Source organism: Devosia beringensis (assembly GCF_014926585.1).
Classification (GTDB): domain Bacteria; phylum Pseudomonadota; class Alphaproteobacteria; order Rhizobiales; family Devosiaceae; genus Devosia; species Devosia beringensis.
Genome location: NZ_CP045422.1, coordinates 1,541,470 through 1,595,706 on the forward strand (window position 1 = coordinate 1,541,470; position 54,237 = coordinate 1,595,706).

The 54,237-nt window shown below is 63.3% G+C and carries 60 protein-coding genes, 1 tRNA gene and 1 pseudogene (2 of these 62 cut by a window edge); 34 read left to right on the forward strand and 28 right to left on the reverse strand.

Annotated elements, in window-relative coordinates; translation table 11 throughout:
* Positions 1 to 327, forward strand: partial view of an MmcQ/YjbR family DNA-binding protein gene (locus GDR53_RS07470; RefSeq protein WP_193337434.1) — the 3' portion only. It extends 72 nt beyond the left edge of the window; 327 of the gene's 399 nt are visible here — the last part of the coding sequence; its start codon lies beyond the left edge, outside the window; the stop codon is at positions 325 to 327.
* On the opposite strand, the gene GDR53_RS07475 is transcribed toward GDR53_RS07470, so the two are convergent.
* Complete coding sequence (locus GDR53_RS07475) at positions 299 to 2,083, reverse strand: hypothetical protein (protein ID WP_193337435.1); 1,785 nt, start codon at positions 2,081 to 2,083, stop codon at positions 299 to 301. The genes GDR53_RS07470 and GDR53_RS07475 overlap by 29 nt on opposite strands.
* Positions 2,084 to 2,236: 153 nt before the next feature.
* Between GDR53_RS07475 and GDR53_RS07480 the strand changes: the two genes are divergently transcribed.
* The 4 genes from GDR53_RS07480 to GDR53_RS07495 all read left to right on the forward strand — a co-directional run bounded on the left by GDR53_RS07480 (position 2,237) and on the right by GDR53_RS07495 (position 5,917).
* The gene (locus tag GDR53_RS07480; RefSeq protein WP_193337436.1) at positions 2,237 to 3,673 is read left to right on the forward strand and encodes an MFS transporter; all 1,437 of its coding nucleotides are present in this window, start codon (positions 2,237 to 2,239) and stop codon (positions 3,671 to 3,673) included.
* Between the two features lie 268 nt (positions 3,674 to 3,941).
* Positions 3,942 to 4,433, forward strand: a complete 492-nt coding sequence (locus GDR53_RS07485) for a chemotaxis protein CheW (protein ID WP_193337437.1) — start codon at positions 3,942 to 3,944, stop codon at positions 4,431 to 4,433.
* Between the two features lie 127 nt (positions 4,434 to 4,560).
* Positions 4,561 to 5,166 carry a molybdopterin-dependent oxidoreductase gene (locus GDR53_RS07490; protein ID WP_193337438.1) on the forward strand — a complete coding sequence of 202 codons (606 nt, stop codon included), beginning with the start codon at positions 4,561 to 4,563 and terminating at the stop codon, positions 5,164 to 5,166.
* Positions 5,159 to 5,917, forward strand: a complete 759-nt coding sequence (locus GDR53_RS07495) for an FAD-binding oxidoreductase (RefSeq protein WP_232846755.1) — start codon at positions 5,159 to 5,161, stop codon at positions 5,915 to 5,917. The genes GDR53_RS07490 and GDR53_RS07495 overlap by 8 nt, the downstream gene beginning before the upstream one ends.
* Before the next feature lie 65 nt (positions 5,918 to 5,982).
* On the opposite strand, the gene GDR53_RS07500 is transcribed toward GDR53_RS07495, so the two are convergent.
* The 11 genes and pseudogenes from GDR53_RS07500 to GDR53_RS07545 form a co-directional block, all read right to left on the reverse strand.
* A complete protein-coding gene (locus GDR53_RS07500; protein WP_193337440.1) occupies positions 5,983 to 6,618 on the reverse strand; it encodes a peroxiredoxin in 636 nt (211 codons plus the stop codon).
* A 167-nt stretch (positions 6,619 to 6,785) separates the two neighbouring features.
* On the reverse strand, positions 6,786 to 7,292 hold the full coding sequence (locus GDR53_RS07505; RefSeq protein ID WP_193337441.1) for a CreA family protein: 507 nt from the start codon (positions 7,290 to 7,292) through the stop codon (positions 6,786 to 6,788).
* A 58-nt stretch (positions 7,293 to 7,350) separates the two neighbouring features.
* Entirely contained in the window at positions 7,351 to 8,151 is an 801-nt protein-coding gene (locus GDR53_RS07510; protein WP_193337442.1) for an amino acid ABC transporter permease, read from the reverse strand.
* 64 nt (positions 8,152 to 8,215) lie between these two features.
* Positions 8,216 to 9,016 (reverse strand): substrate-binding periplasmic protein, encoded by an 801-nt coding sequence (locus GDR53_RS07515; RefSeq protein WP_193337443.1) that lies wholly within the window; start codon positions 9,014 to 9,016, stop codon positions 8,216 to 8,218.
* 64 nt (positions 9,017 to 9,080) lie between these two features.
* A complete protein-coding gene (locus GDR53_RS19740; RefSeq protein ID WP_232846798.1) occupies positions 9,081 to 9,281 on the reverse strand; it encodes a YegP family protein in 201 nt (66 codons plus the stop codon).
* 60 nt (positions 9,282 to 9,341) lie between these two features.
* Positions 9,342 to 9,449 (reverse strand): annotated as a pseudogene (locus GDR53_RS19920) (YegP family protein); the annotation flags it as partial.
* A gap of 53 nt (positions 9,450 to 9,502) precedes the next feature.
* Positions 9,503 to 9,823, reverse strand: a complete 321-nt coding sequence (locus GDR53_RS07525; RefSeq protein WP_193337445.1) for a SelT/SelW/SelH family protein — start codon at positions 9,821 to 9,823, stop codon at positions 9,503 to 9,505.
* A gap of 4 nt (positions 9,824 to 9,827) precedes the next feature.
* Positions 9,828 to 10,292 (reverse strand): glutathione peroxidase, encoded by a 465-nt coding sequence (locus GDR53_RS07530; RefSeq protein WP_193337446.1) that lies wholly within the window; start codon positions 10,290 to 10,292, stop codon positions 9,828 to 9,830.
* Positions 10,293 to 10,369: 77 nt separating this feature from the next.
* Entirely contained in the window at positions 10,370 to 10,579 is a 210-nt protein-coding gene (locus GDR53_RS07535; protein WP_193337447.1) for a hypothetical protein, read from the reverse strand.
* 65 nt (positions 10,580 to 10,644) lie between these two features.
* A complete protein-coding gene (locus GDR53_RS07540) occupies positions 10,645 to 10,854 on the reverse strand; it encodes a cold-shock protein (protein WP_193337448.1) in 210 nt (69 codons plus the stop codon).
* Between the two features lie 462 nt (positions 10,855 to 11,316).
* On the reverse strand, positions 11,317 to 11,958 hold the full coding sequence (locus tag GDR53_RS07545) for a hypothetical protein (RefSeq protein WP_193337449.1): 642 nt from the start codon (positions 11,956 to 11,958) through the stop codon (positions 11,317 to 11,319).
* Positions 11,959 to 12,083: 125 nt separating this feature from the next.
* Here GDR53_RS07545 and GDR53_RS07550 point away from each other — a divergent pair, with 125 nt between their 5' ends.
* Positions 12,084 to 12,548 carry an SIR2 family protein gene (locus GDR53_RS07550; protein WP_193337450.1) on the forward strand — a complete coding sequence of 155 codons (465 nt, stop codon included), beginning with the start codon at positions 12,084 to 12,086 and terminating at the stop codon, positions 12,546 to 12,548.
* 41 nt (positions 12,549 to 12,589) lie between these two features.
* The gene (locus tag GDR53_RS07555) at positions 12,590 to 13,594 is read left to right on the forward strand and encodes a hypothetical protein (protein ID WP_193337451.1); all 1,005 of its coding nucleotides are present in this window, start codon (positions 12,590 to 12,592) and stop codon (positions 13,592 to 13,594) included.
* Positions 13,595 to 13,794: 200 nt separating this feature from the next.
* Here GDR53_RS07555 and lepA read toward each other — a convergent pair whose 3' ends face one another.
* Entirely contained in the window at positions 13,795 to 15,600 is a 1,806-nt protein-coding gene (gene lepA / locus GDR53_RS07560) for a translation elongation factor 4 (RefSeq protein WP_193337452.1), read from the reverse strand.
* Positions 15,601 to 15,699: 99 nt separating this feature from the next.
* Between lepA and GDR53_RS07565 the strand changes: the two genes are divergently transcribed.
* Positions 15,700 to 16,704, forward strand: coding sequence for an extensin-like domain-containing protein (locus GDR53_RS07565; RefSeq protein ID WP_193337453.1), 1,005 nt, complete (start codon positions 15,700 to 15,702; stop codon positions 16,702 to 16,704).
* A 33-nt stretch (positions 16,705 to 16,737) separates the two neighbouring features.
* On the opposite strand, the gene GDR53_RS07570 is transcribed toward GDR53_RS07565, so the two are convergent.
* Complete coding sequence (locus tag GDR53_RS07570) at positions 16,738 to 17,250, reverse strand: hypothetical protein (RefSeq protein WP_193337454.1); 513 nt, start codon at positions 17,248 to 17,250, stop codon at positions 16,738 to 16,740.
* 53 nt (positions 17,251 to 17,303) lie between these two features.
* On the reverse strand, positions 17,304 to 17,450 hold the full coding sequence (locus tag GDR53_RS07575) for a hypothetical protein (protein WP_193337455.1): 147 nt from the start codon (positions 17,448 to 17,450) through the stop codon (positions 17,304 to 17,306).
* A gap of 104 nt (positions 17,451 to 17,554) precedes the next feature.
* On the opposite strand from GDR53_RS07575, the gene GDR53_RS07580 reads away from it, so the two are divergent.
* From GDR53_RS07580 to GDR53_RS07595, 4 genes are all read left to right on the forward strand, one after another.
* Positions 17,555 to 18,466 (forward strand): LysR substrate-binding domain-containing protein, encoded by a 912-nt coding sequence (locus GDR53_RS07580; protein ID WP_193337456.1) that lies wholly within the window; start codon positions 17,555 to 17,557, stop codon positions 18,464 to 18,466.
* A gap of 3 nt (positions 18,467 to 18,469) precedes the next feature.
* Positions 18,470 to 19,411 carry an HNH endonuclease gene (locus GDR53_RS07585; protein ID WP_193337457.1) on the forward strand — a complete coding sequence of 314 codons (942 nt, stop codon included), beginning with the start codon at positions 18,470 to 18,472 and terminating at the stop codon, positions 19,409 to 19,411.
* A 48-nt stretch (positions 19,412 to 19,459) separates the two neighbouring features.
* A complete protein-coding gene (locus GDR53_RS07590) occupies positions 19,460 to 19,750 on the forward strand; it encodes a hypothetical protein (RefSeq protein WP_193337458.1) in 291 nt (96 codons plus the stop codon).
* A gap of 270 nt (positions 19,751 to 20,020) precedes the next feature.
* Complete coding sequence (locus GDR53_RS07595) at positions 20,021 to 20,668, forward strand: hypothetical protein (protein WP_193337459.1); 648 nt, start codon at positions 20,021 to 20,023, stop codon at positions 20,666 to 20,668.
* 96 nt (positions 20,669 to 20,764) lie between these two features.
* On the opposite strand, the gene GDR53_RS07600 is transcribed toward GDR53_RS07595, so the two are convergent.
* Positions 20,765 to 21,954, reverse strand: a protein-coding gene (locus GDR53_RS07600; protein ID WP_193334513.1) for an IS3 family transposase whose coding sequence is annotated in 2 segments (ribosomal slippage) — positions 20,765 to 21,696 and positions 21,696 to 21,954 — 1,191 coding nt in all. Because the reading frame shifts where the segments join, the coding sequence is not laid out codon by codon here.
* A 254-nt stretch (positions 21,955 to 22,208) separates the two neighbouring features.
* Between GDR53_RS07600 and GDR53_RS07605 the strand changes: the two genes are divergently transcribed.
* Complete coding sequence (locus tag GDR53_RS07605) at positions 22,209 to 22,496, forward strand: hypothetical protein (protein ID WP_193337460.1); 288 nt, start codon at positions 22,209 to 22,211, stop codon at positions 22,494 to 22,496.
* A gap of 245 nt (positions 22,497 to 22,741) precedes the next feature.
* Here GDR53_RS07605 and GDR53_RS07610 read toward each other — a convergent pair whose 3' ends face one another.
* From GDR53_RS07610 to GDR53_RS07620, 3 genes are all read right to left on the reverse strand, one after another.
* Positions 22,742 to 23,782: a hypothetical protein gene (locus GDR53_RS07610; RefSeq protein ID WP_193337461.1), complete on the reverse strand. Its 1,041-nt coding sequence runs from the start codon at positions 23,780 to 23,782 to the stop codon at positions 22,742 to 22,744.
* 205 nt (positions 23,783 to 23,987) lie between these two features.
* Positions 23,988 to 24,869, reverse strand: coding sequence for an alpha/beta hydrolase family protein (locus GDR53_RS07615; protein WP_193337462.1), 882 nt, complete (start codon positions 24,867 to 24,869; stop codon positions 23,988 to 23,990).
* A gap of 2 nt (positions 24,870 to 24,871) precedes the next feature.
* Entirely contained in the window at positions 24,872 to 25,909 is a 1,038-nt protein-coding gene (locus GDR53_RS07620) for an aldo/keto reductase (protein ID WP_193337463.1), read from the reverse strand.
* Positions 25,910 to 26,031: 122 nt separating this feature from the next.
* Between GDR53_RS07620 and trhO the strand changes: the two genes are divergently transcribed.
* From trhO to GDR53_RS07645, 5 genes are all read left to right on the forward strand, one after another.
* Positions 26,032 to 27,054, forward strand: a complete 1,023-nt coding sequence (trhO, locus tag GDR53_RS07625; protein ID WP_193337464.1) for an oxygen-dependent tRNA uridine(34) hydroxylase TrhO — start codon at positions 26,032 to 26,034, stop codon at positions 27,052 to 27,054.
* Positions 27,051 to 27,665 (forward strand): tRNA (adenosine(37)-N6)-threonylcarbamoyltransferase complex dimerization subunit type 1 TsaB, encoded by a 615-nt coding sequence (gene tsaB / locus GDR53_RS07630; RefSeq protein ID WP_193337465.1) that lies wholly within the window; start codon positions 27,051 to 27,053, stop codon positions 27,663 to 27,665. The genes trhO and tsaB overlap by 4 nt, the downstream gene beginning before the upstream one ends.
* Positions 27,662 to 28,141: a ribosomal protein S18-alanine N-acetyltransferase gene (gene rimI, locus GDR53_RS07635; protein ID WP_193337466.1), complete on the forward strand. Its 480-nt coding sequence runs from the start codon at positions 27,662 to 27,664 to the stop codon at positions 28,139 to 28,141. Before tsaB ends, rimI begins: the two co-directional genes overlap by 4 nt.
* Positions 28,142 to 28,230: 89 nt before the next feature.
* Positions 28,231 to 28,620 (forward strand): Fur family transcriptional regulator, encoded by a 390-nt coding sequence (locus GDR53_RS07640; RefSeq protein WP_193338010.1) that lies wholly within the window; start codon positions 28,231 to 28,233, stop codon positions 28,618 to 28,620.
* Between the two features lie 141 nt (positions 28,621 to 28,761).
* A complete protein-coding gene (locus GDR53_RS07645) occupies positions 28,762 to 29,025 on the forward strand; it encodes a hypothetical protein (RefSeq protein WP_193337467.1) in 264 nt (87 codons plus the stop codon).
* A 29-nt stretch (positions 29,026 to 29,054) separates the two neighbouring features.
* Here the strand turns inward: GDR53_RS07645 and GDR53_RS07650 are convergent, their stop codons facing one another.
* The 7 genes from GDR53_RS07650 to GDR53_RS07680 form a co-directional block, all read right to left on the reverse strand.
* Positions 29,055 to 29,309, reverse strand: coding sequence for a hypothetical protein (locus GDR53_RS07650; protein ID WP_193337468.1), 255 nt, complete (start codon positions 29,307 to 29,309; stop codon positions 29,055 to 29,057).
* Between the two features lie 116 nt (positions 29,310 to 29,425).
* Positions 29,426 to 30,736: a nicotinate phosphoribosyltransferase gene (gene pncB / locus GDR53_RS07655; RefSeq protein ID WP_193337469.1), complete on the reverse strand. Its 1,311-nt coding sequence runs from the start codon at positions 30,734 to 30,736 to the stop codon at positions 29,426 to 29,428.
* A 139-nt stretch (positions 30,737 to 30,875) separates the two neighbouring features.
* Entirely contained in the window at positions 30,876 to 31,601 is a 726-nt protein-coding gene (locus GDR53_RS07660) for a hypothetical protein (RefSeq protein WP_193337470.1), read from the reverse strand.
* Complete coding sequence (locus GDR53_RS07665; protein WP_193337471.1) at positions 31,601 to 32,062, reverse strand: hypothetical protein; 462 nt, start codon at positions 32,060 to 32,062, stop codon at positions 31,601 to 31,603. Before GDR53_RS07665 ends, GDR53_RS07660 begins: the two co-directional genes overlap by 1 nt.
* Positions 32,063 to 32,269: 207 nt before the next feature.
* Entirely contained in the window at positions 32,270 to 33,424 is a 1,155-nt protein-coding gene (locus GDR53_RS07670; protein WP_193338011.1) for a winged helix-turn-helix domain-containing protein, read from the reverse strand.
* A gap of 96 nt (positions 33,425 to 33,520) precedes the next feature.
* Positions 33,521 to 33,596, reverse strand: a tRNA-Ala gene (locus GDR53_RS07675).
* A 141-nt stretch (positions 33,597 to 33,737) separates the two neighbouring features.
* Positions 33,738 to 34,151, reverse strand: a complete 414-nt coding sequence (locus GDR53_RS07680) for a TIGR02300 family protein (protein ID WP_193337472.1) — start codon at positions 34,149 to 34,151, stop codon at positions 33,738 to 33,740.
* A 166-nt stretch (positions 34,152 to 34,317) separates the two neighbouring features.
* On the opposite strand from GDR53_RS07680, the gene GDR53_RS07685 reads away from it, so the two are divergent.
* The 16 genes from GDR53_RS07685 (at position 34,318) to GDR53_RS07760 (ending at position 52,442) form a co-directional block, all read left to right on the forward strand.
* The gene (locus tag GDR53_RS07685) at positions 34,318 to 35,694 is read left to right on the forward strand and encodes a 3-phosphoshikimate 1-carboxyvinyltransferase (protein ID WP_193337473.1); all 1,377 of its coding nucleotides are present in this window, start codon (positions 34,318 to 34,320) and stop codon (positions 35,692 to 35,694) included.
* An 8-nt stretch (positions 35,695 to 35,702) separates the two neighbouring features.
* Positions 35,703 to 36,344, forward strand: coding sequence for a (d)CMP kinase (locus tag GDR53_RS07690; protein ID WP_193337474.1), 642 nt, complete (start codon positions 35,703 to 35,705; stop codon positions 36,342 to 36,344).
* Between the two features lie 228 nt (positions 36,345 to 36,572).
* Positions 36,573 to 38,240 carry a 30S ribosomal protein S1 gene (rpsA, locus tag GDR53_RS07695; protein ID WP_408639800.1) on the forward strand — a complete coding sequence of 556 codons (1,668 nt, stop codon included), beginning with the start codon at positions 36,573 to 36,575 and terminating at the stop codon, positions 38,238 to 38,240.
* An 83-nt stretch (positions 38,241 to 38,323) separates the two neighbouring features.
* A complete protein-coding gene (locus tag GDR53_RS07700) occupies positions 38,324 to 38,839 on the forward strand; it encodes a GNAT family N-acetyltransferase (RefSeq protein WP_193337476.1) in 516 nt (171 codons plus the stop codon).
* A 47-nt stretch (positions 38,840 to 38,886) separates the two neighbouring features.
* Positions 38,887 to 39,207: a BrnA antitoxin family protein gene (locus tag GDR53_RS07705; RefSeq protein ID WP_193337477.1), complete on the forward strand. Its 321-nt coding sequence runs from the start codon at positions 38,887 to 38,889 to the stop codon at positions 39,205 to 39,207.
* Between the two features lie 57 nt (positions 39,208 to 39,264).
* Entirely contained in the window at positions 39,265 to 40,209 is a 945-nt protein-coding gene (gene sppA / locus GDR53_RS07710; protein ID WP_193337478.1) for a signal peptide peptidase SppA, read from the forward strand.
* Between the two features lie 37 nt (positions 40,210 to 40,246).
* Complete coding sequence (locus GDR53_RS07715; protein WP_146291309.1) at positions 40,247 to 40,528, forward strand: integration host factor subunit beta; 282 nt, start codon at positions 40,247 to 40,249, stop codon at positions 40,526 to 40,528.
* A gap of 30 nt (positions 40,529 to 40,558) precedes the next feature.
* On the forward strand, positions 40,559 to 40,918 hold the full coding sequence (locus tag GDR53_RS07720; protein ID WP_193337479.1) for a lipopolysaccharide assembly protein LapA domain-containing protein: 360 nt from the start codon (positions 40,559 to 40,561) through the stop codon (positions 40,916 to 40,918).
* Between the two features lie 7 nt (positions 40,919 to 40,925).
* Entirely contained in the window at positions 40,926 to 41,573 is a 648-nt protein-coding gene (locus GDR53_RS07725) for a phosphoribosylanthranilate isomerase (protein ID WP_193337480.1), read from the forward strand.
* 186 nt (positions 41,574 to 41,759) lie between these two features.
* Complete coding sequence (gene trpB, locus GDR53_RS07730) at positions 41,760 to 42,917, forward strand: tryptophan synthase subunit beta (RefSeq protein WP_193338012.1); 1,158 nt, start codon at positions 41,760 to 41,762, stop codon at positions 42,915 to 42,917.
* A gap of 3 nt (positions 42,918 to 42,920) precedes the next feature.
* Complete coding sequence (trpA, locus tag GDR53_RS07735) at positions 42,921 to 43,745, forward strand: tryptophan synthase subunit alpha (protein ID WP_193337481.1); 825 nt, start codon at positions 42,921 to 42,923, stop codon at positions 43,743 to 43,745.
* A gap of 107 nt (positions 43,746 to 43,852) precedes the next feature.
* The gene (gene accD / locus GDR53_RS07740; RefSeq protein WP_193337482.1) at positions 43,853 to 44,833 is read left to right on the forward strand and encodes an acetyl-CoA carboxylase, carboxyltransferase subunit beta; all 981 of its coding nucleotides are present in this window, start codon (positions 43,853 to 43,855) and stop codon (positions 44,831 to 44,833) included.
* 123 nt (positions 44,834 to 44,956) lie between these two features.
* Entirely contained in the window at positions 44,957 to 47,464 is a 2,508-nt protein-coding gene (locus GDR53_RS19750) for a methyl-accepting chemotaxis protein (protein ID WP_232846756.1), read from the forward strand.
* A gap of 423 nt (positions 47,465 to 47,887) precedes the next feature.
* Entirely contained in the window at positions 47,888 to 48,508 is a 621-nt protein-coding gene (locus GDR53_RS07750) for a hypothetical protein (protein WP_193337483.1), read from the forward strand.
* A gap of 464 nt (positions 48,509 to 48,972) precedes the next feature.
* Positions 48,973 to 51,015: a methyl-accepting chemotaxis protein gene (locus GDR53_RS07755; protein ID WP_193337484.1), complete on the forward strand. Its 2,043-nt coding sequence runs from the start codon at positions 48,973 to 48,975 to the stop codon at positions 51,013 to 51,015.
* A 134-nt stretch (positions 51,016 to 51,149) separates the two neighbouring features.
* Complete coding sequence (locus tag GDR53_RS07760) at positions 51,150 to 52,442, forward strand: bifunctional folylpolyglutamate synthase/dihydrofolate synthase (RefSeq protein ID WP_193337485.1); 1,293 nt, start codon at positions 51,150 to 51,152, stop codon at positions 52,440 to 52,442.
* Positions 52,443 to 52,452: 10 nt separating this feature from the next.
* Here GDR53_RS07760 and GDR53_RS07765 read toward each other — a convergent pair whose 3' ends face one another.
* Together GDR53_RS07765 and trxA are read right to left on the reverse strand one after the other, a co-directional pair.
* Positions 52,453 to 54,123 carry a glycoside hydrolase family 3 protein gene (locus tag GDR53_RS07765; protein ID WP_193337486.1) on the reverse strand — a complete coding sequence of 557 codons (1,671 nt, stop codon included), beginning with the start codon at positions 54,121 to 54,123 and terminating at the stop codon, positions 52,453 to 52,455.
* 65 nt (positions 54,124 to 54,188) lie between these two features.
* On the reverse strand, positions 54,189 to 54,237 hold the 3' end of the coding sequence (gene trxA, locus GDR53_RS07770) for a thioredoxin (RefSeq protein ID WP_193337487.1). 275 nt of this gene lie beyond the right edge of the window; 49 of the gene's 324 nt are visible here — the last part of the coding sequence; the start codon falls outside the window, past its right edge — the gene reads right to left on this strand; the stop codon is at positions 54,189 to 54,191.

Consider the following 54,237-nt stretch of genomic DNA (forward strand, 5'->3'; position numbering starts at 1 on the left):
GTCGTGGTGCGGCAGTGGCGCGACGATTCTGTCGCCAAGGTGGGCGGCAAGATCTTTACGCTGCTCGATGCCGATCCCGGGGAAATCTGGCTTAAGGTGTCCGAGATGGCCTTCGAGCTGCTGACCGAGCTCGACGGTATCAGGCCGGCACCCTATTTTGCCCGGGCGGGGTGGGTGGCGATTGCGCCGGACAGCCCGCTGACGCCTGAGGAAATCGCGGCCTATATCGTTGAAGCCCATCGCCTGGTGGCCAGCAAGCTGAGCCGCAGGCTGCGGACCGAACTCGGGCTGGACGGGTCTATTGCGGCAGCACCGCATAGACCTTGAGCACATCATCGGGCCCGCTCACTTCCTCCAGCCAGGACGGCAGTTCACCCTTGGCATAGAGGCTGGCAAAGCTGTCGGGCGCCCGATCGGGCAGTCCCTGCAGTTCGGCCATAGCCGGGCACAGCACCACCAGATCAATGCCGCGCGCGACGAGCATGGGGCGGATGGCGGCCAGTGGATCGTTGAAGAAGCGAAAGGCGTCGCGCACCCCCTGCTGGTTGCGGTGATAGGGCGCGGCCACCACCGCATGGGGGGTGTAGAGCAGGATATGGGCGCCCAGATCGATGGGCGACATGACACGCGCGGTCGGCAGCGCTGCCAAAGCGGTGAAGGCCGTGGGCAGCAGGCAGGGTTGCTTGCCGGAGCGGGCCAAGGCCATTTCCTGGGCCCGTCCGGGCGCCAGATTGACCGCCAGGGTGACCAGCAGCGTGAGCATCACCCCGGCAAAGGCCAGCCAGCTGCCGAGCAGCGCCAGCATGCTGACGAGGCGCGGGTGCTCAACATAGCGATGGCGGGCTGAGAGGATCAGCCAGGCTGCCGCGGGCATGGCCGGCATGATGGCGAGGCGTGCGCCGCGCACCTGCAAGAGCATGATCAGGGCTGCCCCCAGCAGGAAGGCCAGCAGCACAGCCCACTGGGCACGATCCTGCGGCACGGTGGCCAGGCGATAAAGCATGACCAGGATGGCCAGCAGCACCGGCACGCCAACGGCAATGGCATAGGCCGGCAGCTCGAACAGGCTGGTGGCCCAGGGCTTGGCCTCGACGATATTGGCGATCCAGTTGGCCTGCAGCCAGGGATCGAGCTCGCCATAGGGACCGGCCAGACATTGCGGCCAGGCCACAGCGACGAGAACGAGACCGGCGCCGCCCAGGACCGCCAGCGTGGCCAGACGCTGCCAGGCCGCGCGGGCCGGCAGCAGGCTGGCGAGGGTGAAGGCAGCGGCAACCACAAGGGCGACAGCGACATAGACCGGCGAGAGCACGTCGCAGGCCGGTTCCAGCCAGCGGGTGGGGGGACGGAAGAGGGCCAGATGCCCCATGGCACCAATGGCGAAGGCCAGGCCGAAGTGGCGCATGGTGGCCGCCTGGCGGTTGTCGACGACGAAGAGCAGACCGAAGGCGGCAATGGCGGCGGCGATGGCGGGCAGCGATTCGGTGGCAATGGCCAAAGCGGTAGCCGCCAGCAGACCGCAGAGCCAGGCAAAGCGCGGGCGGCGCACCGCCTCGACGGCGCTCCATGCCATGGCCAAGGTGAGGATGATGATGACGCTGTGATGATCGACCCGGCCGGGGGTGAATTCGGCCGTGAGGGCGGGACTGAGCACCGGCAGGACTACAGCGGGCAGCACCCCGTCGGGACCAAGAAGGCGGTTGGCGAGCAGGGCGCTGAACCAGAGCACACAGGCCAGCAAGGCCATGGGCCAGAGATAGCCGGCCAGCATCGTGGCCGTGGCCTGACCAAACAACGGGGTCAGCACGATGACCAGCCCGGCCAGGGGCAGATCGACGAGGCGCGACCAGTGCAGCTCGGCGCCGAAGGGGGTGTTGAGGCGATGGGCGGTCAGGTCATACCAGTTCTGGCCCGCGATGTAGTCGATGACGCGAGCCATGCGCATGGCGTCATCGGTATCGGCGAAGAGCGGCGTCGTGCCGCGGCCGAACAATTCGCGGCCGACCAGAATGGCTGCCGCCACCGCAAAGACGAGCAGCACCAGGCGCCAATCTGTTCTGCGCTGGGGGATGGGACTGGTCACGGCTCGATCCTGGTTCGGGGCGGGCCGAGTTTGGACCGGCGCCCGTTAAGATGGCGTTGGCGACCTGATCCACCGCAAGCCATTTAAACAAGCGATTGCTTTTTTAATTGTCGGGATATAGCAGAGGGGACGTAGCCAGGGGAGGCCTGCCGCATGACCGATGATAGCGAGCGCGGCGGGCGCTGGGCCGAAGTGTTCGGGCCGCGCTACGCCGCGTCTATGGCCATCCTGGCGCTCGGCGTGGCGCTACTGGCTTTCAACTCGTTCCTCACCTCGACAGCCATGCCCACGGCGGTACAGGAACTGGGCGGGGTAGCGTTGATTGCCTGGACGCTGACGCTGTTCCTGGTGTTTGCCATCATGGGGGGCGCCGGCGCAGCTTTGTTCAAGCAGCTGGTAGGCGCGCGCATGGCGCTGCTGGTATCGGCGGCGGTTTTCCTCGTGGGGTCGCTGATTGCGGGCCTGGCCGGCAGCATGGAGGTGGTGCTGCTGGGGCGTGCGCTGCAGGGCCTGGGGGAGGGCCTGGTGGCGGCGATATGCTTTGCCCTGATCCCCGTACTGTTTCCGGCCCGGCTGGTGCCCAAGGTGTTCGGCATGCAGGCCATGGTCTGGGCCGTCGCCTCGTTCGGCGGCCCGCTGGTGGCGGGCCTGCTCACCGAATTCGTGTCCTGGCGGGCGTCGTTTCTAGTCAGCGTGCCCTTGGCCATGATCTTTGCCGGCATGGTGCTGGTGGTTGTCCCCGCCAGCGCGGATGCGGCACCGACACATGCCGATTTCCCCGGCCTGCGACTGCTGCTGGTGGGCGGGGCAATCATGCTGGTGGCACTGGCAAGCCTCACCGGCCCGCTGATGGCGGCGGGACTGCTGAGCGTTGCCGCGGCGATGCTGGTGGGCATGGTGATGCTGGACAAGAACAGCCGCACCAGGCTGATGCCGCCCGATGCCTTCCGGACCGGATCGGTCGTCGGCAACGGGCTCTGGGTGGTGCTGCTGATGCCGGTGGCGGGGGCGACGTCGGCGGTCTATCTGGTGCTGCTGCTGCAGCAGATGTGGGCCTATGGCCCGACCCTGGCTGGCGCTGTCGCGGCCGTGCTGGCCATGGCCTGGAGTGCTGCGGCCATCGCCGTGGCCAATGTGAGCGAGCAGGCGACGCGCATGCGGCTGATGAAGGTGGGACCCGCCCTGCTGGTGCTGGGCCTATTCGGCGTGGCCGGCGGGCTGCTGGGCGGGCAGATCGTCCTCGTGCTGCTGGCCCAGATCGCCATCGGGGCCGGCTTCGGGCTGGGCAATAGCAGCCTTTACGTGACCCTGATGGGCGCGGCGGACGACGCTGAACGCGATCGGGTCGCGGCCCTCGTCCCCACCACGCAATCGGCCGGCAATGCCATCGGGGCGGCGCTGGCGGGCCTTGCCGCCAACCTTGCCGGCTATGCCAGTGCCAGCAGCAGCGCTGCCTTCGGGCAGGCCATCGTGGCGGTGTTTGCCGTGGGCGTGGGCATTGCCGGCCTGGGTCTGATCGCGGCGCTGCGGATGACCCAATTGATGACGCGCCAGGAGCGTCATGCCGGCCCTAGGCGGCAGCCGGGCTAGGTCGCCAGGGACGATTCGGCGGGTTGCCGTGCGGGCGGCGGCCGATCCGCCGGCAATCGAGAGCGTTGGCGCCGAATATTGTTATCGAGGCCCGGCGACCAAAAAAGCGCAGTTTGTCAAACACTTGCGCCAGCAAGACCAGCGATCCGCCGCGAAATAAAGGCATGCGGAGAATTTATTCAATGGTTTTGAAATCATTTGCAAAAATAATGGCCGCAAGCATAGGGCAAGACAGGCGCCCGGGGCAGCCATACGAGCGGAGTTTTTGATGAGTACAGCACTCGAATTTGAACCGTCGGGCAGCGCACAGGACAGTGTGCTGGTGCCACCGACCAACCAGTTCGTCACCTTTTCGGCTGGCGATCGCGGCTATGGTGTCGACATCATGGCGGTACGCGAGATCCGCAGCTGGTCGCCGACAACCGAACTGCCGGACGGCTCCTATTCGGCCTGCGGCGTGCTCGATATCCGCGGCACCGTGGTTGAAGTACACGACCTTTCGGCGATGCTGGGCGGCCAGCGGCTGAACGCGGCTCCGGGCCATGTGGTGCTGGTGGTTTCGCTGGGCGAGACCACGGTGGGCATCCTGGTGGACTCGGTGTCCGACATCATCTTCGCCAAGGACGACGAATTCCGCGACGCCCCGGCCTCGGGCGGCGACCCCAGCAGCGCCAAGGTATCGCGCCTGGTGCGCCAGGAAGACCGGCTGATCGCCATTCTCAACCTGCCAGCGCTGTTTCCCTTCGTGAGCATGCACTAGACGCTGATAAGTGAGGGGCCCTTGGGCCCCTTTTTCCTGCAGTGCTGGCAGACCAATAGCCGGCTTGCCGGCTGCAATCTGCCTGCGCATAGTGTCGGCCTGAGCGGCACGAGGCAGGAGCGGGAACGTGGTGACACGCGGATTTACGGGGCGGCCGAGAGAGCCTGAGCAGCGCGAGCGCATTCCGCCCGGCCAGCATCTGGTTGATTATTTTCCGGTATTGTCGGCCGGTCCGACGCCCCGCATTACGCCTGAGGACTGGCGCTTCACCCTCAAGGTGGGTCCACGCCCGATCAAGAGCTGGAGCTGGGCGGAATTCAACGCCCTGCCCATGACCAAAATGGTGCGCGACATCCACTGTGTCACCACCTGGTCAAAACTGGACACGCAATGGGAAGGCGTGCTGATCGACGACATCTTGGCCGATGCCTATGTCGAACCGCCCACCCCGTTCACCCTGGCGCATAGCGTGGACGGCTATGCCACCAATGTTCCCACAGCCGACCTGACCCTGGGCAAGGCCATGGTGGCGCTGAAATATGCTGGCCAGCCACTTGAGCGCGACCATGGCGGGCCGGCCCGGCTATTGGTGCCGCATCTCTATTTCTGGAAATCGGCCAAATGGGTCAATGGCCTGCAATTCACCGAGCGAGACGAAGCCGGGTTCTGGGAACTGCGCGGCTATCATATCTATGGCGATCCGTGGCGCGAGCAGCGCTATAGCGGTGACTGAGACCCATCCGCAGCAAGCCGGGGAAGCGGCGGTTTGGCAGGCTGCCAGGCTGGTGCAGATCACCCCGCTGACGCCGCGCATCAAGAGCTTTGTGCTGGAACTGCCGCAGCCCTTTGTCTTTCGTGCCGGCCAGCATGTCGACCTGCGGCTGAGCGCGCCGGATGGCTATCAGGCGATGCGCGGCTATTCGATTGCCTCGGCGCCCAGCGCCGATGGCCGGATCGAGCTGGCGATCGAGCGCATGGAGAGCGGCGAAGTCTCGCCATTTTTCCACGAGGTGGCCGCAGTCGGCGACGATATCGAATTGCGCGGGCCGCTGGGCGGGCATTTCGTCTGGGGGCCCGAGGATGGCGGGCCGCTGCTGCTGATCGGGGGCGGCTCGGGCGTGGCGCCGCTGATGGCCATGCTGCGGCAGCGGCGCGACAGCAAAGTGCCTGTGCCGACGGTGCTGCTGCTGGCCAGCCGCACGCTGGAGGATGTTCTCTACCGCGAAGAACTGCTGGCAATGGAAGCCGCGGCGCCCGGCTTTGCCCTGCGACTGGCGCTATCGCGCGGGGCAGCGGCGCGCGGCGTGGATTATGCGCGGCGGCTGGATGTTGCCATGCTCAACGACGTGCTCAACCTGCTGCCAGAAGCGCCGCGCCACGTGTTCATCTGTGGCGCCAATGGGTTCGTCAATGCGGCGGCCGATGCGGCGCTGGAAGCGGGGCTGGATGCCGCCGTGGTGCGGACCGAACGCTATGGCGGCTGAGGCAAAAAGAAGGGCGGCAACTGCTGTTGCCGCCCCGGAAAGTCAGGGAGAAAACGTCTCTCGGCTCAGCCGCGAGGCTGGGGCACAATGCGCAGATAGGGCTTGAGTTCCTTCCAGCCCTCGGGGAATTTCGCCTTGGCCGCCTCGTTGCTGACCGAGCCGGCAATGATGACATCGTCGCCATTTTCCCAGTTCACCGGGGTGGCGACCTGATGCTTGGCAGTCAGCTGCAGGCTGTCGATGACGCGCAGGACTTCATTGAAGTTGCGGCCCGTGGACGCCGGATATTCGATCTTGAGCTTGACCTTCTTGTCGGGCCCGATGACGAAGACCGAGCGCACGGTCAGGGTGTTGTCGGCATTGGGGTGGATCATGTCATAGGCGCGGGCCACCGAGCCATCGGTATCGGCGAGCAGCGGGAAATTGAGCGCGGTGCCCTGGGTTTCCTCAATGTCCTTGGCCCAGCCGGCGTGATCCTCGAGCTTGTCGACGCTGAGGCCGAGCACCTTGACGCCGCGCTTGTCGAATTCGGGCTTGAGCTTGGCGGTATAGCCCAGCTCGGTCGTGCAGACGGGGGTGAAATTCTTGGGGTGGCTGAACAGCACGGCCCAGGAGCCTTCGATATAGTCGTAGAAGTGGATCGGGCCCTCGCTGGAATCAGCGGTGAAATCGGGGGCGGTGTCGCCAATCAAAATCGACATGGTGCTCTTCCTTCCGGGGCCCGGAGGCCCGCTATTCGTCTTCAAGATATCGCATTGGGCGGGCCCGATTGAAGCGCCGCCAGGCGGAATGTTTTTGTGTTGTGGCGGGCGCAGGCGCCATGATGTTCCAAGCTTGAGGCTTGGGGCAGCATGGGCCTCGGCAGGACCTATTGCGCGGCGGTGCGGGCGGGGGCGCCGTTGCTCCAGACAACCTGCTCGGTATCGAGCGGGACGACCGACAGGCTCATCTTGCCGCTGCCCTGCTGGATCTCGCGGGCATGGGCCAGATAGATCAGGGAATTGTTGGCGGCGTCATAGATGCGGCTGACGCGCAGCGACTTCCAGATCAGCGAGCGCCCTTCCTTGAAGATCTCCTCGCCGCCCGAGCGGGTGGCGATGTCGCCAATGGTGATGGGTCCGGTAACCGAGCAATCGAGCGCCGAATAGGAGGGGTCCTCGAACCAGTTGCCCTGCTGCAGCCGATCGATGAAGGAGCGGTTGAAATAGGCCAGGTGGCAGACCACGCCATCGACTTCCGGATCGGCCAGGGCATCGATGGCAATGTCATTGCCGGTCCAGTCGACGCCGACGCTGCCGACCTCGCGGCTGTCACCACAGGCGGCAAGCGTGACGGCAAAGATGGCGGCAAGGGCCAAGGCGGCAAGACGGTTCATGGAGCGCTCCCCAGGGTTAGATGCCACAGATGGCCCGCGCCTGCGGATGGCGCAAGGGTCAGCGATGATTTTCGCGCAGATGGCGCTCGAGCAGGCGCACCAGCAGCGAGAGCGAGATGGTCAGGGTCAGGTAGAGCAAAGCCACGACATTGTAGGTTTCGAAAAACAGGAAGGTGCCCGAGGAATAGACCTTGCCCAGCTGGGTGATGTCCTGGACGCCCAGAGCCGAGACCAGGGCGCTGTCCTTGATCATGGAGACGAAGTCATTGGCCAAGGGCGGCAGGATGGTGCGCAGGGCCTGGGGGGCGACGACGAGGCGGAAGCATTTGAAGCGGCTGAGGCCGAGCGAACGCGCCGCCTCGAGCTGGCCGCGATCGACCGATTCGATGCCGGCGCGGAAGATCTCGGCGATGAAGGCGGAGTAGCAGACGGTCAGCGCGACAATGGCGCGCCAAGCGAAATCGAACTGGCGGATGGTGATGACGGTGTCAAAAGGCTGCAGCAGCCAGTTGAGGCCGGAGACCATGGCCGGGGCGCCGACAAAGGCGACGTAGAACAGAAAGACCAGCACGGGAATGCCGCGGATGATCTCGACATAAAAGGTGGCCAGCTCGCGCAAGATGCGGTTGTCGGAGGTGCGGGCCAAAGCGACCAGCAGGCCCAGAGTGGTGGCGGCGGCAAAGGCAACGCCGGTGACCCAGAGCGTGGTGCCCAGCCCGCCCGAGACGGCGGCAAAGATCTGGGCATAGCCGGCATCGGTGGCAATGAACCAGTAGCCGAGCGTGAACAGCAGCAGAATGGCCAGCAGCCACCAGGGGATGCGGGCGAAAAGCGTGGGCTTGCGGGGGATATAGGTCATGCCGGCCGTGGGTTGGAGAACCCTCCCCGGCGGGGAGGGTTGCAGAGTGGATCGGACGGCAGGCCTAATGCGCCGAGTTGTATTCGTAGAACCATTTCTGCTGCAGCGCTTCCATGGTGCCATCGGCCTTGATCTGGGCCAAAGCGGCATTGACCGGGGCGACCAGGTCGGAGCCGGGGGCGAAGATGAAGCCGAAATCCTCGGTGCCCAGAGGCGTGCCGACGACTTTGAAGGCACCCGGATTGGCGCCGATATAGCCATTGGCCGAGGTCTGGTCCATTAGCACGGTATCGACGTCATTGGCCTGCAGGGCCTGCACCGACGCCCCAAAGGTGTCGAACAGCTTGATGCGCGGATTGGCCTCGTCGCCATCGAGCACATTGTAGACCGCGACGTAGAAATTGGTGGTGCCGGCCTGGGCGCCGATCAGCAGGGTCGGATCGGTGGCAAAGCTGGCAGCATCGGTGAAGCGGGTTTCATCGGCGCGCACCAGCATGAGCTGCTGGCTGGTGAGATAGGAGTCGGAAAAGTCGATCTGCGCCTTGCGCTCGTCATTGATGGTGATGCCATCCATGCCGACATCGAACTGGCCGTCGCGCACGGCCTGAATCATCACGTCCCAGCTGGCGAGCTCCCAGGTGACCTTGGCATTGAGGCGCTTGGCGATCTCGTTGAAGAGGTCGTATTCGAAGCCGATGCCCTCGCCGGTGGCCGGATCGGCGAAGTTGAGCGGCACATAGGCGTTTTCGGTGACGGCGGTGATTTCCTGGCCGGCCAGATCGGGGAGATCCTGTGCCGAAGCGGCCGAGAGGCCGAGAATGAGCGTGGCGGCGGCGGCCAGCAGGGTGGTGCGAAGCGATGACATGGCAATCTCCCAAGCGTTGTTTGGCCGGACACTAGACCAGCGGCCGGGGAAAAGAAAACGGGCTTTATGCGTCGTCGACAATCTGGGCGTCGGGGCCGTTCTTCTTGACCGATTCAATGGCTTTGATGGCGCTGGCCCGGGCCTTGTAGGTTTCCGAGCGGACCATGGTTTCGCCATTGGAGGCGACAAAGCGCACGAAGAACTGGCCATCCTTGGAGCCGGCGATCTCGAAACGGTAGCCGCTGCCGGTTTCGTCCTTGGTCAGATCGACCGTGGCGGCGCCAGGGGCGTTTTTCTTCAGCGATTCAATGGCCGATTTGGCGCTGGCCTTGGCCTTGTAGTTTTCCGACCAGACGATGGATTCGGCATTATAGACAAAGGCGAACTTGAACTGCTCATTGGCAGCGGCAGTGATCCTGAAAACATGCGCCATGACGCTGGCCTCCTCTTCTGATGCGGCCGATAGGGACCGCTTGCCCGCCAAGACTAGCCAGCCTGCGGCGGATTGGAAGGGGGATGTTTGGGCCCATCGATATGGCCGAGCGAGCGCTCCGGATCGATGCGGTCGCGCACCAGTTGCTTGAGCGCCTTCACATCGGGGAAGCCGCCGTCGCGCTTGCGCTCCCAGACGAGGTCACCATCGAGGCTGATCTCGAAGATGCCGCCGGTGCCGGGGACGAGGGTCACGGCGCCGATTTCGAGGCTGAAGGTGGAGAGCACCTCTTGCGCCATCCAGGCCGAGCGCAGCAGCCAGTTGCACTGGGTGCAGTAGGTGATGGTCAGGACCGGACGGGCGGGCGCGGTCATGGCGTCAGAGCCGGCTTTCGATGGCCGGCACCAGCGCCTCGGGCACGGTATCGGGGGCCATGCGCTGCACGACATTGCCGGAACGATCGACGAGGAACTTGGCAAAGTTCCACTCGATGGCGCCGGGATGGGCGGCTTTGAGCCAGGTATAGAGCGGGCTTTCGCCGGGGCCGTTGACCTCTGTCTTGGCGAAGAGGGGAAAGCTCACTTCATAGGTGAGGGCGCAGAAGGCAGCGATGTCTTGGGCGCTGCCCGGCTCCTGGCCGGCAAACTGGTTGCAGGGGAAGCCGAGAATGACCAGGCCCCTGGAACCATAGGTCTGGTAGAGCGCCTCGAGCCCCTCATATTGCGGGGTGAGGCCGCATTTGCTGGCGGTATTGACGATGAGCACCAGCTGGCCGGCAAAAGCGGCGAGCGGCTGGGGCGTGCCATCGAGCAAAGGCAGGGTGAAATCGGACAAGGTGGTCATGGCGACCAGCTTAGCCGGGAAATGGCGCCGCGGTGACAGCTAATTTGTCACGGCGGCATTATTTCTGGCGCCAGAAATCAGGCTTGTGCAATGGCCTCGGCGGGCACGCGCAGATCGGCTTCGCTGACGATGCGCTGATAGGCTTCGAGCGAGGACTGGACCTTGTATTGCACCATATGGCCCTCATAGGGCAGCAAGGCGACGATGGTGCAGGCAGCGGCCTTGCGGGCGCTGGAGCCGTGCAGGGGAAGCATTTCGAGCGTCTGGCCGACGGCGTATTTGTGCATGCGATAGGCTCCGGAGGCAAAATTGCGGGCCGCACAGCTTAACGCCGGCGGCCCGCAAAAGGATGCTAGAGGGCAGTCAGATTGGTGGCGCTGGCGCGGCCATCGCGGCCCTTTTCGACTTCAAACGAGACCTTCTGGCCTTCGTTCAGGCTGGACATGCCAGCGCGCTCGACGGCAGAGATGTGAACAAAGGTGTCTTCCCCGCCTTCGTCAGGCTGGATGAAACCAAAGCCCTTGGTGGCGTTGAAGAACTTGACGGTGCCGTTGATGGCCATGAGCGTGATCCGAACTTGCGCCCGATCCACAGGGAACGGGCATTTCCCCATGGCAACATGCGCATGAGGGCAGAAACGTTGACAAAGTTTCGGGGGATCACCAGCGCCCGGCACGGCCGGAACGCTTGGGCAAGCCATCAAAGGCTGAAAACGTGAAGGGTTCATTAGCACTCTGGGGGGGCAAGGGCAAGGAAAGCCGGTGGGTGCATGCCGGCGCGCCGGACGGCGCGGACGCCTCCGGGGATGGATGGATGGGCGAGCCCCGAGGCGGCTGCCGCCTCTGGTATGGATAGTAGTGAGACGGAAGCCGCCTCGGGGCGCCGGTTTTTGGAACTGTTCGGCGGCACGGGATCGCTCGTCCTCGCACGGCCGTCTCGGAACCTGTGGGAGAGGCAAAGCCCCCACCCGGCTCACTCCACCACTGTTCGCCTGCAGGCCGCCGTGTGGAGCGATGGCCCCATTTTAGCCGAGGCTGCGCAGCCGGGGATAAGTTTGCGCAGGATCCGAAACAACCGCGGTCGGGTCGGCGGGCGCGCCGGCCCTTGCGGCGCGGCCGGCCTCGAAACCCTGCTCATAGGCGCCCCGCTCGCGCCGCTCGATGCGCACCGCCAGCTTGCCGCGCAGGTCATCGAAATCGGTGCGCTGGAAGGTGAGCGCCGCGGCGGGCGGCTTGAGGCGCAGAATCGGCCGATAGCCGCGATACAGACGCCAGATGCGGCAGTTGAAGCGCTCGTCCCAGCTGGTGTGGCGGCTCTCCCAATCCTCAAGCGCGGCCAAAGCCTGGCCCAGCTGCACCGCCAGCCCGGCCAGATCCATGGCGGCAACCGGCAGGCGCTCCCGGCGCTGGCGGATGAAGGGCGCACAATCGCTGAGCAGGCCTTCGGCGACGATGCGCGCGGCATCGGAGGTTGGCGCATTCGGCTTTTTGGCGCCCAGGGCCACGGTGTCCTTATGCAGGGCGGCAAGGCTCAGCCACAGCGCCTCATGGCGCTCGGCCAGGGCGGTGGTGGTGTAGCCGGGTTCGGGACCCGGCGCAGCCTGCGGTGCAGGCTGGCCTTGAGGGGATTTTTCCCCGAAAGGCGGCTTTGTGGTGTGGTTGTGCATGAAAACTGCTCTCGTGCGCGATGCTGGAGAGGAGAGGGTAAGGCGGGGTGGAGGGGGTGGGGATAAAGTTATGGGCTTGCCCCACCTCGAGACTTGTGGCGGTGTTCTCCGCGGGGGATCGGGAAATGCGTTTTGTTGCAGCAGGGCCTTCTATACCCAACGAGTTATTGGACCTTCGGAACAATGGCGAAGTGGTTTTCTTTTGCGGAGCGGGAGTATCAAAGCCGGCTGGTTTGCCGGGTTTTTTTGAGCTGACTAAGCAGCTTATGGCGGGCCTAGGTGTAGCGGATGACGCTCAGGCGATGAAGCTAATGGCCGCATCCCTGGCTGCCGACGACCCAACGTTGGCGCCTCCGCTTGACCAAGTGTTTTCCTCGCTTCAGCGCGACTATACTGATCAGCACATCCACGCCGCTGTGACGAAACTTCTCCAAACGCCGCTCACAGTGTCGTCGAAGTTCCACGAAACCGTACTTAAGCTGTCAAGGAGTGCCACAGACGAGCCCTTCGTGGTCACGACAAATTTCGATCTAATCTTTGAACGCGCTAAGAAGAGAATTCCGTACTGGAGCTATGGGACGACGCCTTAGCGGCGATAGTGGCAGGAGGTACTCAGGCCACAGAAAGCGGAATGGGCGAGACTACCGTCGGGGGCGTTGTCGTGACGGAGTCAAGAAAGACTATAGACCACGCCATCAACGCGCCAGTGGGACATCTGGTGGAATGTCTGTTTGATATGTTGCCGACCAAGAAACGCTGGACCAAGGGCGAGGGTCTTCCGGCGGCGTTCACTGGACGCTTGTTAAGAACCCTGTCGGCACCAGGCGAGGGAAGCGATCATGCTGCGGCGCTGGCTGGTTCGCGGCTTGACTGGCTCTATTATTGCGATCCCAAGGGTATCGGCAACGAACTAGTTCGTAGAGCGCAACCAGGGGAGCCTCTATTCGAAGCCCTATGGAATGGAATTATTTCCGCCGGCGCTCTACCGCAATCTGCGGAGCTTTTCAGTCGACTAAAGGGCGCCTTCCTTAGCCTTTTCTCCAACACCGATTTCGTCGGTTCATCAAGCGTCCGTCAGACCATGGGAGAACTTTTGACAGTCGGCGCGTACTGGTTTCGAAAGGACCGGGCCTATGTTTCTCCCAGCGAGGCTAGAACCGCGCTACAGAAAGCATCCCCGGCAACCAGGCAATCAGCACTCTGGATGCTCAGCACTATTGTGGGAAAATATAAAGCCTGGCGATCCTTCGGAAAGCTTTTCCTGACCGAGATTTGGCCGAAAGAAGCAATGTACCGCAGCAGCGAGATCACGAACACTATGCTGCAAGTCGCAGAGGCCGATCATCGCAATTTTCCGGACATTGTCGCGACCATATTGCCGTACCTGACACCAGTCGACCACCCAGACCTCTTTATTTATAGGGAGATGCGTCAGCCGGATGACGCCGATGGTAAATCTCTGGTGCAACGCTGGCCTCTGGAAGTATTGAGTCTTGCTAACGCAGTGGTGCCAGACAATCTTAGAGCCGCTCCGTACAAAATGGGCGAGTTCCTTGATGACATAGCTATGGCCGACCCGACAGCCCGAGACACGCGCGCATGGCAAAGACTCAATGCGCTACTGAACCGCTCCTAATCTTCTCGATTCAAGTCGCGCCCCTAGCTTGATTTGCCCTACGCTACGGGTCGAATGACGTCTTGGGGCCAGGTGGGAGTGTTGCTGGAGAGACGCGTACGGCGCCATCGTACCGGGTGCCCGCTGCCTTTGGCAGCGACCCGGCGAATAGGCTGCCGTCGCCCCACTGGGGCGCCGGCTTGGCGCGAAGCGCCAACCGCCTATTCATCCCCCATTTTCAGCGCCTTGATAAACGCCTCTTGCGGGATTTCCACGTTCCCATACTGGCGCATGCGGGCTTTGCCCTTTTTCTGCTTTTCGAGCAGCTTGCGCTTGCGCGTGGCGTCGCCGCCATAGCACTTGGCCGTCACGTCCTTGCGCATGGCGCGGACGGTTTCGCGGGCGATGATCTTGCCGCCAATGGCCGCCTGGATGGGAATGACGAACAGATGCGGCGGGATCAGCTCCTTGAGCTTTTCGCACATCAGGCGGCCGCGGCCCTCGGCCACGGTGCGGTGCACCAGCATGGAGAGCGCGTCGACCGGCTCGGCATTGACCAGAACGGTCAGCTTGACCAGGTCGCCGACGCGATAATCGGCCAGGGAATAGTCAAAGCTGGCATAGCCCTTCGAGATACTCTTGAGCCGATCATAGAAATCGAACACCACCTCGTTGAGCGGCAGTTCGTATTCGACCATGGCGCGATTGCCGACATAGCTCAGGTTCTTCTGGATGCCGCGGCGATCCTGGCAGAGCTTGAGAATGGAGCCGAGATATTCGTCCGGCGTCAGGATGGTGGCCTTGATCCAGGGCTCGCGGATCTCTTCGATCTTCATCGTATCGGGCAGATCGGCCGGATTGTGCAGATGCATCGAGGTGCCATCGGTGAGCGCGATCTCGTAGACCACCGACGGAGCCGTGGCGATGAGATCGAGATCGAACTCGCGGCTCAGGCGCTCCTGGATGATTTCAAGATGCAGCAGGCCCAAAAAGCCGCAGCGGAAGCCGAAGCCCAAGGCAGCGCTGGTTTCCATCTCGTAGGAGAAGCTGGCATCGTTGAGGCGCAGCTTGCCCATGGCGGCGCGCAGCTCGTCAAAGTCACTGGCATCGACGGGGAAGAGGCCGCAGAACACGACGGGCTGGGCCGGGCGAAAGTCCGGCAAAGCATGGGCGGTGGGCTTCTTGTCGTCGGTAATGGTGTCGCCGACATTGGTATCGGCCACTTCCTTGATCGAGGCAGTGAAAAAGCCGAGCTCGCCCGGGCCGAGCACGGGCATTTCGACCAGCTTGGGCGTGAAGACGCCGACGCGATCGAGCTCATAGCTGGCATTGGCCGCCATCATGCGGATTTTTTGCCCTTTTTTGACGGTGCCATCGATGACGCGGATGAGGACGACGACGCCGAGATAGGAGTCATACCAGCTATCGACCAGCAGCGCCTTGAGCGGAGCATCCACATCGCCCTTGGGGGGCGGCAGGCGATGGACAATCGCCTCGAGCACGGTGTCGATGCCGAGGCCCGTCTTGGCGGAGATTTCGAGCGCCTCGCTGGCGTCAATGCCGATGACGTCCTCGATCTGCTGCTTGACGCGCGGAATGTCGGCGGCGGGCAGATCGACCTTGTTGAGGACCGGGACGATTTCGTGATTGGCGTCGAGCGCGTGATAGACATTGGCCAGGGTCTGCGCCTCGACGCCCTGGGAGGCGTCGACGACGAGGAGGCTCCCCTCGACGGCGGCCATGGAGCGGGAGACCTCATAGGCGAAATCGACATGGCCGGGCGTGTCGATCAGGTTGAGGATATAGGTCTCCCCGTTCAGCGCCTTATAGGTCAGCCGGACGGTCTGCGCCTTGATGGTGATGCCGCGCTCGCGCTCGATATCCATGGAATCGAGGACCTGCGCCTTCATCTCGCGCAGATCGAGCCCTCCCGTGGACTGGATCAGCCGATCGGCCAGGGTGGATTTGCCATGGTCGATATGGGCGACGATGGAGAAATTGCGGATGTGGGAAAGCGGCGTTGTCATGGCAGCGCTGATAGCAGATGGAAGGGGGCGCGCAAAGATGGTTTCCGCCGCGTTAACCGCTCAGCGGCAACGAAGCGGGGATTGGCGCGTTGGCGTTGCATGATCAGCCATCACAATGCCGTTGCCCTTGCCACCGCCATCGCCTGTTCCCTCGGATTTTCGGCGGCGAGCCTCGCCCAGGCACATGCGCAGGACTGGCTCAAACCGCTGCAGCGCCTGGCCGAGGATATCGTCGCGCCGATCCAGGAGCGCGACACGGCCCGGCCGAGCGGGCCGGTGCGGCCGACGCCGCCGGTGGTGGCGCGGCCCAGCGTGGCGCCCGTAGCCCCGCCGGTACCGCTGGCGCGGCCGGAATTTGAGGGGGATGATGTGGCGGTGGACGATGCGGCGCCGGCGGCCGAGCCGGTGGAGACGGAGCCAGTGACGCCGGACGCGGAAGAGCCAGTGGTGGAGGACGCGGCGCCGGTTGAACCCGTTGAGCCCGTTGAGCCGGTGGAAGAGCCAGCCAAGCCGGTGGCACCCGTTGCCGAGGCCGCGCCGGCGCGGGTGTATCAGAGTGCCTGTCCGGCGCTGATCCAGGGGCAGGTGGAGGGGCGTTATCTGGCGCCAATCGAAGACGGACAATGCGGCAATCAATCGCCGCTGGAAATTACCGCCGTCTTGAGCCGGGGGCGGATGGTGCCGCTATCGGAGCCGGTGACGACTGACTGCGGCATGGCCAGCGCCCTGCCCGGCTGGGTGGCGCAGGTGGATGGCTATGCCCAATCCATGCTGGACAGTCCGCTGGCGCAGATCAATACCGGACCGGGCTATATGTGCCGCAACCGCAATGGCGCCGAGGGCGGGTTTCTGAGCGAGCACGGCTTTGCCAATGCGCTCGATGTCAGCGGCTTTACGCTGGAAGACGGACGCACCGTGGCGGTCAAGAACAACTGGCTGCCGGGCAACCTGCCCGAGGGGCGCATGCTGCGGCTGGCGCATGACGCGGCCTGCGGCAGTTTCACCACGGTGCTCGGCCCCGAGGCCAACAAGGACCACGAGGACCACCTGCATCTCGACCTGGGCTGCCATGGCAGCAGCTGCACGGCGCTGCTCTGCGAATAGCGGATGGGGCGCCTGGCCCCATCCTGAGCGGGCCTATTGGGCGGGCGGCACCGGCGTGGTGTTGAGCGTGCCTTCGCCGGCGGGCGGCACGGCGGGCTGTGCAGCCGCCTGGGCCGCAGCCTCGGCATAGATGGCGGTGACGGCCTCGACGCTGGCCAGGTCCGCACTGCCGGCGGCGCAATCGGGGGCGGTCTTTTCGACATCGGCGCGCACTTCGGCATAGGCCTCGGCGGCAGCGGCGGCATCAAGGCCGGTGGCGGTTTCGAGGCGGGTGCGATCGGCGGCCATGCCGGCCACAACGTCAGGCGTGACCGTGACCGCGCAGATGTCGATCACCGCCAGGGTGGCGTAAAAACCGGTCATCATGTCGGTCCGGGCCGAGGCCACGGCCAGCGGTTCGGTGGGGTTGATCTCGATATCGGTGGGTGCCGGTGCGGCGGCGGCGGGCGCTGCCGGGGCAGCGGGCGCGGCCGGCACGATTTCCTGGGCCAGAACGGGAGTAAACCCGAGGGCGAGGACGGAGAACACGGCAAGGGTACGGAGCATGGCAGGATCTTTCAAGAACGACATTGCCGCTCATCAACCTGCCGAATGTGGCCTCAGGACGACGATGGGCCGGATTGGGGGTGATGCGGGGGCAGATCGGCCCAGTCGCGCAGCGACAGGTGATCGACATTGCGGACAAAGCGGGTGGTGGGGCTGGTGCGGGCGACGAGCCGGCGCATCAATTGTGACAGACTAGACATTTTGTGACCTCCTTGGGGTCGTGTGGTTGGCAATGCTGGTTATATGGCCCCGCTGCCGGCCGGCGACAATGGACAAGGTCGCCACGCCGGTATAGAAAAACTATATGGAAAACCCCTTCCCCATTCCGCTCAATGCGCTGCGGGCCATCGAGATCGTCGCGCGGCGCGGCGCGCTGGCCTCGGCGGCCGAGGAACTGGGCGTGACCATTGGCGCGGTGAGCCAGCATCTGCGACGGGCCGAAGCGCGGCTGGGGCTGGAGCTGTTCGAGCGCACGCCGAGTGGCCTCGTGCCCCTGCCCGCGCTCAAGGCGGCGCTGCCGCAGCTGACCGCCGGCTTTACCGGGCTGGCCGATGGACTGGCCAGTCTCAAAGGCAGCGACGAAAACGTGCTCAACCTGACGGTGGGGAGCGTCTTTGCCTCGCGCTGGCTGATCTGGCGCATCACCAAGTTCAGCCAGGCCCATCCCGATATCGAGCTGCGGCTCAATGTATCGGCCACTATGGTCGATCTCAGCCGGCCGGACGTCGATTGCGGCATCCGCTTCGGGCATGGCAAATGGCCGGGGGTGACGGCCGAGCTGATCGGCGGCACCGCCTATCAGCCGGTCTGCGCGCCGCCGGTGGCCGCACGGCTGCGGACCCTCAGCGACCTCGCCCATGTGCCGGTGATCCAGGACGAAACCACCATGCTGAGCTGGGACGCCTGGCGGGCCGAAGTGGGGCTCGACCCCGCCATCAAGCTGAGTGGCCCGATCTATTCGGATGCGTCGCTGGCCTTCGACGCGGCGATTTCCGAACAGGGCGTGCTGATGGCCGCCGACATGATGAGCGCCGATACGGTGAGCGACGGGCGGCTGGTGCGGCCGTTCAAGCGGCCGGTGGAGGGGCCGCAGGGCTATTTCCTGGTGGTGGCCAAGGGACGGCGGGAAAGCCGCAAGCTACGGGCGCTGCGCAGCTGGCTGGCTGTGGAAGTGCCGGCCAGCGTCGATGGGTATTTGAAGCAGGGGCGGAGATGAGGCATGAAGGCGGTATTTACGACCAAAATCGAACCGACCTTTGAGGACCTTCCCGAGGTCCGATATCATTTTCAGGCCACTTACCTACGACAAGTCGAGGCGGCAGTAGGCGATTGGATTATCTACTACGAGCCGCGACGGTCTACCGGCGAACTCAACAGCTCCGGCGGTCGACTGTGCTATTTCGCCACTGCCCGCGTTACCGGGATCGTCGCCCATCCTGCAATCGATGGGCACTTCTATGCGCTCATGTCTGACTATCTGCCGTTCGATCACCCTGTGTCGTTCCGCCGGGGAGGTGACTATTACGAGGCAGGTCTACGCAAGTCCGACGGCACTACGAACAAGGGGGCGTTCGGACGTGCCGTTCGAAACATTGCTGATGCCGAATATGACCTCATTCTCCAATCTGGCTACGCTCATATTTTGGGTCGGGCACCTAGAGCGCGCCTGGAACCCGATGTTTTCGAAGATCCGCTTCCCCAACTGGCGGGTTTTGAAGAGCTGTCCCAAACGCAGTTTGAACCCTTCAGCGTAGAACGTGCGATCATCACTCAAATCACCCAGCGCCCCTTCCGCGACCGAGCGTTCTCGGCCGCGGTGAAATCGGCCTATGTCGACACTTGCGCCATCACTGGGATGAAAATCATCAATGGTGGTGGGCGCTCCGAAGTCCAGGCGGCCCACATTCGATCCGTGGCGGACAGTGGTCCGGATAGCGTGCGGAACGGCTTAGCCTTGTCTGGGACCGTACATTGGATGTTCGACCGCGGACTGCTGGCAGTTGATGATGATTACTCGATCTTGGTCGCCCAAGATCGTGTTCCGGACACTGTGAGGCGGCTTATCCGGCCCGAAGGCACCATAATCCTACCCACCAGGACGGATGAGCGCCCACACCAACAGTTCCTGAAGTATCATCGGGACTACAGGTTCAAAGGGTGACCTCTGTTCGGGATAGCCAGCGGGCTCCTGCTCGCGCTAAGGAAAACCATGGCAGATAGTTATCGGGCATGGCTGCGCGGCGCGCTCAAATGGCAGGACATTGCGGTCATCGATCTGCGCGACGAGGACGGCACCGGCAAGAAGCTGCAAAGCTGCGGGCTGAAAACGCTGGGCGAGATCGACAAGATCGAGGGCCCCAAGCTGCTCGAAATCGAGGGCATGGGCATCGGCGTGATCAAGCGCGTGCGCGCCATCATCAAGAAATGCAAGGCGACCGAGCGGCGGCGGCGGCCGACAAGTGTGAGCTATGTCCGGACGGAGCGGGAGTTTCCGGAGTAGGGGGTTAGAACTCCTCGGATTGTCCGAGCTTCGACAGAATTGATCTGCTTGGGGATAATACGGCAAGCCCTAACTAATTTCGCACTCGCTGGGTCAACGAGCGGTGCCTCGTGGACCCTCGGTCAATTTGGTGAAGTCGATAGAGCTAATACAGCCCGGTGCCGCCAGAATATTAGCCGCAAAGCATAGATCAGCGATGTGTACCAATAGAGATGTTAATAGCGTCGCGGCGTAATAGCGCTGGCCATGCGAGGATGATAAGTTTGAAGGATGGACGAACTAAGAGCTCGGATTCAGTTACTCATCGCTGAACGCAATGAACTAGCCGCGATTTGTGTGCGAGAGCACCGCGAATTTGTGGATCACGAGTTGGAGCGCTTGGCGCTGCTGGATGCTTCAATCAACTCAGCGTTGAATGCGCTGAAGTTTCTGGCGCCACCGGAGCCACAGCCCTCCCAGGTACCAGTCCAAATCAACCCCGATTATCGGCTGGTGGCGAAGGCCTATTACGACGCAAACCGAGATGGATATAAGTTCGTCTCGCAACTGGTCGGCGACTATGGCCGCTGGTTAGTGACGACTATTGCAGCAGCAGAATTTGGCGGCATGGTCTTGATCGGTAACTTGGAAGGCATCCCGTGGAGCTCCAAAGAGCCGGCACTTTGGTCTCTAGTTGTAGGCATCGTCCTGATCTTTTCATGCGGCCTAGTCACCTATTTCAACTGGAGCGCGCTGGCCGAGCTTTATGACAAGCGGAACAATGTGAATATGCTCGTCAACCCTGATGCATTTCCTAGGGATGACCCGAAGCTGGGGGGCAGGATCAAATTCACCTACGTTTCGGCAATCGTTCTGGGTGCCCTCTCGGTGCTGAGCATTCCTGTCGCGGCAGGCATACTGAGTTGGCTCACCCCCTAACGCAGCCGCCTGGCACAGCATGAAACTAATAATCCATCGTAGGTCTGCACGTGCAGCTGCCTACCAAAGTTTTGGTGGTGACGTTGCCCCCAACTTCTATCCAGCGTGAAGTAGACTCGGGCGGTTAGTTTGGTCGATCTGGCCGGGGTGAGCGACGGGGGCTGGCGCGGAGCTGGTCATTGAGCGGAGCGGCAGATCCCGTCGCGGGTTGAAGGTGTCGGCGTATTCGGCAGGCGTCATCCAACCCAGCCGCGAGTGCGGCCGGTGCAGATTGTAATCGGCGCGCCAAGACGCCACGGTGGCCCGGACGTGAGCAAGCGATGGGAACAGGGTCTCGTTGAGCAGTTCGTCCCGCAGCCGGCCGTTAAAGCTCTCGATGAAGGCATTCTGGATCGGCTTGCCAGGGGCAATGTAGTGCCAGTCGATCCCCATCCGGTCAGCGAAGCCCAGGATGGCATTGGACGTGAACTCAGTCCCATTGTCGCTGACGATCATCTTGGGGCGTCCTCGAGTAGCCATCAGCGTCTCCAGCTCTCTGGCAACGCGCAGACCAGACAGCGAGGTGTCGGCAACCAAGGTCAGGCATTCGCGTGTGCAGTCATCGACCACTGTCAGCACCCGGAAGCGCCGACCGTCGGTCATCTGGTCGGAGACGAAGTCCAGGGACCAGCGTTCGTTGGGCGCCATTGGGATCAGCATCGGCGCCCTGGTGCCCATGGCACGCTTGCGGCCGCCTCGACGGCGCACCATCAGCTTCTCCTCGCGATAGATCCGGAACAGGCGCTTGTGATTGACCTGATACCCTTCCCGCCGCAGCAGGACGTGCAGCCGCCGATAGCCAAACCGTCGCCGCTCATGGGCAATGGCCTTCATCCGGTCGCGCAGCACGATGTCATCGGTTCGCAGCGCCTGGTAGCGCATCGTCATCCGGCAACATCCCAATACTCGGCACGCCCGCCGCTCGCTCATCCCATAGGCAGTCTGGAGATGGGCGACAGCATCCCGCTCGGCGGCGGGCGCTACCATTTTTTTCCAAGAAGATCTTTCAGCGCGGCATTATCGAGCATGCTGTCGGCCAGCAGCTTCTTGAGCCGGGCGTTCTCGTCCTCAAGCGCCTTCAGTCGTCGGGCCTCGCTGACGTCCATGCCGCCATACTTGGCCTTCCATTTGTAGATGCTGGCATTGCTGACGCCATGCTTGCGGCACAGGTCGGCAACTGGAACGCCGGCCTCCTGCTCCTTCAAGATCGCAATGATCTGCTCTTCGGTGAACCTGGTTCGCTTCATCTCTGGTCCTTCTGATGGGGCCAGAGCCTACTTCAAACTGGATTAGGCGCAGGGGGCAACGTCAGTGGGTTGCTGGGCGCAACGGCCTTGTCTACCTTGCTCGTGACTTCAACTCGATGGCGCTAAATGATACGCAAAAAATCCACCCTCAAACACATCGAGATAATCTGGCCACACCTTTCGTGACGGTCGATAAAGAAGCCTTGCCAGTCACTGTGGATGTGTCAGGCTTCGCTGTATTCTAGGAGTATGGCATGACGAAGCAACTCGGAGTTCGTGAGCAGGAGATCATGGAATTTCTTCACGAGCGAGTTTTTGATCCGGTGCTTGCCTCTGCAACGGCGCCGAGCGGGTTAAAAAGCGGTATCCGCCTTACGATAATGAGGATGAGTGAGCGAAATGCTGCCGGAATGATACAATATTTTTGGTCGGCAGTTATCGGGACTGAGCGTAGCGTGGGCTTCGCCGGGCAAATGCGTGCTGCTGGCTTTGACCGCTTTGAAGAGGCAATCGACGACTTCAGGGTTCGCTTTCCAGCATAAGACTTCGTCGAACAGGCATTTAGCACGATGATTGTTGGCCGCTAGGCTCCAGCAATCAAAATAACCAAAAGCGCGACGGGCTGGCGGCGCGGCGATGAATGGCTCTTCGCAAATCCATCAAGGAATGATGGCGTTTCCCACCTCGAGCGTTCTGCCCTTGCCGTGTATCAAACGGGCGCTGCAGCTTCCCAAAACTCGCATCCCACCAACCCAACGATCATGGCATAGCCATGGAGAGACTGACACTAATACGTCGACCAACCTCCCTGCGGGACGAAAGGACGAAAGCCTCTGCCGGTTGCCTCGTCGAAGTGACCGGGGATACGGGACGAAGGCAGTTCGGGAATTGTTGTGAACTGGGCCTTAATTATTGGCTGTTCATCATCAGTCCAAGACTCTGAAAACCACGGAACATAAAACGAGAAATCGGTCTTGCCGTTCATGCGGCATCGATTCACGCGCAACCTCGGTGTTCCGATCACAATTCTGGTTTCTCGAAGATCGCACAACTCAAGCACGAGTTCTTGGTCAATTTTCCAGTCGCCAGTATTCCGATCGACGTCTGCACCCCGAAGATCGCAATCTTCGAATGTGTTTTTATACGGAAGCCGACATTTAATAAGTGCTCGTGCAAAGCTGCAGCTTCGGAACGTGCAGGACGCAAAGATGCATCCGCGGAAAAGCACGTCAGTAAAGTCGCCGAAATCCACTTCAACTACGCATAGAAGCACACGCTCTATTCTGATTTTGCGGGACCACTGCCCGGCCTTCTCCTCATTTGCGCTGGTAGAAAGGCGCATCTCCCCTATCGTTCGGAAGGCGAGGACAACGTCAGCTTCTGTGTTCCTGAAGGCAAGCGCGATGTCTGTATCCGGGGGGTCTTCCTTGCGCTGAAACGCCATCTCGCAGCGATAAAACGCGTCGTACTGAGGGCGGGTACGTGTTGCCATAAAGCCCGAGAGGGTGTCGATTGTGGCATAGTGATACTGCTGAGGCGCTTGGCCCGCCACATCTCGCAGGATGTGAATGCCGCCCATTCTGCTCGCAACGTCGCTAGATGCGAGGAGCTCAACGCCGCGCTGGAATCTGCCAGCTATTTCTGCAATCTGAGCCTGCCTAAGCGTTTTGTTACTGGTTCGATTGTTGAGAACCAATCCAACGATGCCAGCTCCGATGGTAAGCGTGGTCAACACGCCCGCATCACCGATCCAAAATCCCGTGGACTTAAACTCGTCCGGCCAGGTGATGCCAAGCACCATTCCAGCGAGCATAATACCGGCGAGCATGCCAACGCCCAGCCAAAGCCATAGCCAACCTATGGCACCTACCCACTTCGTCCAGCGGTCTCCACGCATTTTAGGCCCCCGAATCCCGGCATATAGTAGGACTTTGCTCAGCTGCCGTCGTCAACAGAAGGGCGGCATGATTGCACCGGCTCGAAGCTCATTAAGGGAAGAGATGACATGCATCGAGTCTCGGGAGCTTCGCCCCCTACAGATGCCGTGCAAAAAATTCCAGCATGGCGGCGCGGGAGGTGGGGGTTTCCTGGTGGCCCACGCCGGGTTCGCTGACCAGTTGCAGGTTTTGGGGCGTCGCGGCATAGGCCGGTTCGAGATCGGCCCAGGCGCGGGCGACGGCGAGGGGTGGGGTCAGCTTGTCGGCTTCGCCGAGGCAGACCAGTTGCGGGCGCGGGGCGATCAGCGCGGCGATGGCGCCGGCATCGGTTTCGGCCAGGAGGCCGGGGACCGTCATATAGATGCCGTGGCCATCATGGGCGCCCAGTTCGATCATGGTGCGCTGATCGGCAAAGCAGCAGAGATGGGCCACCGCCTTGAGGCGCGGATCCATGGCGGCGAGCCAGTAGCTCAGGGTGGACCCCATGGAAATGCCGAAGGCGCCGATGCGCGTGGGATCGACGTCGGCGCGGCTGGCCAGGTAGGTCAGCGCGGCGGCCTGTTCGCTCAGCATCTGGCCGAAGAGCGACTTGCCCATCCAGAGCAAAGCCTTGGCGGCAGCTGATTCGCTGACATTGGAGCGCTCGCCGAAGACGGGCATGTCGATGGCCAGCGTCACATAGCCTGCATGAGCAAAGACCGGGCCGAGCGGATCGACCAGGTAGGTGCGGCCATCGAGCAGTTCGGTGGCGCCGATGGCGTAACCGCCGCCATGGGAATGGGCATAGAGGATGGCGGGGAGGCGCCCCTCAGGCTTGAGCGGCCGGGTGAGGAGGCCGCGCACCTCGGCGTCGCCGAGGCGCAGGCGCAGGGTTTCGACGGCATAGGTGCTGTGCTGGACCACATGGGTGGAGACGAGCTCTACCGTGGGTTCGTCGAGGCCGATCAGCGCGATCAGGCGGTCGCGGGAAATCGCCATGCCTAGCGCAGCCAGCCGGAGGGGCGGGGATGGAGTTCCATCTGGCCGTCCTTGGTCGCCTCGTCGATGGCGGCGATCTCCTCGGCCGAGAGGCTCAGATTATTGAGCACGCCCAGATTATCCTTGAGCTGATCGAGATTGCGCACGCCGATCAAGGCCGAGGTCATTTCCGGGCGGCGCAGCACCCAGGAGAGCGCGAGCTGCACCATGGTCTGGCCGCGGGACTTGGCGATGGCGCCCAGCTTGTCGACGGCGGCCAGCACGCGCGGCTCGATATGGCTGGCGCGCAGGCTCCCATTGGGGTTTTCGCCGCGGGTGCCCTCAGTGGTGCCCTTGTTATATTTGCCCGAGAGCACGCCCTGGGCGAGCGGGGAAAAGGCGATGACGCCGATGCCCAGATCGCCGCAGGCATCGATGGTGCCATCGTTTTCGAACCAGCGGTTGATCATGGAATAGGAGGGCTGGTGGATGGTGGTGGCGACGCCCATCTGCCGCAGGATGGCATAGGCCTGGCGGGTTTCGGCCTCGGGATAGGAGGAAATGCCGACATAGAGCGCCTTGCCGGAGCGGACGGCCTGGGCCAGGGCGCCCATGGTTTCCTCGAGCGGGGTGTCGGGATCGAAGCGGTGCGAATAGAAGATATCGACATAGTCGAGACCCATGCGCTGCAGGGACTGATCGAGGCTGGCGAGCAGGTATTTGCGGGAGCCGAAATCGCCATAGGGGCCGGGCCACATGGTGTAGCCAGCCTTGGTGGAGATGATCAGCTCATCGCGATAGGGGCGGAAATCGCGGGCCATGACCTGGCCGAACAGCTCCTCGGAGGAGCCGGCCGGGGGACCGTAATTATTGGCCAGGTCGAAATGGGTGATGCCATTGTCGAAGGCATGGCCGAGGATTTCCATGGCCGAGGGATAATCGCGGGTGCCGCCGAAATTCTGCCATAGGCCCAGGCTGATCACCGGCAGCTTGAGGCCCGACTGGCCCGAGCGGCGGTATTGCATGGTGTCATAGCGTGCCGTATCGGCCCGATAGGTCATGGTAGGCTCCGTGGTCTGGTCTGGCATGGCGCAGGGCCATGAGGAGGGGCGGATTTCTCGATTTGGCCGCGCGGGCGGGCAGTGGTATGAGGCAGCCAAGCAACGCGCCGAAAAGTCATTTCATGTCCAATCTGCCCCAAGACGATCTGCCATACAAGGTGATGGCGCTGTATAAATTCGCCGACCTGCCCGGTGCCGAAGCGATCCGGCCGGCGCTGGCGGAGCTGTGCTGTAGCAGCGGCATCAAGGGCACGCTGATCCTGGCGCCCGAGGGCATCAATGGCACGGTGGCGGGGACGGCAAAGGCGATCGACGGGCTGGCGGACTTTTTGTTTGTGAGCGGGCCGTTCGGGGACCGGCTGGCCGGGGCGGAAGTCAAATATTCGGCGGCCAGCGCGATGCCGTTTTTGCGCATGAAGGTGCGGCTCAAGAGCGAGATCGTGACGCTGCGGGCGCCGGAGGCCAATCCGGCCAAGGCCGTTGGCACCTATGTCGAGCCCAATGACTGGAACGGGCTGATCGAGCGCAATGACGTGGTGCTGGTCGATACGCGCAATGATTATGAGGTCGGGCTCGGGACCTTCCAGCGGGCGCTCGACCCGGCGACGAAGAATTTCACCGAGTTCAAGGACTATGTGGCGACGCACCTCGACCCCAAGCGCGACAAGAAGGTGGCGATGTTCTGCACCGGCGGGATCCGCTGCGAGAAGGCGTCGAGTTACCTATTGAGCCAGGGCTTTGAGGAGGTGTTTCACCTCAAGGGCGGGATTTTGAAATATCTCGAAGTGGTGCCGCAGGAAGAGAGCCGGTTTGCCGGGGAGTGCTTCGTGTTCGACGAGCGCGTTTCGGTGGGCCATGGGCTGGTCGAGGGCGAGGCCACGCTGTGCCGGGCCTGCCGGCATCCGCTGACGCCGGCGGACCGGGCGGACGCGGCCTATCACGAGGGTATCAGCTGCCCCCATTGCGCCGATGACGCGGACAAGCATGCCGCGGCGCAGGAGCGGCAGAAGCAGATGGACCTGGCGGCGCGGCGCGGGGCGGCGCATCTGGGCGATGGCGCGGCGCAGGCGGCCGCGGCGGCACGGCTTCGCAAGCGCGACGCGGCCGAAGCGTCGCGGGCGCGCAATGCGGCCGGCAAGGCATGAGCCAAAAAACAGGCGTGATCCTGGCGATCGATACGGCGGCGCCGCGGCTGCAGCTGGCGCTGCTGCGAGCGGACGGGACGGTGGATGTGTCGGTGGAGGACATGGCAACCGGGCAGGCCGAGGCGATCTTCGGGCGGATTGCGGACCTGTTGGCGCGCAACGGCGTGGGTTATCCCGACCTGACGCGGGTGGTGACGACGACCGGGCCGGGCTCGTTTACCGGGCTGCGCATCGGGCTGAGCGCAGCGCGGGGCGTGGGGCTGGCGCGGGGGATACCGGTGATCGGGGTGCCCAGCCTTTTGGCACTGTCGCTGGCGGTCGAGGGCCCGAGCACCGTGCTGCTCGATGCACGGCGGGACGAGGCCTATTTCCAGATTTTTGCCGGGCCGGGCCTGGCGGTAACGCCTCCGGACATTTTGCCGATGGCGCTGGCGCAGGCGGCAACGCCGCCGGATACGGTGCTGATCAGTTCGCCCTTTGTCGATATCGCGCTGGTGGCGCGCTATGGCGCGCTGGCTGACCCCGCGACGCATCTGCCCGAGGCGACCTATGTGCGCGATGCCGATGCCAAGCCGCAGACGGCGGGGCGGGTGGAAAGGACCGGGGCGTGATCAAGCTGTGGATGGCGCCGGGCGGGCTGCATATCGAGCCGGGCCAGACCCGCGATGCGCGCGACCTGGCGGCGATCCATGCCAAGGGGTTTTACCGCGGCTGGCCGAGCAATGAGTTTGCCAGTTTTCTCAGCGAGCGCGATACGCCGGTCTATGTGGCCTGCGACGCCAAGCGCCGGATTGCCGGCTTTGCTTTGGTGCGGATCGCGGCGGACGAGGCGGAGCTCTTGACCATTGCGGTGGACCCCAAATGGCGCGGCAAGCGGCTGGGCCATGCTTTGCTCAAGGCGGCGTTCGACGACCTGCTGATGAGCCCGGCCAAGCGGATGTTCCTCGAGGTCAGCGAGGACAATGTGGCGGCCATCAGGCTTTATGAACGGCATGGCTTTGCCCGCATTGCCAGCCGCAAAGGCTATTATCCCAAGCCGGACGGCACGGCGGCGACGGCGCTTGTCATGGCACGCGATCTTGGGTAACCCGGTTGCATGAGAGACGCGTGGGGAGCGGCGGCGTGAGCAAGAGCCAGACGGAACCAACGCTGGAAGAGGCCTGCGTCGCCAAGGGCATGCGCATGACCGACCAGCGGCGCGTGATCGCCCGGGTGATCGAGGCGGCGGCGGACCATCCCGATGTCGAGGAACTCTATCGCAGAGCCTCCACCGTCGATGACCGCATTTCGCTGTCGACGGTCTATCGCACGGTGAACCTGTTCGAAGAGGCCGGGCTCGTCACCAAGCATGATTTCAAGGACGGGCGGGCGCGCTTCGAGCTGATCCCGGACGAGCACCATGACCACCTGATCGATATCCGCAGCGGCGCGGTGATCGAGTTCCGCAATGAGGAAATCGAGGCGATCCAGGACGTGATCGCCAAGCGGCTGGGCTATCGCCTGGTGGATCACCGGCTCGAGCTCTATGCCGTGCCGATCCATGCCGAGACCAAGAAGAAGAGCTGAGGCATTCGGCCTGCGGCGGGCCGTCGAGAGGCGGCCGACCCACAATTCATACAATTTTAACTGGTAAGGCTAATGGCAAGTTGCTGTTGGGCGCCGGGCTCGCCTTGCCTATGACTGCTTCCTGATTTGATGGAGTTGGTCATGGCCTGGCAAATCCTGGCAATGTGGGCCGTCGCTATGGTGACGATCGCCTGGTTCGTGCGCGGCGAGCGGCAGTTGATTGCCAATGCGACGCTGGCGCAGGCGGCATTCCTCTATGCGCCACAGCGCGCGCCGCACGATGACTATGAGAGCGACCTGTCGGTGGACGCCCCGATACCCCGCCCTGCCCCGCTGCCGCGCCGCAGCGACGGGCTGAGCCGGGCGGAACGCGACTTCCTCAAGGCACTGTCACAGACGGCCTGAACGCCTTCGCTGCCCCTGCCAGGCAGCCGTCATTCGGCGGCCAACATCGTATTCTTGAGCCGGGCAATGATCTTGGCAGCCTTGAGCATGAGCGCCATGTCGATATCGGCAGGCTCGGCGTCATTGGCGACGTCGGCCCAGACCGGAATGGACAGCTCGTGCCGGTGCTCGTTGCCGTCCAGTATTTCAGTCAGCACGGCGCTCACATGGCCGGTGATACGACCGGCAAGGCGAGGATGGGACTGGCGGTCCCGGACAGAAATATCAATCAATTCTAAAGTCATGCAGGCCCCTGAAGAGCCCCCATGCGAAGCGTGCATGGAGGTCCCGAGCTCTTAACGCACCAGTCCGCGAGAAGTTTGTTCGCGGGCGGCACTTTATTGAAGGAATGGCGCCTAGATCACACCTTGACGGCGTGTTCAACCCGCCCGGCGCCGCCAAAGAGGCGCAGATAGCGCGCAATCTCCTCGGGCGTGCCGGTGGCCTTGGCGGGATTGTCGGAGAGCTTGACGGCCGGGCGGCCGTTCGCCTCGCTCACCTTGGCGACAATGGAAATCGGCTCCAGCCCGGGGTTTGGGCCGTCCGGCTCGCAGCCGGCAAAGTCATTGGTGAGATTGGTGCCCCAGCCAAAGGCCATGCGCACCTTGCCGTCAAAATGCAGATAGGCTTCCTCGATCATGTCGACGTCGAGCCCATCGGAAAAAATCAGCAATTTGTCGCGCGGATCACGGCCGCGGCTCTTCCACCAGGCAATGATGCGCTCGCCGCCCTCGATGGCCGGGGCAGAATCGGGACGGAAGCCGGTCCAATCGGCGACCCAGTCGGGGGCATGCTGGAGGAAGGCATCGGTGCCAAAGGCATCGGGCAGAACGATCTTGAGATTGCCGCCATAATAGCGCTCCCAATCGGTCAGCACCTGATAGGGCGAGGCCAGCAGACCCTCGTCGGTGGTGGCGAGCGCCGCCAGCACCATGGGCAGCTCATGGGCATTGGTGCCCAGGGCTTCGAGATCGGTATCCATGGCCAGCTTGACGTTGGAGGTGCCGGTGAGATTGTCGCCAATGCCTTCCTTGAGCGCATCGACGCACCAGCGCTGCCAGAGGAAGGAATGGCGGCGGCGGGTGCCGAAATCGGAAATTCTGAGATCGGGGAGCTTTTGCAGGCGCTCGACCTTTTCCCACATCTTGGCCTTGGCGCGGGCATAGAGCACGTCGAGGGTGAAGGGGCCATAATGCTTGAGCGCGGCGCGGCTGCGCAGCTCGTTGATGATGGCCAGAGCCGGGATTTCCCACATCGAGGTTTCGACCCAGAGGCCGGGAAATTCGAGCACGAACTGGCCGTCGCGCTTTTCGAGCGAATAGTCGGGCAGGCGGAAGGTCTCGAGCCATTTGAGGAAATCGGGGCTGAAGATCTGCTTGGACCCGTAAAAGCTGTTGCCGGCCAGCCAGATCATTTCCTTCTTGGTGAAGCGCAGCTCACGCACGTGATCGAGCTGGGCGCGCAATTCATCAATGTCGATCTCATCGGCCAAGCGGACCGAACGGGTGCGGTTGATCAGGGAAAAGGTGGCATCGACCTTGGGGTAGAGCCCCCAGATCATCTGCAGCATCAGCAGCTTGTAGAAATCGGTATCGAGCAGGCTGCGCACGATCGGATCGAGCTTCCAGGTGTGGTTATACACCCGGCGCGCCATGTCGGTAAAAGTGGCCATTGTGGTTCCCCGTTCGCGGCGAGCCTTGTAGCGCGCAGGGGGGAGGATGGGAAGGTCGGGGGTAGGCGGATCGGTTCGGTGGGGGGTGGGCAAAAATGGGCTCTGAATTCGACGCAAATTCGCTTGGAAATATTCTAGCTCAGAATGGATGATGAGACATCTCGATACCCCAGAACTCCGCAGGATCCCTGTATTTCGACACATTATTTTCGCTGCAGAACAACACTAGGCCGGAATCAGGATTGCTGGTTTGCGATCCCCACCACAGATCATTTTTTCGGACGTGCCCTGAGCGCAATTTGGAACGCATACACATTTCGCGACGAACTCCCAATAACTCCTTCAGCAACGCCTTATTGAAACTGCGGTGCTTGCATTCGACCCCAATATAGATATCCGATGGCAAAGGTCGACCATTTGTATTCGGCGAAACAACAACCAGATCGAGCTCATGTGCCTTGCCATATACTATACCCCTTGTCTGATGTGGGAACTGACTATCGGCACTAAGGGCCCAAAACTCAATGTCGACCCAAATCTCAGCCTTCGGTATCCCGTCAAGTGAAAGCCTGACGTAAGACCACTTATTCCGATCGACTGGGCCCCCTTTGCTTCGGAAAGCTACGTTGCTCCCTCCTTGCAGAGAAAAGTCGATATTGGTCCTTGGCAGAGCTCTATGCAGGTGCTGGCGCAGCATATCGATTAGACGCAAGAGACATTCTATCTCATAAGCTTTGTCATAGAGGGTAGCAGCAGCGAGCAACTTCGCCGGTGGTGTGCTACCCAACCCGAACTCAGAGGCGAAATCTGCCTTGAGGTTGCGCAAAACCAAATCTGGAGTGGGCGGGCGTTTATTCGATGCCATCAAATGCCTCCCGGACCGGGTGAGGATTCACTTTCCGGGTCATCGGAATTTCTTAGTTCGTACGAAAGCTGTTCTTCGGCAGCCAACGCAAACGTCTTGAGTTCATTGATGAATTCAGGACTGACTGGCTTGTGAATCAATGAAACTGACTCTTCATCCTCGCTAAGCAACACTGCGCCAATTCTCACTTCGGATTCCTTGGAACGAAGTGTCTGTAGTCTCTCTTCCACCGACCGCAATTTTGGCTCTGTTCTTATGGTCAAAAAGGCAGCAAACCGTTTAGCGTATAGCGTCACAAAATGTCGCGAAGACAGCTTCCGGCCTTCGTCTCTCTCCTCCTCCAAACTGCGCATCAGGTCTCGGTCCCAGTCGATAAAACCAGACGATAGCACGAGCAACCGAAGCTCATGAGCTATCTGAGACCATTCGTTTTCCGACAATTCCTTAAGATCAACGTTCATTTAGCAATACACAAGCGCAGCACACCTAAAACATAAACGGCTTAAGCCAATGACTGGCAATCTAGATCATTCGTCAAGGCAGATTTGGTTGCCTGACTGATCAGTGACGGCCTTTCGAGTTCTGCATTTGTCGCCAGGGGATGAAATGAGCGCGCCACTGCTGATCACAATGCCATTAAGAGGACGAGTTCGCCGTCACTGACCCCCTCAATCGCCCAACTGAAACCGCTCGAACCGGCCCAGCGCTTGGTCCACCGCGAGCCTGCCCTCGGCGCCGACATCGTGCAGCCAGGTGGCCTGCTGGATCAGCAGCTTGCCGGCGCTGCGGTCGGTCTTGAGGTCGAGGGCGGCAATGATCTTGTCGCCCATGAGCACCGGCAGGGCGAAATAGCCGAGTTGGCGCTTGGCGGCGGGCAGATAGGCCTCGAAGAGGTGGTCATAGCCGAAGAAGAGCTTGAGCCGCTTGCGCTGGATGATCAGCGGATCAAAGGGCGAGAGGATATGCACCAGGTCGGGCGGGGCGCCGGCGGGCGCGTCGAGCGTTTCCGGCGCGGCCCAGTGGCTGGGCTTGTCCTGACCGGCCAGGCGCAGCGGCACGAGCTTTCTGGCGCGGACGCGGCTCTCGATCAGTTCGCGCACCAGGGGCTTGCTGGGCGCATCGAGGTGGCAGATGGAATCGAGACTCACCAGGCCCTGGCTTCGCAGGGCGCGATCGAGCTTATAGGCAATGATCTGGCGGGTAGTGGCCGGCTTTGGTTTTGTCGTCCAGTCGAAGTGGCGCTCGATCAGGTCATAGGTCTTGAGCATGCCCTGGCGGGCGGCGACGGTGACGCGGCCCTGATAGAACATCATCTCGAGCACCCGCTTGCTCGGCTTGCGGCTGGCCCAGGGATGGTCCTTGTCGACCAGGACATCGTCATCGATATCGCGGATCGACAGCGGGCCCTCGGCGCGCAGGCGCCTGACCATCTTGCTGACCTCGGCCGGGGTGACCGAGCCGTACCAGGCGCTCGGCTTGAGGCGATAGGCCTGCATGGCGGGCAGGAAAAACGGCAGATCGGCCGCGGGCACATAGCTCAGGGCATGGGTCCAGTATTCGAATACCGACTTGTCGGCGGACTGGGCGGCGACCAGATCGGCGCGGCGATAATCGGGCAGCCGGGCAAAGAGTATATGATGGTGGCAGCGCTCGATGACATTGATGGTGTCGATCTGCACATAGCCCAGATGGGCAATGGCGGCGCGCACCGCCTCGGGCCCGGCGCCGAAGGGGGCAAAACTGTCGAGCCGCTGGGCGGCCAGCCAGAGCTGACGGGCGCGGGCGGGATCGAGGGTGAGGGGGGCTTTGGGCAAGGCGTGCATCCGAATCTGGCGGATGGGCAGCATGGCGGGGTGCGGGGCGACAGGTCAATCCGGCCACTGGTGGGTGAGTGGATGACACGATGTCGGAAAGAAGAATGGTGGAGCCTAGCGGGATCGAACCGCTGACCTCTTGCATGCCATGCAAGCGCTCTCCCAGCTGAGCTAAGGCCCCATTTTCTTGGGTCTTTGGAGGACAATTGCCTTCCGAAGCGAGGCGGAACCTATTGGATGATCCCGGCCCATGCAAGTGCCTAAATGACACTTTTTTGTTCGACCGGCTGAAAGTGTCAGCCGGTCGAAAAATCACGTAAAATCAAGGCTCGTCGTCGGTGTTGACGTCAAAACCGATGTCGTCGTCCTCGTCTTCGTCTTCCTCGAGGAAGGTATCGGCATCGTCATCGCCCAGATCGTCCTCGACCTCGACGTCGACATCATCGGTCTCTGGAATATCCTCGTCGCCGGCTTCCTCGGCGTCGGCTTCCTCGAGCGAAACGATCTCGGGGGCGGCGACGTCGTCCTCGACCTCGTCCTCGATCTCGTCTTCATCTACCGGAACGGGCTTGACCGCCTTGGCAACCGCCTTGGGGGTAGCAACGACCTGCTCGAAATAGGCGCGCGGATAGCTCTTGCCGGTATAGGGCGAGACCACGGGGTCGAGGTTGAGGTCGTAGAATTTCTTGCCCGTTTCGGGGTCGGTGCGCTTGGTGCCGCGATCGGAACTGGCCATCGATGTTCCTCGTGAAGGGGGTTTGGCGGGCGCCTGGCCCACGGGATTGGTCAGTCCGGTTATGAGCAAAGCGGCCCCCTGTCAAACCGAAAATGTGGAGAGCTGCTTCCCGGGCCGACGGGGCGATGGCAATCGCACGCCCGAGCGTGTTAAGTCCGGACCTGCCATGACCGATACAAAGACCAATGCAAGCCTGCTGACCGCCCACGGCGCCGACCCGCTGAGCGGGCGCTTCGTGACACCCGGCGACACCGCCATTTCGCAGCGCGCCCTGCTGCTGGCGGCGCTCAGCGTAGGCAGCAGCAAGATCCGCGGCGTGCGTGCCTCCCAGGCCGTGCTGGCGACGGCGGCGGCGCTGGGCCAGCTGGGCGTGCGCATCGAGATGAACGGGCCGGACTGGCAGGTGCATGGGCTGGGCGTGCTCGGCCTGCTGGCGCCCGACGGGCCGCTGCAGGCAGGGCCGGGGGCCAGCAACCTGGCGCTGCTGGCGGGCCTCCTGGCGCCCTATGACATGACGGTGCTGTTCAGCCCGCCGCCGGCGCTGGAAGACGGCACGGCGACGACGCTCGAGCCCCTGCCACCGGCACTGCTGGACGGGCTGGGGGCGCTGGGCGCAAGGGTCGAGCCGCAGGAAGATGGCGGGCTCAAACTGGTGGGCGCCTGCCTGCCGGTGCCGCTGCGGCTTGATCTCGAGCAACCCGACGAGACCAGCAAGAGCGCGCTGCTGCTGGCGGGATTGCAGGTAGCCGGCGAGAGCGCCATCCACGAGCGGGTGGCCACGCATGACCATGGCGAAAAGCTGCTGGCCGCCTTTGGCGCCGATATCAACGTGACGCCGGACGAGGGCGACAGCGAGGGCGTGACGATCAGGCTGAATGGCCTGCCGGCGCTGCAGCCGCTGGGCATCAGCGTGCCCGGCGACCCCTCGGCGGCCGCCTTTGCCATTGTCGCGGCGCTGATCATCAAGGGGAGCGAGCTGGTGGTGGCCAATGTGCTGATCAACCCGCTACGCACCGGACTGATCGATACGCTGCTGGAAATGGGCGGGGATATCCAGTTCATCAACCAGCGCGAAACCGCGGGCGAACACATAGCCGACCTGCGGGTGCGATCGAGCTGGCTCAAGGGCATCCGCATCAGCGAGCGCCATGGCCGGGCCCTGCTCGACGATATCGCGCCGCTGGCCATTGCCGCGGCCTTTGCCCAGGGCGAGACGGTGATCAACGGGCTGGGCGGGCGCAACACCGTCCAGGACAGCCGTCTCAAGGCCCTGGTGGCCGGGCTGCGGACCAACAAGGTGGGCGCGACGCTGAGCGCGGAGAGCCTCAGCCTGGTCGGGGACGGCAAGGTGGCGGGCGGCAGCAAGGTCGACAGCCAGGGCGATGGCTCGCTGGCCATGAGCTTTGCCGTGCTCGGACTGGCCAGCCGCCACAAGGTGACCATCAAGGGCGCCGAGGCCATTGCCGACAGCTTTCCCGATTTCGTGGCCGCCATGAGCGCCGCCGGCGGCAAGTTTCCGCCGACCAAGACCTCCAAGACGTGAGTGCAAGCATGATCATTGCCGTGGACGGGCCTGCCGCATCGGGCAAGGGCACGCTGGCCGAAGGCCTGGCGCGCCATTATGGCCTGCCGCATCTCGATACCGGGCTGCTCTATCGCGCGGTGGGCTGGGCGGTGCGCGAGAGCATCGACGCACCCGATTTCGAGGCGCGGGCGATTGCGGCGGCGCAGGCGCTGGATGCCGCGCATCTGGCCGACCTGGCGGCGCTGACCAGCGGGGAGGCGGGCATCTTTGCCAGCAAGGTGGCGGTGATCGGGCCGGTTCGCGCGGCAATGCGGGACTATCAGCGCGACTTTGCCCACCAGCCCGGCGGGGCGGTGCTGGACGGGCGCGATATCGGCACGGTGATCTGCCCGGAGGCCGATGCCAAGCTGTTCATCATGGCCGACAGCAAGGTGCGCATGGAACGGCGGGCCCGGCAGCTGGAAAAGCGGGGCCTCGTGGTTGACCGCTATGCGCTCTATCACCAGATAGAAGAGCGCGACGCCCGCGACATGGCCAACCCCTTTGGCGGGTTCTACAAGGCGGACGACGCGCACTTGCTCGATACGACGCTTCTGGGTATAGAGGCGGCACTGCGCGCAGCCATCGCGATTGTCGATGGGACCCAAGCGCACAAGGCAGGGCTCTAGGGCTCAAATCCAACCTTGTGCGACCGGCCCCGGCAATCGGCCTTTGCGAGACTGACGCCAAGACTAGCAAATTCATCGCCGTTTCCGAACGGGCCCGTGTGCCGGCTGCTGACATGATCAGCGGGCGGGTCCCCGTTCTGGCGATGCCCAACCCCCAACCACCGGCACAAACGGAGAAGATATTTGGCACAGCAAACTGTGACGAAAGAAGATTTTGAATCGCTGTTGATGGATTCGTTCGTCGATAACGAGCCGCTTGAAGGCGCCGTCGTCAAGGGCACCGTGGTCGCGATCGAAAAAGACCTGGCGATCATCGATGTCGGTCTCAAGACCGAAGGTCGCATTCCGCTAAAGGAATTCGGCGCTGCCGGCCGTGACGGCCTGATCAAGGTGGGCTCGATCGTCGAGGTCTATGTTGACCGCGTCGAGAATGCCGCCGGCGAGGCTGTGCTCAGCCGCGAGAAGGCCCGTCGTGAAGAGAGCTGGGTCAAGCTCGAAGTCATGTACAACAACAATGAGCGCGTTGAAGGCACCATCTTCAACCAGGTCAAGGGCGGTTTCACCGTCGACCTCGAAGGCGCCGTTGCGTTCCTGCCGCGTTCGCAGGTCGATATCCGCCCGATCCGCGATATCGCGCCGCTGATGAACGTGCCGCAGCCCTTCCAGATCCTCAAGATGGACAAGCGTCGCGGCAATATCGTGGTCTCTCGCCGGGCAATCCTGGAAGAGTCGCGCGCCGAACAGCGTTCGGAAATCGTGCAGCAGCTCGAAGAGGGCCAGGTTGTCGACGGCGTGGTCAAGAACATCACCGATTACGGTGCGTTCGTTGATCTCGGCGGCATTGACGGCCTGCTCCATGTCACCGACATCGCATGGCGTCGCGTGAACCATCCGTCGGAAGTGCTGACGATCGGCGAGACCATCAAGGTCCAGATCGTGCGCATCAACCACGAGAGCCACCGTATCAGCCTGGGCATGAAGCAGCTCCAGTCCGATCCATGGGAAGGCATCGAGGCCAAGTATCCGATCGAAGCCAAGTTCACCGGCCGCGTCACCAATATCACCGACTACGGTGCTTTTGTTGAGCTGGAGCCAGGCATTGAAGGCCTGATCCACGTGTCCGAGATGAGCTGGACCAAGAAGAACGTCCACCCCGGCAAGATCGTCTCGACCTCCCAGGAAGTCGAAGTCGTCGTGCTCGAGGTCGATCCCGACAAGCGTCGCATCTCGCTCGGTCTCAAGCAGACCCTGGCCAATCCATGGGAAAGCTTCGCCGAGAAGTTCCCCGTTGGCGCTGTCATCGAAGGCGAAGTCAAGAACAAGACCGAATTCGGCCTGTTCATTGGCCTCGACGGCGATGTCGACGGCATGGTCCACCTGTCCGATCTCGATTGGCAGAAGTCGGGCGAAATCGCTCTGGAAGACTACAACCGCGGTGACATGGTTTCGGCCAAGGTCCTCGATGTTGACGTCGAAAAGGAACGCATTTCGCTGGGCATCAAGCAGCTGTCGGCTGGCGAAGCTTCGGCTGCAACCGCTGACACCGCCGAGCCCGGTGGTATCCGCAAGAATGCCATCGTTACCGGCACCGTGACCGAGGTCAACGAAGGCGGCATCGAAGTGCGCATCGCTGACACCGACGTGACCGCGTTCATCCGCCGTGCGGATCTGAGCCGCGATCGCAACGACCAGCGTCCGGAGCGTTTCTCCAAGGGCGAAAAGGTCGACGCCCGCGTCACCCAGTACGATCGCAAGACCGGCCGCATCCAGCTCTCGATCAAGGCGCTCGAAATCGCCGAAGAAAAAGAAGCTGTCGCCAATTACGGTTCGTCCGCTTCGGGCGCATCTTTGGGCGACATCCTGGGCGCTGCGCTCAAGGATCGCGAAAAGGAATAGTGGTAGCGCCTGCACTCTCTTGTTGCAGGCAAAACCCCGGGCCCGCGCTTCACAGCGCGGGCCTTTTGCTTTCTAAAGACAAGATGACACACCTGATGCACTGGCGGCCGCTGACCGCACCGGACCTGCCCGTGGTCGAAGCGATTGCCGCCATCGTGCATCCCGATTTTCCCGAGGACGCCGCCGTGTTTGCCGAACGGCTGGCGCTCTATCCCGATGGCGCGCGACTATTCGAGCTGGATGGGGTGGCGGCCGGCTATGTGCTGAGCCATCCGTGGCGCCATGGCACGCTGCCGGCGCTCAATGGCCTGCTGGGCGCCCTGCTCGAGCATGCCGACACGTTCTACATCCATGACCTGGCGCTGCTCAACAAGGCGCGCGGCACCGGGGCGGCGGCGATGATCGTGGGCGAGATCCAGCGCCATGCGCGGGCAGCGGGCTTTGCCAGCATGAGCCTGGTGGCCGTCAACGGCTCGCTGGGCTTCTGGCACAAGCACGGCTTTCGCGCGCAACGCCCCAGCACGCTGGCGCCCGAGCTGGTGGACAAGCTTGCCGGCTATGAAGTGGCGGCGCGGCTGATGGTCAAGGCGCTTGTGTAGCTACAAAACTGTAGTTACATTTGGGCACATCAGCGCGGGGGCGGCGGGTGGAATTAGAGTGGGACGAGCGCAAGCCTCTGACAGCAGAACAAATCGCTGAACTCGAGGCGCTGTCAAAGCGCCCGGACAGCGAGATCGATCTTTCCGACATTCCCGAACTGACCGACGCCTTCTTCGAGAATGCCGTGCAGGGGCTGAGCTATCGCCGCATGCACAAGCAGCAGACCACCTTGCGGCTCGACATGGATATCCTCGACTGGTTCAAGCGCCACGCCAAGGACGGCAAGGGCTACCAGACCGACATCAACAAGGCGCTGCGCGCCTACGTGCTGGCGCAGGAAAAGAAGGCGGCCAAAAAGGCCGGCTGAGAGCGCTTGCCAAGGCGCCCCGCGGAGCGCTACCTGCTGCACCCAGAGCGAGGCCCCATGACCGACCAAAGCCCACAAGATCCCCATGCCCTGATCGCCGCCGAACGCTTCCGCACCTCGCGCGGGCGCTGGCGCGTGCTGGCCTTCGTGGCGCTGGCCGTTGCCGTTGTCGTGGGCGTAGGGCGCTTTGCCCTGCCCGATGGCGCCACGGGCGCGCATGTGGCGCGGCTGGTGGTGGACGGGGCCATTGCCACCGATCCGGGCCGGCTGGCGGCCATAGCCGCGCTGGTCGAGGACGAGAGCGTGGCGGCGGTGATTGTGGCGATCAATTCGCCGGGCGGCACGACGGCGGGCGGCGAGGAACTCTATGAAGCGCTGGGCCAGTTGCGGGCGGCCAAGCCGGTCGTGGCGGTGATCGGCGAGCTGGGCGCCTCGGCGGCCTATATGACCGCCATTGCCAGCGACCGGATCTTTGCCCGGCGGCTGTCGATCGTGGGCTCGATCGGCGTGCTGTACCAGCATATCAATGCGGGCAAGCTGCTCGACACGATCGGGGTGGACCTCGACAAGGTCGCCTCCGGCCCGCTCAAGGCCGAGCCCGATTTCGACGAGCCGATGACCGGGGCGCCGCGCGCCTCGATCGCCGCGCTGGTCGATGACAGCTACCAGTGGTTTGTCGATATTGTCGCCGAACGACGCGGACTGAGCCGAGGCCAGACGCTGGCGCTGGCCGACGGGCGCATCGTCACCGGCCGGGTCGGGGTGGACAGCGGGCTGATCGACGCCATTGGCGGCGAGCTGGAGGCGCTGGACTGGCTCAAGACCGAACATGGCCTGGCCGACACTATCGAGGTCAGAACGGCCTGGCCGCAGCCCCAACAGGGCTTTGACCTGCTTGGCACGCTGCTGGGCGGGCAGGCGCGTGCCATGCTTGGCCTGCCCGAGAGCCCCATCCCGCTTGACGGGCTGGTTTCGCTTTGGCAGGTTGGCAGCGCCTCTTGAAATTTACGGGGGCAATGCCCGCCATTTGGAGCCTGGGATGATCAAGTCCGAACTCGTCGAGAAGCTTGCGGCGGAAAATCCTCATCTTTTCCAGCGCGATATCGAGAATATCGTCAATGCGATCCTTGACGAGATCGGCGACGCGATGGCGCGGGGCGACCGGGTTGAACTGCGCGGCTTTGGCGCCTTTTCGGTGAAGAACCGGCCGGCGCGCATCGGGCGCAATCCGCGCACGGGCGAACAGGTGGATGTCGGCGAAAAATATGTGCCGCAGTTCAAGGCGGGCAAGGAAATTCGCGAGCGGCTCAACCGCTCGTAACGGGGCCAGGGCTCCATAGGCATCAAGGCAATGGTCAATAAAATCGTCGGTTGGGTCGTGCTGGTGCCGCTGTGCCTGGGGCTGGTGGTGTTCGCGCTGGCAAACCGGCATTTCGTGATCGTCAATATCAACCCCTTCGCCCCCGGTGATGGCACGGCCGCGCCCGGCTACGGCGTGCCCATGTTCGTGGTGCTCTATGTGGTGCTGCTGGTGGGCGTACTGGCCGGCGGCATCGCCACCTGGTTCGCCCAGGCCGAGCACCGGCGGCGCGAACGGCACTGGCGCCGCGAGGCCCAGACCCTGACTGGCGAGCTGGAACGGCTGCGCAAGAGCCAGCGCGGGCCCGCCAGCAGCGCCGCCGACGTCGACGATGTTTTGGAGCTGCGCTGAGCACCCTATGGCCGACCCCCTGATTATCAAGATTTGCGGCATCAAGACGCCAGAGCTGCTGGAAGCCACCATTGCCGCCGGCGCCGACATGGTGGGCTTTGTTCACTTCGTGCGCTCGCCCCGCCATGTGTCGGTGGAGGATATCGCCACGCTGATCTCGCAGGCGCGCGGGCGCATCGAAACCTGCGTGCTGCTGGTCAATCCGGACAATAGCTGTGTCGCCGAAGTGGCGGCGCTGGGCCCCGACTGGATCCAGCTGCACGGGCCGGAGACGCCGCACCGGGTCGCGGCGATCCGCGCCGAGGCCGGGGTGGAAATCATCAAGGCGCTACCGATCGGCACGGCCGAGGACGTGGCCCAGATTGCCGGTTTTCTCGACGTGGCCGACCGAGTCCTGCTCGACGCCAAGCCGCCCAAGGGCGCCGATCGGCCGGGCGGATTGGGCGACAGCTTTGACTGGGCCCTGCTCAAGGCGCTTGACCCATCGATCCCCTTCATGCTTTCGGGTGGCCTGGCGCCCGAGACCGTCGCCGACGCCATCAAGACCGTGCGCCCCTTCGGGGTGGATGTATCTTCGGGGGTGGAGAGCGCGCCGGGGGTCAAGGACAAAAGGCTGATCGAGGCATTCATCCGAAACGCCCGCGCCGCCGTATAAGAATTTCTGTGCCCTCCCCGCTTCCGGGGAGGTGGCCCCGCAGGGGCCGGGTGGGGTGTTTCCCCGGACCGGCTCGCGTGGCTTTCCCATCCTTGGCGCTGCGCGCCGAAGCTTTTTGAGGCAGACGTGGACACCAATGGCCTGAATTCCCTGCGCAATGGTCCCGATGACAATGGCCGCTTCGGCATGTTTGGCGGACGGTTCGTCGCCGAAACGCTGATGCCGCTGATCCTCGATCTCGAGGCGCATTACCGGGCAGCGCAGATCGACCCGGCCTTCAAGGCCGAGCTCGATGACCTGTCGGTGCATTATGCCGGCCGGCCGAGCCCGCTCTATTATGCCGAGCGGCTGACCCAGCATCTGGGCGGCGCCAAGGTGTGGTTCAAGCGCGAAGAGCTCAACCATACCGGCAGCCACAAGATCAACAATTGCCTCGGCCAGATCCTGCTGGCCAAGCGCATGGGCAAGACGCGGGTGATCGCCGAGACCGGCGCGGGCCAGCATGGCGTGGCCACCGCCACGGTCTGCGCCAAGTTCGACCTGCCCTGCACGATTTTCATGGGCGCCACCGATGTCGAGCGGCAGATGCCCAATGTGCTGCGCATGAAGATGCTGGGCGCCGAGGTGCGGCCGGTCACGGCCGGCGCCGGCACGCTCAAGGACGCCATGAACGAGGCGCTGCGCGACTGGGTGACCAATGTGGAGAGCACCTATTACCTGATCGGCACGGCGGCGGGCCCGCACCCCTATCCGGAAATGGTGCGCGACTTCCAGAGCGTGATCGGCAGCGAGATCAAGAGCCAGTTCGCCGAGGCCGAGGGCAAGCTGCCCGACGCCGTGGTGGCCTGTGTCGGCGGCGGCAGCAATGCCATCGGCGCCTTTCACGCCTTTCTCGATGACAGCGAGGTCAAGCTCTATGGCGCCGAAGCGGGCGGGCATGGTGTGGATGTCGAGAACGGCCACGCCGCCAGCATGACCGGCGGCCGTCCCGGCGTGCTGCATGGCAACCGCACCTATCTGCTGCAGGATGCCGACGGACAGATCCTCGAAGGTCATTCGATTTCAGCGGGGCTGGACTATCCCGGCGTCGGGCCGGAGCATTCGTTCCTGCATGACAGCCAGCGCGTGACCTATGCGCCGATCACCGATACCGAGGCGCTTGAAGCCTTCCAGCTGTGCACACGGCTCGAGGGTATCATTCCGGCGCTGGAAAGCGCGCATGGGCTGGCGCAGCTGATGAAGGTCGCGCCGACCATGGGCAAAGAGCAGTCGATCGTGCTGTGCCTGAGTGGCCGCGGCGACAAGGACGTCGAGAGCGTCGGCAAATATCTGGGGCTGCTGTAGACCATGACCACCCGTATCGACAGAACATTTGCCGCCCTCAAGGCAGCAGGCCGGCCGGCACTGGTCACCTATGTGATGGCCGGCGATCCTGACCTGGCGACCAGCCAGGCGATCATGGAAGCCCTGCCGCAGGCGGGCGCCGACATCATCGAATTCGGCATGCCGTTTTCCGACCCGATGGCCGATGGCGTCGCCATTCAGCTCAGCGGTCAGCGGGCGCTGGCCGGCGGCATGACGCTGCGCGGCGTGCTGGACATGGTGGAGACTTTCCGCCGCAAGGACGAGACGACGCCCATCGTGCTGATGGGCTATTACAATCCAATCTATATCTTTGGCGTCGACGCCTTCGTGACGACTGCCAAGGCTGCCGGCGTCGACGGGCTGATCATTGTCGACCTGCCGCCCGAGGAAGATGACGAACTCTGCCTGCCGGCCATGGCGGCGGGGCTGAACTTTATCCGCCTCACCACGCCGACCACCGATGACAAGCGGCTGCCCACCGTGCTCAAGAACAGTTCGGGCTTTGTCTATTATGTATCGATGACCGGGGTGACCGGGGCGGCGATCAAGTCGCGCGGGGCGGTGGGCGAGGCGGTGGACCGCATCAAGAGCCATACCGACCTGCCCGTCGCCGTCGGCTTTGGCATCAAGACGGCCGAGGACGCCGCCGATATCGGCAAGCATGCCGATGGCATCGTGGTGGGCTCGGTGCTGGTGGATGCCGTGGCGCAATCGCTGGTCGACGGCAAGGCCGGCCCGACGACGGTGGACGCGGTGCGTGACCTGGTGGCCAGCCTGGCGGCCGGGGTCAAGCGCGCCCGGCAATAACTATCCACAGGCGCGCCAAGCGGGGCTTTGCCCTGGCGCACTGCCGCTGATAGAAATGCCATAATTTCAAGCTCTGGTGACGGTGACGTCACCCCGCGAGGCCTGCCATGAACTGGATCGACAACTTCGTCCGCCCGAAAATCCGCTCGATCCTGGGCGACAAGTCGCAGATCGCGGAAAACCTCTGGGTCAAGGATCCCGAGTCCGGCGAGATGGTGTTCTACCGCGACCTCGAGGCGAACCAGTGGGTGGTGCCCAATTCGGGCTATCACATGAAGATCAAGCCGGCCGACCGGCTCAAGACCTTTTTCGACGACGGCGCCTACAAGCTGGTGGCGGTGCCCGGCGTGCCGCTCGATCCGCTGAAGTTCCGCGACCAGAAGCGCTATACCGACCGGCTCAAGGAAAGCCGCGCCAAGACGGGCTATGACGATGCCGTGCTGGTGGCGACGGGCAAGCTCTATGAGCGCGACATTACCGTGGCCGTGCAGGACTTCGATTTCATGGGCGGCTCGCTGGGCATGGCGGCCGGCCAGGGCATCATTACCGGGCTCGAAACCGCGGCCAACCACAAGACTCCCTTTGTGCTGTTCGTCGCCTCGGGCGGCGCGCGCATGCAGGAGGGCGTGCTCAGCCTGATGCAGATGCCGCGCACCACCGTGGCGGTGCTGCGGCTGCGCGAGGCGGGGCTGCCGTTCTTCGTGGTGTTCACCGACCCGACCACGGGCGGCGTTACCGCCTCCTATGCCATGCTGGGCGATGTACATATTGCCGAGCCGGGCGCCCGCATCGGCTTTGCCGGCGCGCGCGTCATCGAGCAGACCATCCGCGAGAAGCTGCCCAAGGGCTTCCAGCGCTCGGAATATCTCTATGAGCATGGCATGATCGACATGGTCGTGCACCGGCATGACCTGCGCTCGACCATCGGTTCGCTGGCGGCAATCCTGACCAAGGGCGACGCGCCGGGCGCGCTGGCCGGCGCCGAGGCACCAAGTGCCGGACGCAGCAGCATGCGCGACGCCGCCATGGCTGCCGAGGGCGACGATGCCGACCTCGATGCCCCGCCACAGGCAGCACATGCTGAATAAAGCCCCTGTACGAAACGGCTCATTTACATAGATTTAAGGGCAATCGCCCTAGAGTAACGCCTTGCTGCAGGGTCGACGACATGACGTCGCCGGCCATTCTATTGCGCAGTTCAAAGGTGTTTCATGCTCAAACTGTCTCTACCGATTGCACGCAAGTTGCCTCTGGCCCTGCTGGGCTCGGCTTTGCTGGTCAGTCTGGGCGTAGGAACAGCCAGTTATTTGATTGGCAGCAATGCTTTACGCAATAGCGCCGAGCTGACCCTGGAAACCCTGGCCAGCGAACGCGCGGCGGCGGTTTCGAGCTATCTGACTGCGGTGGAGGACGATCTAGTCGCGACCTCGCGCTCGGAAGCCACGGTGCAGGCGCTGCGCGACTTCGGCGGCGCCTGGCTGCAGTTCAAGGTCGATCCGAGCGCCGAAGTGCGCGCGCTCTATGTCGACAGCAATCCCAATACCGACAATCTGGCGGCGCTGGAGACGCTGGGCACGACGGGTGCCTATGACGTCACCCATACGCGCTTTCACGTCGGCTATCGCAACCAGATCGGGCGGCGCGGCTATCGCGACCTCTATCTGTTCGATCTCAAGGGCTTCATGGTCTATTCGGTCAACAAGGGCGTGGATTTCGGCACCCGCTTTGCCGAAGACGGCCCGCTGGCCGGCAGCAGCCTGGGCCAGGTCTTCGCCCAGGCCGTGGCCATCGAAAATCCCGACGATATCGTCTTTGCCGATTTTGCCCACTATGCCGCGGCGGGCGACCTGCCGGCGAGCTTTTTTGCCAAGCCGGTGTTCAATGCGCAGGGCCGCAAGGTGGGCGTACTGGCCATCCAGCTGCCCTCGGAACGGCTCGATGACGTGATCGGCGACCGCAGGGGCCTGGGCGAGACCGGCGAAGTGCTGGTGGTGGGCGGCGACAGCCTGCTGCGCAGCGATTCCAGCTTTACCGCCGACAATGACGCGCTGAGCACGACATTTGCCGCGCCGGTGCTGAACCAGGCACTGGGCGGCACGCTCAGCACGGGCGAGACCGACAGCTATCGCGCTACCAACATGATCGTGGCCGCAGCACCGATTACCACGCGCGGCGAGCCCTGGGCTGCCGTGGCGGTGATGGCGGCCGACGAAGTGCTCGCCCCGGTCACCAATATGCGCAACATGATGCTGATGATCGGCGCGGCCCTGCTGGCCGTGGTGGCGGCACTTGGCCTGCTGTTCTCGCGCAGCATCACCAAGCCGATCAGCCGGCTGACCGAGACGATGGAAGCGCTGGCCGAGGGTGACCTCGACGTAGATGTGCGCGGGGCGCAGCGCCGCGACGAGTTGGGCGCCATGGCGCGAGCGGTGGAAGTATTCCGGGCCAATGGGCTCAAGGTGGCGCAGATGACCGAGGCGGAAGCCACAAGGATCGTGGCCAGCCAGGCCGAACGCGCGCAGATGATGCAGGAACTGCAGCAGGCCTTTGGCAATGTGGTGGATGCCGCCATTGCGGGGGACTTTTCGCGGCGCGTCGACGCCGAATTCCCCGATGCCGAGCTCAATGCGCTGGCCGGTTCGGTCAATATGCTGGTCGAAACGGTCGATGGCGGGCTCAGCGAAACCGGCCAGGTACTGGCGGCCCTGGCCGAGACCGACCTGACCCATCGGGTCAAGGGCGACTACAAGGGCGCCTTCGGCAAGCTGCGCGACGATACCAATGCGGTGGCCGACAAGCTGACCGATATTGTCGGGCAGCTGCGCAAGACCTCACGCGGCGTGCGTTCGGCCACAAGCGAAATCCTGGCCGGCGCCAATGACCTTTCCGAACGCACCACCAAGCAGGCCGCGACCATCGAAGAGACTTCGGCCACCGTCGAGCAGCTGGCCAATACCGTGCTGGCCAATGCCAACAAGGCGCAGGCGGCGAGCCTCAAGTCACAAGACGTATCGCGCACCGCCGAAGAGGGTGGCGTGGTAATGGGCCAGGCTACCGGAGCGATGGAGCGCATCACCAGTTCGAGTGCCAAGATTTCCAATATTATCGGGCTGATCGACGACATTGCCTTCCAGACCAACCTCTTGGCGCTCAACGCCTCGGTGGAAGCCGCGCGCGCCGGCGATGCCGGCAAGGGCTTTGCCGTGGTGGCCGTCGAGGTTCGTCGCCTGGCGCAGTCGGCGGCCAGTGCCTCGGCCGACGTCAAGGTGCTGATCGAGCAAAGCGCGAGCGAAGTGGCCGGCGGCACCAAGCTGGTGGCGGAAGCGGCCAGCAAGCTGGGCGCCATCCTCGAGGGCATCCGCGAGAACAGTGCCGTCATGGAGGGCATTGCCCGCGACAGCAAGGAACAGGCCACCTCCATCGACGAGGTCAATGTCGCGGTGCGGCAGATGGACGAGATGACCCAGCACAATGCGGCGCTGGTGGAAGAGACCAATGCGGCCATCGAGCAGACCGAGGGGCAGGCGAGCGAACTGGATCGGATCGTGGACATCTTCGTGCTCGACGACACGGCGCGATCCGCCAGGACCGAGCCCACTGCGGCGGCACCAGCAGGCCGCAGTGGCATCAAGGGGCTGCAGGACAAGGTCCGGCACGCTGCCAAGGCCTATATCAGCAAGGGCAATGCTGCCGTCGCCCAGGACTGGAACGAGTTCTAGCAGCCGCGGCATCCTGTCCGCTTTCGACCGCGATCAAGAGCGCCCTTATGGGGCGCTCTTTTGTTTTGCCCATGCTCCCGCCGCGAGCCGGAGCGGGCGCCTTCTCTGCAGGTGAGCAGCCAATATTGATCGCCAGAAATAACTATAACTTCGGATCTGTATTATGGCTGAACTGCGCTATTTTGCGAAGTGTGCTTCATTTGTTCCGGAGGACTGTTAAATCCGCCCCATCTGTAGGTTATAGTACATTTATATTTTAACAACAAATTATAAGTTCCTCCGCAATTACTATGTCGGCGGAAGCTTATTTCGTCCTTGATACCGGATTCGAGCGTGACGTTGCGAACGCAACCACAACTGATTTTAACCGGCCTTTGCAGCACCCAGGAAGGGTTTGCAGTGCGCCCATCGTGGAGACCCTTTATGTCGTTCTATTCAGCGCTGCGTCCCAAGGTGGCAGCTCTTTGTCTTGCGGCCGTGCTGGCCATGAGCGTGGCGCCGCAGGCGCAGGATGACGCCACCGCGCCGCTGACGGCGCTTGGCAAGGGCGACATCACCGCCTTTGCCGATGAACCTGTGGTGATCGCGGCCATCATGGCGCAGAACGTGATCACGAACGGCTATGATCAGGACAAGATCGACGCCCTGGACAGGCAGTGGCGTGCCGAGGTGGGGTCGAGCAAGAGGCCGCTGATCGAGGCGACGACGGGCAACGGCGCTTCGACCTTTCTGGTGGACGTGCAGAAAGCGTCGCTGGGCCGATACACCGAAATCCTCGTGATGGATGCCAAAGGCCTCAACGTCGCCCAGACCATCCTGACCTCGGACTACTGGCACGGCGATGAAGACAATTTCACCGCCACTTTTGGCGCTACCGCGGACGCTGTCCATGTCGGCAAGATCGGACGGAACGTGCGCAGTCAGGCGCTCCAAAGCCAGGTGTCGGTGCCGGTCACCCATCCGGTCAGCGGCGCGCTGATTGGCGTGATCACGGTTGGTGTCGACGTTTCGATGCTCTATCTGTTGGTTGTCGCGCCGGGCTGACGGCGCCCGCACGGGCGCCATGATGCTCGAACTACCCACACAAGAGTTCTCAGCAATCGTGCTGATCGCCCTGGTCGGCGGGTCGGCGGCGATCAGCCATGTCGCGTTCTAGCGCCATCAAGGCCCTGCCCGACCACCCGCTGAAAATTGAAAGCGCCCCCCATGGGGCGCTTTTTTCTTGGCTGATCCCTACCCGGCGCGACCCCAAGCTGGCTTTACTGTCGCAAATACGTTCCCGATATCCTTGCGAAATCTACTTTTTGTGCGCGAATATATTCGGCCCGCGCGTTTTGTCGCATGATATACTACGTATATATTTATTTGTACTGTTATTTTTGGTTAATTTCAAGTTTCGTGCCATATGGTACGAATATTCGTTAGTACAATTATAAAAGCCGCCCGCAAGCGTCAATCGCGTCCAAGACGTCATGCCTCCTGGACGCACAACCCGGAAATGTGCGCGGATGTCTAAATTATCCATTGCGGTTCGTATCTATCTTCTCGTGGCACTCTCACTCGTGACGCTGGGCCTGATGGCCTATATGAGCATCACCTCGCTCGGCTCGACGCGGCAGGAACTGCGGCAGGGCGAGCTGATGGCCATCACCGACACAGCTTCGGCGATCATCCAGGGCGCCTATGATCGCAGCCAGAGCGGCGAGATGACCGTCGAGGTCGCCCAGGCCAGTGCCATGCAGGCGCTGCGCGACATCCGCTACCGTGGCACCGAATACATGTTCGTGACCAGCGACACCGCAGTGATGCTGATGCATCCGATGAAGCCGGAGCTTGAGGGTACCGACCAGACGAATATGGAAGACCCGACCGGCAAGAAGATCTTTCAGGAGATGGTCACGATCGCCAAGACGCAGGGCAGCGGATTTGTCGGCTACCAGTGGCCGCGCGGCCAGGAAACCGCCCCGGTGGACAAGCTGAGCTATGTTGCCTATTTCGAGCCATGGGGCTGGGTGGTCGGCACCGGCGTCTATGTCGATGATCTGCGGGCGGCAAATTTCCAGACACTGCTGGTCCAACTCGGCATCACCGGCGGCATCTCCTTGGTGGTCCTGTTGCTCGCGACCGTGATCGGCCGCTCGATCACCAGACCGATCTCGGCGCTTACACGCACGATGCAGTCGCTGATGGAAGGTGACTTCACGGTCGGTGTGGATGGCAAGGATCGCGGCGACGAAATCGGCAACATGGCGCGGGCGGTGGAAGTGTTCCGCGAACAGGGCCTCAAGGTCAGCCAGATGACTGAGGCCGAGGCCGCCCGCATCGTGGCCGATGAGGCGCAGCGTCGCCTGATGATGAGCCAGCTGCAGGGTGCATTCGGCGAAGTGGTGGATTCGGCGATCGCCGGCGACTTCTCCAAGCGGGTCAATGCCGAATTCCCCGATCAGGAACTCAACAGCCTGGCCGGCAGCGTCAACAGCCTGGTCAAGACGGTCGAGGGCGGGTTGAGCGAAACCGGACGGGTGCTCAAGGCGCTGGCCAATACCGACCTGACCGAGCGTATGGAAGGCAATTACCAGGGCGCCTTTGCCCAGCTGCAGGGCGATACCAATGCCGTGGCCGACCGGCTGACCGACGTGGTCAACCGGCTGCAGAACACCTCGCAGTCGCTGCGCACGGCCACCAGCGAGATCCTGGCCGGTGCCAATGACCTCAGCGAACGCACCACCAAGCAGGCGGCGACGATCGAAGAGACCTCGGCGACCATGGAACAGCTGGCCGCCACCGTGCTGGCCAATGCCAACAAGTCCGGCCAGGCCAGCGCCAAGTCGCAATCGGTGTCGCTGACGGCCGAAGAGGGCGGCCTGGTGATGGGCCAGGCGACCGGGGCCATGGAAAAGATCACCAGCTCCAGCGCCAAGATTTCCAACATTATTGGGCTGATCGACGACATCGCCTTCCAGACAAACCTCCTGGCGCTGAACGCCTCGGTCGAAGCGGCGCGGGCGGGTGATGCCGGCAAGGGCTTTGCCGTGGTGGCCGTGGAAGTGCGGCGGCTGGCCCAATCGGCGGCCTCGGCCTCGGCCGACGTCAAGGTGCTGATCGAGCAGAGCGCGAGCGAAGTGGCCGGCGGCACCAAGCTGGTGGCGGAAGCGGCCGGCAAGCTCGAGGCGATCCTGATCGGGGTGCGCGAGACCAGTCAGGTCATGGAAGGCATTGCCCGCGACAGCCGCGAGCAGGCTTCGGCCATCGAGGAGGTCAATGTCGGCGTACGGCAGATGGACGAGATGACCCAGCACAATGCGGCGCTGGTCGAGGAGATCAACGCGGCCATCGAGCAGACCGAAAGCCAGGCCGGGGAACTCGACGAGATCGTGGCGGTATTCGCCACCAATGGCTCGCCAAGCAGTGCGAGCATGGCGCGGGCCGCGGTCGCCAACCGGCCGGCGGCCAGGCCCGCGACCAGGCCAGCGGCCAAGCCGGCGAAGGCCGGGGGACAATATCTCAGCCAGGGCAATGCCGCCGTCGCCCAGGACTGGAACGAGTTCTAGCGCAAGGCTGACATGATGGCGCGATGGCCCGGAGCGATCCAGGCCATCTGTTGTTGCCGAATGCTGGCAAACGCTTGAGATCAAGCCAGACTCTGGCGTAAACGAGAGTTCCTTCGTCTCCGCCGGGAGTCAGCATGTCGCGCACCGATGCCATTCTCAAGCGCCTTGCGGCGCTGCACCCCAAGCTGATCGATCTCAGCCTTGACCGCATGCTGCCGCTGCTGGAAACGCTGGGGCGGCCGCAGGACCGGTTGCCACCGGTGATCCATGTGGCGGGCACCAATGCCAAGGGCTCGACGATCGCCTATCTGCGGGCCTTTCTCGAGGCGGCGGGCAAGAGCGTCCACGTCTATAATTCCCCCCATCTTGTGCGCTTCAACGAGCGGATCCGGCTGGGTGGCAAGCTGGTCGACACGCGGCGGCTCAATGCCGTGCTGGAGCGCGTCGAAGCGGTCAACGCGGGCCGGCCGATCACCTTTTTCGAGGTGACGACGGTGGCCGCCATGGTGCTCTATGCCGAGACGCCGGCCGACTACCTGCTGCTCGAAACGGGCATGGGCGGCACCTATGACACCACCAATATCGTCGATCACCCGCTGGGGGTGATCATCACCCCGGTCGATCTCGACCACCAGAGCTATCTGGGCAATACCATTGCCGAGATCGCGGTGAACAAGGCGGGCATTCTCAAGCGCGGCAGCAAGGCGGTGATCGGGCTGCAGCAGGAAGAGGGCCGCGCGGTGATCGAGCGCGCCGCGCACCGGCTGGGCGTGCGGCCGATCTGGCAAGGCCAGGACTTCCATGGCTCGGCGCAGGATGGACGGCTGGTCTACCAGGACGAGGACGGGCTGCTCGACCTGCCGCCGCCGGCGCTGATCGGGGCGCACCAGTTCGACAATGCGGCGCTGGCCATTGCGGCGACGCGGCATTTCGGCCTGCCGGTGGACGAAGCGGCGATGGCCCGCGGGCTGCGCAGCGTGGTGTGGCCGGCGCGGATGATGCCGCTGCAGGGCAAGCTGCGCGACCTGCTGGGCCCCGGCGCCGAGCTGTGGCTGGATGGCGGGCACAATGTGCATGGCGCCACGGCTTTGGCCAAGGCCATGGCCGAAATGAACCGGGCGCGGCCGGCGCCGCTCGTGCTGATCATGGGGATGATGAATACCCGCAACCCGGCCGATTTCCTCGCCCCCTTTGCCGGACAGGTACAGGCCATCTTCACGCTGGGCGTACCGGGCGAGCCCAATGCGCACAAGGCCGACACCATTGCCCGGCAGGCGCGCGCAGCCGGCTTTGCCGCCAGCCCGAAGCGCTCGATCGTGTCGGCGCTGCAGGCCGCGGCCCAGGTCAGCGGAGCACGGGTGCTGATCTGCGGCTCGCTCTACCTGGCCGGCGATGTGCTGGCCAAGAATGGCACGCCGCCGGAGTGAGGCAGCGCTTTCAGTATTTGCCCTGGTCGCTGCCGATGAAGGGGTCGACCGGGCTGGTGCCGGTAAGGGGGGCGCGGCCCAGGATGGCCTCGACCACCGCTGCCTGCAGCGCCTCGCTCGAGCCATAGGCGTTGATATAAGCGGGCACTCGCGGCGCGTCGTAGAGATAATAGGGATAGCCGAAGGAGATCATCAGCGTGGGCACATCGTGCCAGTAGCGGGTCATGCCGCCCAGGGTGGAACCGGTGAGCTTGACCCAGTCGATGAAGATGCGGCTGCGGCCCAGAGTGGTCTCTTCGGCAAACAGATACAGCACCAGGTCGAAGTCCTTGGGGCTGACGGTCATGCCGGGCTCAAAGACCGTGACGGCAAAGCCCTCTTCCTCAAGCCGCATCGGCACGCTGAGCGGCAGCGGCGCCGGCATGAAGGGCAGGATGACGCCGCCCGAATAGACCAGCACGCGGTGATGCTTGCCCGGCGAGAGCGGCAGCAGGTGGTTGACGTCCTTGACCAGGGTGGGAACGCGGGCGGTGACCGACGTGGCGGTGATCTGGTGTTCAGCACTGGCGACGATCTGGCGAGCCGTCTCCAGATCGGGCGCCGGACGGGCCTGGTGCAGGCCCTGGGCTGCCTTGAGGGCGAGGACGCGGGTGACGGCCTCGTCGACCCGCTCCTGGCTGAGGCGGCCATCGGCAACGGCTTTGACCAGGCGCATCAGATCGGCATTGGGATCGTTGGAGAAGAGGATGACGTCGCAGCCGGCGATGATCACCTCGGGCAGGGTCTGGTCGCGCGGGCCCCAATCGCCGAGGCCGGCCATGCCGGTGGCGTCCGAGACGATGAGGCCATTAAAGCCCAGTTCGCGGCGCAGCAGGTCCTCGTTGAGAATGCGGCTGAGCGAGGCCGGGCGATAGGCTTCAGCGCCGGCATCGGGATCGAGTGCCAGTGCATAGGCGGGCAGCGCGATATGGGCTGACATCACGCTCATGACGCCGGCGGCGATGGCCTTACGGTAGAGCCGGCCGAAACTGGCCTCCCAGTCGCTCATCGACAGGGGATTGACGGTGGTGACCAGGTGCTGGTCGCGATCGTCATAGCCTTCGCCCGGCCAGTGCTTGACGGTGGCGGCAATGCCATTGGCCTGGAAGGCGGCGATCTGGGCCATGGCATGGCGCTCGACCTTGTCGATATCGCTGCCAAAAGAGCGGGTGCCGACAATGGCGCTGCGCCAGGCGATGTTGAGATCGATGACGGGAGTAAAGCTCCAGTTGAGACCCACGGCAGCGGCTTCGCGCGCCATCAGGGTCGAGATGGCCGTGGTGGCATCGAGATCATCGACGGCAGCCAGTCCCAGGGGATTGGGCACGCTGGTGCCCAGCGGCAGGCTCATGCGGCTGCCTTCGAGATCGGCACTGACCAGCAGGGGCAGCGGGCTGAGCGCCACCAGTTCGCGCGACAGGGCAATCTCGACGTCAAGATCGGCCGAATACATGCGGGTAATGCCGCCGGGCTTGAAGCTGCGCACCTGCTCGGCGGTTTCGGCCGGGGTACCGCGGGCGATCAGGACGAAGAGCTGGGCCAGCTTGTCGCGCGGCGTCAGGGCGTCCCGCGTGGCATGCACCCAGGCCATGGCGTCATCGTCGAGATGGAATGGGGCGGCAGCGAGATCGAGTGGCGCCATGGGGCTTGCTCCCTAGAGTCTTTTTGTTAGCGCCAGACCTAGCAGAAGTGCCCGCATGTGCAAACTCAAGCGGCGTGCGACTCCAGCCACTTGATCAGCTGCACGCGCGACTGG

What these genes read in the sequence shown, in the direction of transcription:
- GDR53_RS07480 (WP_193337436.1), top strand. Translation starts at nt 2,237, where the DNA reads ATGACCGATGATAGCGAGCGCGGCGGGCGCTGGGCCGAAGTGTTCGGG.
- GDR53_RS07485 (WP_193337437.1), top strand. Translation starts at nt 3,942, where the DNA reads ATGAGTACAGCACTCGAATTTGAACCGTCGGGCAGCGCACAGGACAGT.
- GDR53_RS07500 (WP_193337440.1), bottom strand. Translation starts at nt 6,618, where the DNA reads ATGTCGATTTTGATTGGCGACACCGCCCCCGATTTCACCGCTGATTCC.
- GDR53_RS07505 (WP_193337441.1), bottom strand. Translation starts at nt 7,292, where the DNA reads ATGAACCGTCTTGCCGCCTTGGCCCTTGCCGCCATCTTTGCCGTCACG.
- GDR53_RS07510 (WP_193337442.1), bottom strand. Translation starts at nt 8,151, where the DNA reads ATGACCTATATCCCCCGCAAGCCCACGCTTTTCGCCCGCATCCCCTGG.
- GDR53_RS07515 (WP_193337443.1), bottom strand. Translation starts at nt 9,016, where the DNA reads ATGTCATCGCTTCGCACCACCCTGCTGGCCGCCGCCGCCACGCTCATT.
- GDR53_RS07525 (WP_193337445.1), bottom strand. Translation starts at nt 9,823, where the DNA reads ATGACCGCGCCCGCCCGTCCGGTCCTGACCATCACCTACTGCACCCAG.
- GDR53_RS07530 (WP_193337446.1), bottom strand. Translation starts at nt 10,292, where the DNA reads ATGACCACCTTGTCCGATTTCACCCTGCCTTTGCTCGATGGCACGCCC.
- GDR53_RS07535 (WP_193337447.1), bottom strand. Translation starts at nt 10,579, where the DNA reads ATGCACAAATACGCCGTCGGCCAGACGCTCGAAATGCTTCCCCTGCAC.
- GDR53_RS07540 (WP_193337448.1), bottom strand. Translation starts at nt 10,854, where the DNA reads ATGGCCATCAACGGCACCGTCAAGTTCTTCAACGCCACCAAGGGCTTT.
- GDR53_RS07545 (WP_193337449.1), bottom strand. Translation starts at nt 11,958, where the DNA reads ATGCACAACCACACCACAAAGCCGCCTTTCGGGGAAAAATCCCCTCAA.
- GDR53_RS07550 (WP_193337450.1), top strand. Translation starts at nt 12,084, where the DNA reads ATGCGTTTTGTTGCAGCAGGGCCTTCTATACCCAACGAGTTATTGGAC.
- GDR53_RS07555 (WP_193337451.1), top strand. Translation starts at nt 12,590, where the DNA reads ATGGGCGAGACTACCGTCGGGGGCGTTGTCGTGACGGAGTCAAGAAAG.
- lepA (WP_193337452.1), bottom strand. Translation starts at nt 15,600, where the DNA reads ATGACAACGCCGCTTTCCCACATCCGCAATTTCTCCATCGTCGCCCAT.
- GDR53_RS07565 (WP_193337453.1), top strand. Translation starts at nt 15,700, where the DNA reads ATGATCAGCCATCACAATGCCGTTGCCCTTGCCACCGCCATCGCCTGT.
- GDR53_RS07570 (WP_193337454.1), bottom strand. Translation starts at nt 17,250, where the DNA reads ATGCTCCGTACCCTTGCCGTGTTCTCCGTCCTCGCCCTCGGGTTTACT.
- GDR53_RS07575 (WP_193337455.1), bottom strand. Translation starts at nt 17,450, where the DNA reads ATGTCTAGTCTGTCACAATTGATGCGCCGGCTCGTCGCCCGCACCAGC.
- GDR53_RS07580 (WP_193337456.1), top strand. Translation starts at nt 17,555, where the DNA reads ATGGAAAACCCCTTCCCCATTCCGCTCAATGCGCTGCGGGCCATCGAG.
- GDR53_RS07585 (WP_193337457.1), top strand. Translation starts at nt 18,470, where the DNA reads ATGAAGGCGGTATTTACGACCAAAATCGAACCGACCTTTGAGGACCTT.
- GDR53_RS07590 (WP_193337458.1), top strand. Translation starts at nt 19,460, where the DNA reads ATGGCAGATAGTTATCGGGCATGGCTGCGCGGCGCGCTCAAATGGCAG.
- GDR53_RS07595 (WP_193337459.1), top strand. Translation starts at nt 20,021, where the DNA reads ATGGACGAACTAAGAGCTCGGATTCAGTTACTCATCGCTGAACGCAAT.
- GDR53_RS07605 (WP_193337460.1), top strand. Translation starts at nt 22,209, where the DNA reads ATGACGAAGCAACTCGGAGTTCGTGAGCAGGAGATCATGGAATTTCTT.
- GDR53_RS07610 (WP_193337461.1), bottom strand. Translation starts at nt 23,782, where the DNA reads ATGCTCGCCGGTATTATGCTCGCTGGAATGGTGCTTGGCATCACCTGG.
- GDR53_RS07615 (WP_193337462.1), bottom strand. Translation starts at nt 24,869, where the DNA reads ATGGCGATTTCCCGCGACCGCCTGATCGCGCTGATCGGCCTCGACGAA.
- GDR53_RS07620 (WP_193337463.1), bottom strand. Translation starts at nt 25,909, where the DNA reads ATGACCTATCGGGCCGATACGGCACGCTATGACACCATGCAATACCGC.
- trhO (WP_193337464.1), top strand. Translation starts at nt 26,032, where the DNA reads ATGTCCAATCTGCCCCAAGACGATCTGCCATACAAGGTGATGGCGCTG.
- tsaB (WP_193337465.1), top strand. Translation starts at nt 27,051, where the DNA reads ATGAGCCAAAAAACAGGCGTGATCCTGGCGATCGATACGGCGGCGCCG.
- GDR53_RS07640 (WP_193338010.1), top strand. Translation starts at nt 28,231, where the DNA reads ATGCGCATGACCGACCAGCGGCGCGTGATCGCCCGGGTGATCGAGGCG.
- GDR53_RS07645 (WP_193337467.1), top strand. Translation starts at nt 28,762, where the DNA reads ATGGCCTGGCAAATCCTGGCAATGTGGGCCGTCGCTATGGTGACGATC.
- GDR53_RS07650 (WP_193337468.1), bottom strand. Translation starts at nt 29,309, where the DNA reads ATGACTTTAGAATTGATTGATATTTCTGTCCGGGACCGCCAGTCCCAT.
- pncB (WP_193337469.1), bottom strand. Translation starts at nt 30,736, where the DNA reads ATGGCCACTTTTACCGACATGGCGCGCCGGGTGTATAACCACACCTGG.
- GDR53_RS07660 (WP_193337470.1), bottom strand. Translation starts at nt 31,601, where the DNA reads ATGGCATCGAATAAACGCCCGCCCACTCCAGATTTGGTTTTGCGCAAC.
- GDR53_RS07665 (WP_193337471.1), bottom strand. Translation starts at nt 32,062, where the DNA reads ATGAACGTTGATCTTAAGGAATTGTCGGAAAACGAATGGTCTCAGATA.
- GDR53_RS07670 (WP_193338011.1), bottom strand. Translation starts at nt 33,424, where the DNA reads ATGCACGCCTTGCCCAAAGCCCCCCTCACCCTCGATCCCGCCCGCGCC.
- GDR53_RS07680 (WP_193337472.1), bottom strand. Translation starts at nt 34,151, where the DNA reads ATGGCCAGTTCCGATCGCGGCACCAAGCGCACCGACCCCGAAACGGGC.
- GDR53_RS07685 (WP_193337473.1), top strand. Translation starts at nt 34,318, where the DNA reads ATGACCGATACAAAGACCAATGCAAGCCTGCTGACCGCCCACGGCGCC.
- GDR53_RS07690 (WP_193337474.1), top strand. Translation starts at nt 35,703, where the DNA reads ATGATCATTGCCGTGGACGGGCCTGCCGCATCGGGCAAGGGCACGCTG.
- rpsA (WP_408639800.1), top strand. Translation starts at nt 36,573, where the DNA reads ATGGATTCGTTCGTCGATAACGAGCCGCTTGAAGGCGCCGTCGTCAAG.
- GDR53_RS07700 (WP_193337476.1), top strand. Translation starts at nt 38,324, where the DNA reads ATGACACACCTGATGCACTGGCGGCCGCTGACCGCACCGGACCTGCCC.
- sppA (WP_193337478.1), top strand. Translation starts at nt 39,265, where the DNA reads ATGACCGACCAAAGCCCACAAGATCCCCATGCCCTGATCGCCGCCGAA.
- GDR53_RS07715 (WP_146291309.1), top strand. Translation starts at nt 40,247, where the DNA reads ATGATCAAGTCCGAACTCGTCGAGAAGCTTGCGGCGGAAAATCCTCAT.
- GDR53_RS07720 (WP_193337479.1), top strand. Translation starts at nt 40,559, where the DNA reads ATGGTCAATAAAATCGTCGGTTGGGTCGTGCTGGTGCCGCTGTGCCTG.
- GDR53_RS07725 (WP_193337480.1), top strand. Translation starts at nt 40,926, where the DNA reads ATGGCCGACCCCCTGATTATCAAGATTTGCGGCATCAAGACGCCAGAG.
- trpB (WP_193338012.1), top strand. Translation starts at nt 41,760, where the DNA reads ATGTTTGGCGGACGGTTCGTCGCCGAAACGCTGATGCCGCTGATCCTC.
- trpA (WP_193337481.1), top strand. Translation starts at nt 42,921, where the DNA reads ATGACCACCCGTATCGACAGAACATTTGCCGCCCTCAAGGCAGCAGGC.
- accD (WP_193337482.1), top strand. Translation starts at nt 43,853, where the DNA reads ATGAACTGGATCGACAACTTCGTCCGCCCGAAAATCCGCTCGATCCTG.
- GDR53_RS19750 (WP_232846756.1), top strand. Translation starts at nt 44,957, where the DNA reads ATGCTCAAACTGTCTCTACCGATTGCACGCAAGTTGCCTCTGGCCCTG.
- GDR53_RS07750 (WP_193337483.1), top strand. Translation starts at nt 47,888, where the DNA reads ATGTCGTTCTATTCAGCGCTGCGTCCCAAGGTGGCAGCTCTTTGTCTT.
- GDR53_RS07755 (WP_193337484.1), top strand. Translation starts at nt 48,973, where the DNA reads ATGTCTAAATTATCCATTGCGGTTCGTATCTATCTTCTCGTGGCACTC.
- GDR53_RS07760 (WP_193337485.1), top strand. Translation starts at nt 51,150, where the DNA reads ATGTCGCGCACCGATGCCATTCTCAAGCGCCTTGCGGCGCTGCACCCC.
- GDR53_RS07765 (WP_193337486.1), bottom strand. Translation starts at nt 54,123, where the DNA reads ATGGCGCCACTCGATCTCGCTGCCGCCCCATTCCATCTCGACGATGAC.